General features: G+C 63.8%; 55 protein-coding genes and 1 tRNA gene (1 of these 56 only partly in view). 19 read left to right on the top strand and 37 right to left on the bottom strand.

The window, feature by feature from the left end; translation table 11 throughout:
- Together C6W88_RS18875 and C6W88_RS18870 are read right to left on the bottom strand one after the other, a co-directional pair.
- Positions 1-1,052 carry the 5' portion of an efflux RND transporter permease subunit gene (locus C6W88_RS18875; RefSeq protein ID WP_231498705.1) on the bottom strand. 2,101 nt of this gene lie to the left of the window's left edge, so 1,052 of the gene's 3,153 nt are visible here — the first part of the coding sequence; the start codon lies at positions 1,050-1,052; its stop codon lies off the left edge, out of view.
- Positions 1,049-2,377: an efflux RND transporter periplasmic adaptor subunit gene (locus C6W88_RS18870; RefSeq protein WP_108133583.1), complete on the bottom strand. Its 1,329-nt coding sequence runs from the start codon at positions 2,375-2,377 to the stop codon at positions 1,049-1,051. Before C6W88_RS18870 ends, C6W88_RS18875 begins: the two co-directional genes overlap by 4 nt.
- Before the next feature lie 316 nt (positions 2,378-2,693).
- Here C6W88_RS18870 and C6W88_RS18865 point away from each other — a divergent pair, with 316 nt between their 5' ends.
- Positions 2,694-3,953 (top strand): ATP-binding protein, encoded by a 1,260-nt coding sequence (locus tag C6W88_RS18865; RefSeq protein ID WP_045991463.1) that lies wholly within the window; start codon positions 2,694-2,696, stop codon positions 3,951-3,953.
- A gap of 21 nt (positions 3,954-3,974) precedes the next feature.
- A complete protein-coding gene (locus C6W88_RS18860; RefSeq protein WP_045991464.1) occupies positions 3,975-4,514 on the top strand; it encodes a response regulator transcription factor in 540 nt (179 codons plus the stop codon).
- A gap of 364 nt (positions 4,515-4,878) precedes the next feature.
- Here the strand turns inward: C6W88_RS18860 and C6W88_RS18855 are convergent, their stop codons facing one another.
- On the bottom strand, positions 4,879-5,646 hold the full coding sequence (locus C6W88_RS18855) for a 3-hydroxybutyrate dehydrogenase (RefSeq protein WP_375038409.1): 768 nt from the start codon (positions 5,644-5,646) through the stop codon (positions 4,879-4,881).
- A gap of 142 nt (positions 5,647-5,788) precedes the next feature.
- Positions 5,789-6,208 carry a [NiFe]-hydrogenase assembly chaperone HybE gene (gene hybE, locus C6W88_RS18850; protein ID WP_108133582.1) on the bottom strand — a complete coding sequence of 140 codons (420 nt, stop codon included), beginning with the start codon at positions 6,206-6,208 and terminating at the stop codon, positions 5,789-5,791.
- Between the two features lie 121 nt (positions 6,209-6,329).
- Here hybE and C6W88_RS18845 point away from each other — a divergent pair, with 121 nt between their 5' ends.
- The 3 genes from C6W88_RS18845 to C6W88_RS18835 all read left to right on the top strand — a co-directional run bounded on the left by C6W88_RS18845 (position 6,330) and on the right by C6W88_RS18835 (position 8,607).
- Complete coding sequence (locus tag C6W88_RS18845) at positions 6,330-7,160, top strand: inositol monophosphatase family protein (protein ID WP_108133581.1); 831 nt, start codon at positions 6,330-6,332, stop codon at positions 7,158-7,160.
- 187 nt (positions 7,161-7,347) lie between these two features.
- A complete protein-coding gene (locus C6W88_RS18840) occupies positions 7,348-7,611 on the top strand; it encodes a GrxA family glutaredoxin (RefSeq protein WP_045991468.1) in 264 nt (87 codons plus the stop codon).
- 237 nt (positions 7,612-7,848) lie between these two features.
- A complete protein-coding gene (locus C6W88_RS18835; protein WP_108133580.1) occupies positions 7,849-8,607 on the top strand; it encodes a VOC family protein in 759 nt (252 codons plus the stop codon).
- A 10-nt stretch (positions 8,608-8,617) separates the two neighbouring features.
- Here C6W88_RS18835 and C6W88_RS18830 read toward each other — a convergent pair whose 3' ends face one another.
- From C6W88_RS18830 to C6W88_RS18820, 3 genes are all read right to left on the bottom strand, one after another.
- Positions 8,618-9,910: an MFS transporter gene (locus tag C6W88_RS18830; RefSeq protein WP_045991470.1), complete on the bottom strand. Its 1,293-nt coding sequence runs from the start codon at positions 9,908-9,910 to the stop codon at positions 8,618-8,620.
- 356 nt (positions 9,911-10,266) lie between these two features.
- The gene (locus C6W88_RS18825) at positions 10,267-10,926 is read right to left on the bottom strand and encodes a CoA transferase subunit B (RefSeq protein ID WP_045991471.1); all 660 of its coding nucleotides are present in this window, start codon (positions 10,924-10,926) and stop codon (positions 10,267-10,269) included.
- Positions 10,927-10,983: 57 nt separating this feature from the next.
- Positions 10,984-11,685, bottom strand: coding sequence for a CoA transferase subunit A (locus tag C6W88_RS18820; protein WP_045991472.1), 702 nt, complete (start codon positions 11,683-11,685; stop codon positions 10,984-10,986).
- Between the two features lie 182 nt (positions 11,686-11,867).
- Between C6W88_RS18820 and C6W88_RS18815 the strand changes: the two genes are divergently transcribed.
- The 6 genes from C6W88_RS18815 (at position 11,868) to C6W88_RS18790 (ending at position 17,455) form a co-directional block, all read left to right on the top strand.
- Complete coding sequence (locus tag C6W88_RS18815; protein ID WP_108133579.1) at positions 11,868-12,770, top strand: LysR family transcriptional regulator; 903 nt, start codon at positions 11,868-11,870, stop codon at positions 12,768-12,770.
- A gap of 130 nt (positions 12,771-12,900) precedes the next feature.
- Positions 12,901-13,776: a 1-acylglycerol-3-phosphate O-acyltransferase, YihG family gene (locus C6W88_RS18810; RefSeq protein ID WP_108133578.1), complete on the top strand. Its 876-nt coding sequence runs from the start codon at positions 12,901-12,903 to the stop codon at positions 13,774-13,776.
- Complete coding sequence (locus tag C6W88_RS18805; protein ID WP_108133577.1) at positions 13,719-14,654, top strand: LysM peptidoglycan-binding domain-containing protein; 936 nt, start codon at positions 13,719-13,721, stop codon at positions 14,652-14,654. Before C6W88_RS18810 ends, C6W88_RS18805 begins: the two co-directional genes overlap by 58 nt.
- 163 nt (positions 14,655-14,817) lie before the next feature.
- Positions 14,818-15,978 carry a glycosyltransferase family 4 protein gene (locus tag C6W88_RS18800; RefSeq protein ID WP_045991475.1) on the top strand — a complete coding sequence of 387 codons (1,161 nt, stop codon included), beginning with the start codon at positions 14,818-14,820 and terminating at the stop codon, positions 15,976-15,978.
- A 124-nt stretch (positions 15,979-16,102) separates the two neighbouring features.
- On the top strand, positions 16,103-16,675 hold the full coding sequence (locus C6W88_RS18795) for a phosphatase PAP2 family protein (RefSeq protein ID WP_181248681.1): 573 nt from the start codon (positions 16,103-16,105) through the stop codon (positions 16,673-16,675).
- 186 nt (positions 16,676-16,861) lie between these two features.
- Positions 16,862-17,455: an alpha-ketoglutarate-dependent dioxygenase AlkB family protein gene (locus tag C6W88_RS18790; RefSeq protein ID WP_231498704.1), complete on the top strand. Its 594-nt coding sequence runs from the start codon at positions 16,862-16,864 to the stop codon at positions 17,453-17,455.
- A gap of 151 nt (positions 17,456-17,606) precedes the next feature.
- Here the strand turns inward: C6W88_RS18790 and gcvT are convergent, their stop codons facing one another.
- Both gcvT and C6W88_RS18780 read right to left on the bottom strand, forming a co-directional pair.
- Positions 17,607-18,716, bottom strand: a complete 1,110-nt coding sequence (gene gcvT, locus C6W88_RS18785) for a glycine cleavage system aminomethyltransferase GcvT (RefSeq protein ID WP_108133574.1) — start codon at positions 18,714-18,716, stop codon at positions 17,607-17,609.
- 83 nt (positions 18,717-18,799) lie between these two features.
- Entirely contained in the window at positions 18,800-20,191 is a 1,392-nt protein-coding gene (locus tag C6W88_RS18780) for an alanine/glycine:cation symporter family protein (RefSeq protein ID WP_045991478.1), read from the bottom strand.
- A 564-nt stretch (positions 20,192-20,755) separates the two neighbouring features.
- Between C6W88_RS18780 and gcvH the strand changes: the two genes are divergently transcribed.
- The gene (gene gcvH / locus C6W88_RS18775; RefSeq protein WP_045991479.1) at positions 20,756-21,148 is read left to right on the top strand and encodes a glycine cleavage system protein GcvH; all 393 of its coding nucleotides are present in this window, start codon (positions 20,756-20,758) and stop codon (positions 21,146-21,148) included.
- A 146-nt stretch (positions 21,149-21,294) separates the two neighbouring features.
- Positions 21,295-24,189 (top strand): aminomethyl-transferring glycine dehydrogenase, encoded by a 2,895-nt coding sequence (gene gcvP, locus C6W88_RS18770; RefSeq protein ID WP_045991480.1) that lies wholly within the window; start codon positions 21,295-21,297, stop codon positions 24,187-24,189.
- Between the two features lie 102 nt (positions 24,190-24,291).
- On the opposite strand, the gene C6W88_RS21700 is transcribed toward gcvP, so the two are convergent.
- The 6 genes from C6W88_RS21700 to C6W88_RS18745 all read right to left on the bottom strand — a co-directional run bounded on the left by C6W88_RS21700 (position 24,292) and on the right by C6W88_RS18745 (position 31,895).
- Positions 24,292-24,564 (bottom strand): helix-turn-helix transcriptional regulator, encoded by a 273-nt coding sequence (locus tag C6W88_RS21700; RefSeq protein ID WP_197037155.1) that lies wholly within the window; start codon positions 24,562-24,564, stop codon positions 24,292-24,294.
- A 12-nt stretch (positions 24,565-24,576) separates the two neighbouring features.
- On the bottom strand, positions 24,577-25,251 hold the full coding sequence (locus tag C6W88_RS18765) for a cupin domain-containing protein (RefSeq protein WP_197037154.1): 675 nt from the start codon (positions 25,249-25,251) through the stop codon (positions 24,577-24,579).
- 110 nt (positions 25,252-25,361) lie between these two features.
- Positions 25,362-27,449, bottom strand: a complete 2,088-nt coding sequence (capA, locus tag C6W88_RS18760) for a caprolactamase subunit alpha (RefSeq protein WP_108133573.1) — start codon at positions 27,447-27,449, stop codon at positions 25,362-25,364.
- A 9-nt stretch (positions 27,450-27,458) separates the two neighbouring features.
- Positions 27,459-29,204 carry a caprolactamase subunit beta gene (gene capB / locus C6W88_RS18755; RefSeq protein WP_108133634.1) on the bottom strand — a complete coding sequence of 582 codons (1,746 nt, stop codon included), beginning with the start codon at positions 29,202-29,204 and terminating at the stop codon, positions 27,459-27,461.
- Positions 29,205-29,427: 223 nt separating this feature from the next.
- Positions 29,428-30,756, bottom strand: coding sequence for a purine-cytosine permease family protein (locus C6W88_RS18750; protein ID WP_181248682.1), 1,329 nt, complete (start codon positions 30,754-30,756; stop codon positions 29,428-29,430).
- A gap of 221 nt (positions 30,757-30,977) precedes the next feature.
- Positions 30,978-31,895 carry a LysR family transcriptional regulator gene (locus C6W88_RS18745; protein WP_045991484.1) on the bottom strand — a complete coding sequence of 306 codons (918 nt, stop codon included), beginning with the start codon at positions 31,893-31,895 and terminating at the stop codon, positions 30,978-30,980.
- A gap of 193 nt (positions 31,896-32,088) precedes the next feature.
- On the opposite strand from C6W88_RS18745, the gene C6W88_RS18740 reads away from it, so the two are divergent.
- Entirely contained in the window at positions 32,089-32,427 is a 339-nt protein-coding gene (locus C6W88_RS18740) for a YfcL family protein (RefSeq protein ID WP_045991485.1), read from the top strand.
- Between the two features lie 26 nt (positions 32,428-32,453).
- Entirely contained in the window at positions 32,454-33,827 is a 1,374-nt protein-coding gene (gene ppnN / locus C6W88_RS18735) for a nucleotide 5'-monophosphate nucleosidase PpnN (RefSeq protein WP_108133572.1), read from the top strand.
- Positions 33,828-33,911: 84 nt separating this feature from the next.
- Here ppnN and C6W88_RS18730 read toward each other — a convergent pair whose 3' ends face one another.
- Positions 33,912-34,280: a hypothetical protein gene (locus C6W88_RS18730; protein WP_045991487.1), complete on the bottom strand. Its 369-nt coding sequence runs from the start codon at positions 34,278-34,280 to the stop codon at positions 33,912-33,914.
- Positions 34,280-34,744: a flavodoxin domain-containing protein gene (locus C6W88_RS18725; protein WP_045991488.1), complete on the bottom strand. Its 465-nt coding sequence runs from the start codon at positions 34,742-34,744 to the stop codon at positions 34,280-34,282. Before C6W88_RS18725 ends, C6W88_RS18730 begins: the two co-directional genes overlap by 1 nt.
- 152 nt (positions 34,745-34,896) lie before the next feature.
- Between C6W88_RS18725 and C6W88_RS18720 the strand changes: the two genes are divergently transcribed.
- Both C6W88_RS18720 and C6W88_RS18715 read left to right on the top strand, forming a co-directional pair.
- Positions 34,897-35,103, top strand: coding sequence for a DUF2788 domain-containing protein (locus tag C6W88_RS18720; RefSeq protein ID WP_045991489.1), 207 nt, complete (start codon positions 34,897-34,899; stop codon positions 35,101-35,103).
- 241 nt (positions 35,104-35,344) lie between these two features.
- Entirely contained in the window at positions 35,345-36,724 is a 1,380-nt protein-coding gene (locus tag C6W88_RS18715; protein ID WP_108133571.1) for a uracil-xanthine permease family protein, read from the top strand.
- Between the two features lie 276 nt (positions 36,725-37,000).
- Here the strand turns inward: C6W88_RS18715 and ihfA are convergent, their stop codons facing one another.
- The 13 genes from ihfA to C6W88_RS18650 form a co-directional block, all read right to left on the bottom strand.
- A complete protein-coding gene (gene ihfA / locus C6W88_RS18710; RefSeq protein WP_045991491.1) occupies positions 37,001-37,297 on the bottom strand; it encodes an integration host factor subunit alpha in 297 nt (98 codons plus the stop codon).
- A gap of 57 nt (positions 37,298-37,354) precedes the next feature.
- The gene (gene pheT, locus C6W88_RS18705) at positions 37,355-39,736 is read right to left on the bottom strand and encodes a phenylalanine--tRNA ligase subunit beta (protein ID WP_108133570.1); all 2,382 of its coding nucleotides are present in this window, start codon (positions 39,734-39,736) and stop codon (positions 37,355-37,357) included.
- A gap of 65 nt (positions 39,737-39,801) precedes the next feature.
- Positions 39,802-40,821, bottom strand: a complete 1,020-nt coding sequence (gene pheS / locus C6W88_RS18700) for a phenylalanine--tRNA ligase subunit alpha (protein WP_045991493.1) — start codon at positions 40,819-40,821, stop codon at positions 39,802-39,804.
- Positions 40,822-40,997: 176 nt separating this feature from the next.
- Positions 40,998-41,351: a 50S ribosomal protein L20 gene (gene rplT / locus C6W88_RS18695; RefSeq protein ID WP_045991494.1), complete on the bottom strand. Its 354-nt coding sequence runs from the start codon at positions 41,349-41,351 to the stop codon at positions 40,998-41,000.
- A gap of 37 nt (positions 41,352-41,388) precedes the next feature.
- A complete protein-coding gene (gene rpmI, locus C6W88_RS18690; RefSeq protein ID WP_045991495.1) occupies positions 41,389-41,583 on the bottom strand; it encodes a 50S ribosomal protein L35 in 195 nt (64 codons plus the stop codon).
- 88 nt (positions 41,584-41,671) lie between these two features.
- Positions 41,672-42,211: a translation initiation factor IF-3 gene (infC, locus tag C6W88_RS18685; RefSeq protein ID WP_083970214.1), complete on the bottom strand. Its 540-nt coding sequence runs from the start codon at positions 42,209-42,211 to the stop codon at positions 41,672-41,674.
- A 94-nt stretch (positions 42,212-42,305) separates the two neighbouring features.
- Complete coding sequence (thrS, locus tag C6W88_RS18680; RefSeq protein ID WP_045991497.1) at positions 42,306-44,204, bottom strand: threonine--tRNA ligase; 1,899 nt, start codon at positions 44,202-44,204, stop codon at positions 42,306-42,308.
- 267 nt (positions 44,205-44,471) lie between these two features.
- Positions 44,472-45,284 (bottom strand): OmpA family protein, encoded by an 813-nt coding sequence (locus C6W88_RS18675; protein ID WP_045991498.1) that lies wholly within the window; start codon positions 45,282-45,284, stop codon positions 44,472-44,474.
- A gap of 319 nt (positions 45,285-45,603) precedes the next feature.
- Positions 45,604-46,071 (bottom strand): DUF2489 domain-containing protein, encoded by a 468-nt coding sequence (locus tag C6W88_RS18670; protein WP_045991499.1) that lies wholly within the window; start codon positions 46,069-46,071, stop codon positions 45,604-45,606.
- A gap of 158 nt (positions 46,072-46,229) precedes the next feature.
- Positions 46,230-47,147, bottom strand: coding sequence for a heme o synthase (gene cyoE, locus C6W88_RS18665; RefSeq protein ID WP_108133569.1), 918 nt, complete (start codon positions 47,145-47,147; stop codon positions 46,230-46,232).
- Positions 47,140-48,180, bottom strand: coding sequence for a COX15/CtaA family protein (locus tag C6W88_RS18660; RefSeq protein ID WP_108133568.1), 1,041 nt, complete (start codon positions 48,178-48,180; stop codon positions 47,140-47,142). Before C6W88_RS18660 ends, cyoE begins: the two co-directional genes overlap by 8 nt.
- Complete coding sequence (locus C6W88_RS18655) at positions 48,173-48,826, bottom strand: redox-active disulfide-containing membrane protein (RefSeq protein ID WP_181248683.1); 654 nt, start codon at positions 48,824-48,826, stop codon at positions 48,173-48,175. The genes C6W88_RS18660 and C6W88_RS18655 overlap by 8 nt, the downstream gene beginning before the upstream one ends.
- Before the next feature lie 224 nt (positions 48,827-49,050).
- Positions 49,051-49,806, bottom strand: coding sequence for an SURF1 family protein (locus C6W88_RS18650; protein ID WP_108133567.1), 756 nt, complete (start codon positions 49,804-49,806; stop codon positions 49,051-49,053).
- Here C6W88_RS18650 and C6W88_RS18645 point away from each other — a divergent pair.
- Positions 49,805-49,996: a DUF2909 family protein gene (locus tag C6W88_RS18645; protein ID WP_045991503.1), complete on the top strand. Its 192-nt coding sequence runs from the start codon at positions 49,805-49,807 to the stop codon at positions 49,994-49,996. The genes C6W88_RS18650 and C6W88_RS18645 overlap by 2 nt on opposite strands.
- Positions 49,997-50,017: 21 nt before the next feature.
- Here the strand turns inward: C6W88_RS18645 and C6W88_RS18640 are convergent, their stop codons facing one another.
- The 7 genes from C6W88_RS18640 to C6W88_RS18610 all read right to left on the bottom strand — a co-directional run bounded on the left by C6W88_RS18640 (position 50,018) and on the right by C6W88_RS18610 (position 55,949).
- A complete protein-coding gene (locus tag C6W88_RS18640) occupies positions 50,018-50,881 on the bottom strand; it encodes a cytochrome c oxidase subunit 3 (RefSeq protein ID WP_045991504.1) in 864 nt (287 codons plus the stop codon).
- On the bottom strand, positions 50,878-51,513 hold the full coding sequence (locus tag C6W88_RS18635) for a cytochrome c oxidase assembly protein (protein WP_083970215.1): 636 nt from the start codon (positions 51,511-51,513) through the stop codon (positions 50,878-50,880). The genes C6W88_RS18640 and C6W88_RS18635 overlap by 4 nt, the downstream gene beginning before the upstream one ends.
- Before the next feature lie 15 nt (positions 51,514-51,528).
- Positions 51,529-53,160, bottom strand: a complete 1,632-nt coding sequence (gene ctaD, locus C6W88_RS18630; protein WP_045991505.1) for a cytochrome c oxidase subunit I — start codon at positions 53,158-53,160, stop codon at positions 51,529-51,531.
- A gap of 210 nt (positions 53,161-53,370) precedes the next feature.
- Positions 53,371-54,489, bottom strand: a complete 1,119-nt coding sequence (coxB, locus tag C6W88_RS18625; protein ID WP_108133566.1) for a cytochrome c oxidase subunit II — start codon at positions 54,487-54,489, stop codon at positions 53,371-53,373.
- Positions 54,490-54,618: 129 nt separating this feature from the next.
- Positions 54,619-54,792 carry a DUF2970 domain-containing protein gene (locus C6W88_RS18620; protein WP_083970217.1) on the bottom strand — a complete coding sequence of 58 codons (174 nt, stop codon included), beginning with the start codon at positions 54,790-54,792 and terminating at the stop codon, positions 54,619-54,621.
- Positions 54,793-54,867: 75 nt separating this feature from the next.
- Positions 54,868-55,596 (bottom strand): LrgB family protein, encoded by a 729-nt coding sequence (locus C6W88_RS18615; RefSeq protein ID WP_045991506.1) that lies wholly within the window; start codon positions 55,594-55,596, stop codon positions 54,868-54,870.
- Positions 55,596-55,949, bottom strand: coding sequence for a CidA/LrgA family protein (locus tag C6W88_RS18610; protein WP_108133565.1), 354 nt, complete (start codon positions 55,947-55,949; stop codon positions 55,596-55,598). The genes C6W88_RS18615 and C6W88_RS18610 overlap by 1 nt, the downstream gene beginning before the upstream one ends.
- Before the next feature lie 205 nt (positions 55,950-56,154).
- Between C6W88_RS18610 and C6W88_RS18605 the strand changes: the two genes are divergently transcribed.
- A tRNA-Pro gene (locus C6W88_RS18605) sits at positions 56,155-56,231 on the top strand.
- Positions 56,232-56,586: the final 355 nt, after the last annotated feature.

Below are 56,586 nucleotides of genomic sequence, written 5' to 3'. Positions count from 1 at the left end.
GCCAGTACCAGCACCAGTCCGCCCAGGCCATTGTTGATCAGCAGACCGATGCGATCGGCGATCAGCTGCCAGGTCTCGTCGTGGACCTCCAGCGTGATGCTCTCCGGCAGTTCCGCGCGGGTTTGCTCCAGCCAGCCATTGAGCACCTCGGCGGCGGCCAGTGAGTTGCCGCTCTCCGAGCGCTGCAGCATCAGCTCCACCGCCGGCTGTCCATGGTGGAGCACCTCCACCTGACGCGGACGGTTCTCCTGGCGGATCACCGCGATGTCACCGAGCGCCAGACGCACCCGCTGGCCCCCGCGCACCGCGATATCGGCGAACTCCTCGGCGCTGCGGCGCTGTTCCACCGCGCGCAGCTCGCGCTCGCCGTCCTGACTGCCAAGCAGCCCCGCCGGCAGGTCCAGCGACAGTCCCTCGATGCGCTCGGCGATCTCCGGCAGGCTCAGGTCCAGCTCGCCAAGCCGCTCCACCGGTACCTCCACGCTGATCTGCTGCTCCGGCAGCCCGACCAGCTCGACCCGATCGATCCCGGCCGACAGCAGCTCGTCCTCGAAGCGACGGGCCAGCCGACGCAGCGCCTCGCGATCGACGTCACCGGACAGTATCAGGCGGGCCACCGGCTCGAAGTTCTGGGCCCGCGAAACGCGCGGCTCCTCGGCGTCCCCGGGCAGATTGGTGAAGCCATCGACCTGCTCGCGCACATCATCCAGCGCCAGCACCGGGTCGGTACCCTCGTAGAACTCCAGGGTAATGCTCGACACCCCCTGGGCCGAGGTCGAGGTCATGCGCTTCAGGCCATCGAGATTGCGCAGGCGCTGCTCCAGCGGGATGGTGATGCCCTGCTCCACGTCTTCGGCCGAGGCGCCACTGTAGACGGTCTGCACCGAGACGATGTCCAGCGCAAAATCGGGGAAGAACTGGATGTTCATCCGCGACAGGCCCAGGGCGCCGCCGATCAGCATCACCAGCATCACTAGGTTGGCCGCGACCCGGTGGCGGACAAAGAAGCCGATCGGGCCTCTGGGGGCATTCGGCTGGGTATCTTCGCTCACGGGCCGGCCTCCGCCCGAACATCGTCGCCCGCGGACGGTGAGTTCACAGACTCACCAGACCTCTGGCCAGCCGGCACCTGGGTTGCGCTGATATCGGCGGGCCCGCTACCCCGGGACAGGTCCACCACTCTTAATCCTTCGATGGCGTTGGGCAGATGGGTGGTGGCCAGGCGCTGGCCGTCGGCCAGCCCCTCACCGCTGACGATCACCCAGGAGCCCCCGTCAGGCCCGCTGGTCTCGCCGTGTCGCCTGACCTCAATCGGCCGCAGGCGCCCCTGTTCGATGACGTAGATCCGATCGGCACCGTACAGGGCGCTGAAGGGTATCGCCGCACTGTCGGCCACCTCGGGACGGGCGAGTGACAGCGATACCAGCGAACCAGGCCGCAGGCGGGCCGGCGAGGACACCACCTCGAGGATGGCCTCGGTGCCGGCGGGGTCCCCCTGGCCCGACAGTGCTCTCAGCCGATAGCGCCCGCCCTCGTCGTCGACGGCCTCAGGGCGAGCGCCATCGGCCAGGCTCGACACCAGTTCGGACTGCACGCCCCTGGGCACCCGGGCACGCACCTCGAGGCCATCGAGCGGGATCAGATCGAGCAGGGCGTCACCCTCGCGCACCCGGTCACCCGGCGCGACTTCAACAGCGGTGACGATACCGGCGAAAGGCGCTTCGGCCCGAGCCCTTCGCGCATCGCGACGGGCTTCGGCCAGCGACGCCTCGGCCTGGCGCCGCTGGGCCTCGAGACTGGTCAGCCTGGCGGGGTGTCCGTCGAGTTCGCCCTGGCGACTGACCAGCGTCACCTGGGCTCGGGCGATTTCGTTCTCGTCGGCGTCAAGCTCGGCCCGGGAGGCCAGATTACGCCGCACCAGCGAGCGCATACGCTCGAGCTGACTGCGGGCGTTGTCGAGCAGCGACTGTTCCCGAGCCAGCGCCTGTCGATCGCTCTCGAAGCGAATCTTTTCCGCCTCGATCTCGGCCTCCAGCCGTGCCACCTCCGCCTCGGCCCGCGTCACCACCGGCACCACGTCTTCCTCGGCCAGGGCTACCAGCAGGTCGCCCTCTTCGACCCGGTCACCATCACGTACCGGGCGCTGCCCGACGTGGCCATCCAGCGACGCCACCAGCCTCAGGCGATCCGGCGCCAGCACCTCGCCGTAGAGCGCCAGGGTCGGTGCGTGGCGGCCCAGCGACAGCGTCATGGCGGCGACCGGCCACTCGCGTTCTTCCACCGTTACCGGAGGCGGCGCCGGCCGCGTCACCTTCAACAGCCAGAACCCACCCACGCCGATCGCCAGAACCACGATCGGTAGCAGTCGCTTCAGCATTCCATCCATTCCCTTGTTCAGACCGCGCCCTTTGCCGATGAAGCGCTGTGTCAACGCATGCCGATAAAGCCACTTGGCAGTGTGCTCAAGCCGACAGTCACGTCGAAGACACCACCTGGCGTCTTCGCTGCACAGGCTCCTGCCACTGTTGCCCAGCCACGGGCGAGACGCAATCGCTCGCCGCCAACGACTTTATCCCTGGTGCGCATGACCCCAGGCCGGAGCCGCCGATTCGGGCACCAGGCCTGTTGCGCGCGCCCCACGACGGTCGGCCCTGCGATGCGCTATCATGCCGCCACTCATCGAGGGAGAGATCATGCCTGCCGCCCTTCCATTGCCGCTGTCGACGCCCAACCGCAATCTGATCCGCCTGACCTTTGTACGCGGCATCACCTGGACCGGCTTCCTGGTCGCCATCATCGTCGGCATCGAGCTGCTGGACTTCGCCCTCGACGTTCCTGCGGTGATCGCGGTGATCGTCGCCATGGGCCTGATCAATATCGCCACCTGGTGGCGCCTGGGCCGGCCCAGGGATGTCAGCCATCACGAGTACCTGATCCACCTGCTGCTGGACGTGGCCGGGCTGACCCTGCTGTTCTACTTCACCGGCGGTGCGACCAATCCCTTCATCACCTACTATCTGGTGCCGGTGACCATCGCCGCTGCCACCCTGCCCTGGCGTCACGCCTGGATCCTGGCACTCACCGCCATGGCCGCCTACAGCGCCCTGATGGTGGTCTACCATCCGGTGCCGCAGCTGGGCTCCCACTATGCCTCCAGCGTCAACCTTCACGTGCTGGGCATGTGGCTCAACTTCTTCCTGTCGGCAGGCCTGGTGACCTTCTTTATCTACAAGATGGCCCACGCCCTGCGCCATCGCGACCAGACCCTGGCTCGGACTCGCGAGGCGGCACTGCGCTCGGAGCAGGTGCTGGCGGTGGCGACCCAGGCCGCCGGCACCGCCCACGAACTCGGCACGCCGCTGTCGACCATGGCGGTAGTGCTGTCCGAACTCAAGAACGAACACCACGACGACCCCAGGCTGGTGGAAGATATCGACCTGTTGCGCCAGCAGGTTGACACCTGCAAGGCGCGCCTGCGCAACCTGGTCGAAAGCGCCGACCTCAGGCGCAAGGACGAGCCGGAGACCCGCGACGCCCAGAGCTGGCTCGACGGTGTGATCGACCGCTGGCTGGTGCTGCGCCCGGACGTTACCCATCGCCTTGAGGTCGCACGCCGACGCGGCCAGCCATCGATCGCGGTGGATACCACCCTGGACCAGGCGCTGACCAACCTGCTGAACAACGCCGCCGACGCCCAGCCGGACGATATCGAGATCCAGCTCGACTGGACCGCCGACAAGGTGATCATCGATATCCGCGATCATGGGCCAGGCATCCCCATGTCGATCGCCGACCAGCTCGGCGAGACCTTCGTGTCGACCAAGAGCAAGGGACTGGGAATCGGTCTGTTCCTGACCCACGCCACCATCAATCGCTTCGGCGGGGGCGTCAGTCTGTATAATCATCACGACGGCGGCACCCTGACCGAGGTCACCCTGCCCCGCGTCGGCTGAGTCTCCATTCACGAGGACATCATGCAAGACACCGCACACCGGCTACTGATCATCGATGACGATGAGGTCTTTTGCCACGTACTCGAACGCGCCATGCAGCGCCGCGGCCACGAGGTCGAGGTGGCCCATGACGCCACCCAGGCACTGGAACTGGCGCGTCGCCACCAGCCTGAGGTCGCCACCCTGGACCTCAAGCTCGACCAGGACTCGGGGTTGAAGCTGTTGCCCGAACTGCTGGAGGTGGTTCCCGACTGCCGCATCGTGGTGCTGACCGGCTACTCCAGCATCGCCACGGCGGTGGAGGCGATCAAGCTCGGGGCGGTCAACTACCTGTGCAAGCCAGTGGACGCTGACGAGGTACTCAGCGCCCTGGAACAGCGTGAGGGCAATCCCGAAACCGAGGTGGCAGACAACCCGCCGTCGATCAACCGCCTGACCTGGGAGCATATCCAGAAGGTGCTGCAGGAACACGACGGCAACATCTCGGCCACCGCCAGGGCGCTCGGCATGCACCGTCGCACCCTGCAGCGCAAACTGCAGAAGCGGCCAGTCCGGCGTTGATGACACCATCGTACGCTGCTGGTGATACCCCCCGCTAAAGCAGACGCCCGATACAGCGGACACCCGATACAGCGGACACCCGATACAGCGGACACCCGATACAAAAGAGACGCAGCCCAAGGGCTGCGTCTCTTGTTTGAGCTCAGCACGATAGTGCATGCCCGACGTCGGGTGTGTCTCTACCAGGTCTCTCTACCGGCCCTCTCTCTACCAGCCCTCTCTACCGCCCTTCATTGCGCCAGGCGCCTCTAGATCAGAGGTCTTTGCGCCCGTGCATTTTACCCCCAGACTCTCAACACGAAGGGCCAAGCGCCAGGGGGTCTTCAGCAGAGGCTCTGCAACGGAGGCTCTGCAACAGCGTGCTTTACTGGGCGGTCCAGCCCAGATCGATATTCCAGCTGGCGCCGGTGACTGCACCGGCCGCATCCGAGGCAAGATACCCGACCAGGCTCGCCACCTCGGAGGGGTCGATCAAGCGCTTCACGGCGGCATTCTTGAGCATGATCTGTTCGATCACCTCCTGCTCCTCCATCCCATGGAGTCTGGCCTGGTCGGCGATCTGATTGTCCACCAGTGGCGTCTTGACGTAGGCCGGACACAGGGCGTTGGCGGTGATGCCCTGGGCGCCGCCTTCCAGCGCAGCGGTCTTGGTCAGTCCGATCATGCCATGCTTGGCGCTGATGTAGGCGGCCTTGCCGGGCGAGGCCACCTGGGCATGGACCGAGGCGATATTGACGATGCGCCCCCAACCATTCTCGCGCATCGACGGCCAGGCCGCCTGGGTCAGCAGGAAGGGCGCGGTCAGCATCAGATCGATGATCTGACGCCATTTTTCCTGGGGGAACTCCTCGATGGGAGCGACGTGCTGGATGCCGGCGTTGTTGACCAGAATATCCAGCCGCCCGAAACGCCTCAGGGCTTCATCGACGGCGCCGCGACAGGCCTCGGCCTGGGTGAGATCGGCCTCGTGGAAGACCGCACCCTCGGCCTCGGCCACCTCCCGTCCGGCCGGGTTGAAGTCGACCGCCAGGACTTGATGCCCCTGAGCACGCAAATGGGCGACGACCGCCGCACCGATGCCGCTGCTGGTGCCGGTCACCAGGGCAACTCTGGGAGTGGAATGATCGCTCACTATTGCTCTCCTCTGGGTCTGGAACACATCACCCATCGAACGGGTGGCGTCTCTGATGACGATGCCTGCCAATGCCTACATCAGCATCCCAGCATATGTCAGTGCTGCATTGCAGCGCCAGCCGGACAAAGGTCTCGATCGCTCACTCGGGGGCCGTCATCACCTTGTCCATCAACCGCTGTGCCAGGCGACAGGCCTCGCCCATGTCGTCGACATCGCCAAGGTCGTTCAATAGCAGGCAGCGCCACAGTATGTCCCCGGCCATGATTTCCGGCTCCAGCTCGAATTCCCCCCTTGGCAGCTCCAGCACCTGAGGCCCGGCCGTGCCCGTATCGCACGCCTCGGCGGATTCCCGCACCAGCGCCAGCGACAGGTCGCAGGGCGTCAGCCAGGCGCCAACCAGCCATCCAGGCCGGCCAGGACAGGGCGCAAAACACAAGGCATCCACCGCAAGCCGGGGGTGAAACTCCGGACGCGCCTTGAACGCTCGCAGGTGACGATCACTGAATTCCCTGGCAAGACGTTCCAGCCGCCGGTACTGCTCCATCGATAGCGCAGACATCACACCTTCCTGTCACTGTTGAACCCTTGATTCCCCGTTACTGTCCTCGACACCCACAGGCACGCGCCGAACGGGAATGTTAGACTTCAGCCAAAATCCCTCCCCCTGCAAGGAGTCGCCCATGACCCTCGAGGAACGTCTGGAAGCCACCATCGACATCGCCACGGCGGCTGGCAAGATGATCCGCGATGCCCGCGAAGGTGACGACCTCAAGCATCACTTCAAGGAAGGCCAGGAGCTGGTCACCGATACCGACGTGGCGGTGGACACCATGATCACCGAACGCCTGGAATCGGCCTTCCCCGGCGAGGACCGCCTCAGTGAGGAGCTGGCCCCCGACAAGGATGCCGTGGAACAAGATGGCGCCCTGTGGGTGGTCGATCCCATCGATGGTACCGTCAATTTCGCCCACGGGCTTTTCCATGTGGCGGTGTCGATCGCCTACGTCAAGGATGGCGTCACCCAATTGGGCGTGGTCCATGCCCCCTTCCTCGGCGAGACCTTCACCGCAATACGCGACAAGGGCGCCTGGCGCAATGGACAGTCGATCAGCGCAAGCCAGAGCGAGTCCCTCGAGCAGAGCCTGGTCGGTACCGGCTTTCCGTACCGGCGTGACAGCCGTCTGCCCCTGATGCGTCGCCTTGGCGCGGTGCTTCACCACTGTCGCGATGTGCGTCGCAACGGCGCCGCCGCCCTGGATCTGTGCGATGTCGCCTGTGGTCGCCTGGACGCCTACTACGAAACCGTCTCTCCCTGGGATTTCGCCGCAGGCTGGCTGATCGCCCGAGAGGCCGGCGCCCGCACCGGGCACCTGTATCCCTGCCCGGAGGGCCTGCCCGAGGACCTTTACGGCGAGAACCTGCTGGTCAGCGCTCCAGCGATCTTCGACGAGCTCGGAGAGCTGCTGCGCCAGGCCGACGCAGGGGAATTGCGCGATATCGGTATCGGTTGAGCGTCGACTTTTCGCCATGTCGATAGCCGTGTTCGATCGAACGGCATTCAGCAACGCTATTGGCCTTCCGCGATGCAATCCGTCACAATGCGCGCCATCCACTTACTCATTGACCGTCCCGCCGCATGGCGCCGGACAGGTCGCTGATTCAACACTACCCACTGCATCAACGATGCGAGGAGCTTTCATGATTGTTGTCATCTTCGGTCGCCCCGGCTGCCCCTTCTGCGTACGCGCCAAGGAGCTCGCCAACTCTCTGAGTGACGCCGGTCGCATCGAGGGCTACCGCTACGTGGATATTCACGAAGAAGGCATCACCAAGGCCGATATGGAAAAGACCATCGGCAAGCCGGTCACCACCGTGCCGCAGATCTTCGTCGACCAGACCCACGTGGGCGGCTTCACCGAGTTCGACCAGTACGTTCGCGACAATGAGCTGATGCCTGCCTGAACCGACGGCACAGCCGGTAACAAGACGGGAAGCCCACACGGGCTTCCCGTTTTTTTGCTGAAGACCCCACGAAACGTGCGCCTGGTCATGCCACCTGCCCTGCCCATCCTGGCCAACAGAGCTTGCCGTCACCCGTCTGGCCGCCGAAACCGTTGAACGTTCGCCCGTCGTTGAAAGATCGTCCCTCCTTCCTGCCTATACTCACAGGACAGGCTTCCTGGCAGGCAAGGATCGGCAATGACAGAGCAGCAGCGCTTCGTTCAGCAATTGTGGCTGGACTACGTCCATCAGCACCCTGACATCGGTGCGCTGCGCCTGTGGCCGGTGGATGCGCCGGTCGAGTGCTTCACGCTGGTCACCGTGAGCCAGTCCCCCTGGAGCCTGGCCTCCCTGTTGCCGGATCTTGAACAGCACGGCTACCGCCCTCTATATCGTTACGCCCTGCCCGACCGAGGCCTGCTCGCCTGCCTGTTCGCCGGCCGTGAAGAAGGGCCGAGACTGAACATCGTCGAGCTGCAGACCACCCGTCTGTCGCGCCAGCCTCGCGATACTCTGCTGAAGCTGGTCGCCACCGGCAACGCAGAACGAACCCCATTGCTTGGCGCCAACCGCCCCTGGTCGATGCCTGACTGGGACAGCTACCAGCAGCTTCATCGCGCCCATCCACTGGCCGGCTGGCTGGCGGTCATGGGCCCCCGGGTGCATCACGTCGCCTTCGATTGCCGCAGACTCGACAGAAGCCTGGTCGAGCTGGACCAGGCACTCCAGCAACATGGCCTGCACGCCGGACAGAACGAGGATCTGGCGCTTCCGCTGTCGGCGATGGTCGAACACCGCTTCTACCCGACCTGTTCTCGGCGTCTGGCGTTCGCCTTGGGAGATGAACATCGGGTGCAGCTCGGCGGCCTGCTGCTGCTGGAAAAACAGGCCAGTGCGGGCCAGCAACGCACCGCCGACGTGATGCTGCCACCCCACAGCCGCTGCGAAATCACCTGACGCCCTGGCGTCAGCCGACGGCGTCGGCTGTGTGCTCTTCTTCACCCTCCAGGTCCAGCTCAAGCTGCTGGGGCTCATAGCGGGGATCGATCTCGGCGAAGTGCGGAGTCTCCATCACCGGCTGAGCGACGAAGGGCTCCTGCTCGACCGACTTGCCCCGCTCACCGTGGAGCCTGACCATCACGAACATGGCCAGGGCAAAGGCCGCCATGCCGAGAAACAGCCATAGTCCGTCGGGACCCGCCGCCTGCATCACCAGCGAGGCACTGAAAGGCCCGATGACCGAGCCGATGCCGTACCAGATCATCAGCTTGGCATTGGCAGCGACCACCTCCTCGGGTTCGAGCCAGTCATTGGTATGGGCCAGACTGAGCGAATACAGGGTGTGCAGCATGGCAGTGTGGCCGCAGGCGATCGCCAGCAGCAGCCAGAAGCTGGCACCGGCCGCCGCCGAGATCAGAGCACCGGTGACGGTCATCACGATCGCCATCCACAGAATGACGCGACGCCGGTCGAGTCGATCCGAAACCCGTCCCAGCCCCCACTGGGCGACCAGCGCCACCAGGGTGGTAACCGCCATGAACTTGGCGGTCTGGGCGGTGGTCAGGCCGATTTCCTGACCGTAGTACGGAGTCATGGCGAAGAACGCCTGCACCATCAGGCCGCCGGTAAAGGCACCGACCAGGCCCACCGGCGCCCGCCGATACAGGGTCGACAGACGAATCTTGCGCGGCGTCACGTCGTGGTGACGACTGGGCCCCTGGATACGATGAATCGACAACGGGACCAGCGACAGCGCAAACAGCATCCCCACCACCGAGAACAGTACCGGGCCGCCCGGGTCGGCCAGATTGAGCATCCACTGGCCGCCGGCCAGCGAGGTGGTCGAAATCACCATGTACCAGCCCAGCACGCGACCGCGATTATCGTTGCTGGACTCCCCCGACACCCAGGACTCCATGACCATCAACAGGCCCGCCGTGGCACCACCCCCGATCAGCCGCCAGACCAGCCAGGCCCAGGGATTGATCCACAGTCCATGAAGCATGGCGGTAACCGCCAGCGACGCCGCACAGGCGGCGAACACGCGAATATGGCCGACGCTGCGAATGCGCTTCTCGAGCCAGTAGCTTCCGGCCACGAACCCCAGCGAGAAGCTCGACATCAGAAGCCCCGCCATCTGGGAGGGGAAGCCCTCCAGCGACATGCGGACCCCGAGCAGGGTCATGATCAGACCGTGACCCAGCAGGAAGCTGATCTCACACAGGAACAGAACCGGGAGAGTGGCAGGGAGTGCGCGCAACACAGACCTCCGTGGCGATGGCGAATGGCCGGCCGAGAGCCCGTCTCGACCAGTGACCTGGGCGCCGCATTGTACCTGCCAGGGCTCGAGTCTCCATCCCTCCCACGAGGTTCATCCACAGATTCTGTGGATAAAGCTGTGCATCAAGGCGTTTGAACCGTCCAAAAGCCCGATCACTGCGGCACCGGACTCAAGATGGTCATAAATTCGGCAACCGCGACAGGGTCTCGCAAACGCCAGCGGCCCGGCGTAAGCCGGGCCGCTGCAAGGGTGCCAAAACCTTGTTCTCGCTCAAGGTATCAGCCAGCAGAACATGCTGGCTCGGCAAGGGTGACGCTGGTCAAAGGGCGTTTCGGTCAGTCGAAGACCATTTCCGGGACGTCATCCGGCACGATCAGCTTGCCGGCGGTCTTTTCCTTGATCTCCTCGACACTGACGCCCGGTGCCCGCTCCTTGAGGATAAAGGCGCCGTTATCGATCTCCAGATAGGCCAGATCGGTCAGCACACGATTGATGCAGCCGGCACCGGTCAGCGGCAGGCTGCAGGACTCCAGCAGCTTGGAGGTGCCGTCCTTGGAGGCGTGGGTCATGGTGCAGATGATGTTTTCGGCACCCGCCACCAGATCCATGGCTCCGCCCATGCCCTTGATCAGCTTGCCCGGGATCATCCAGGAAGCGATATTGCCGTTCTGGTCAACCTCGAAGGCGCCCAGCACCGTCAGGTCGACGTGACCGCCGCGAATCATCGCGAAGGACTCCGCCGAGGAAAAGATCGCCGACCCCGGACGCGCGGTGACGGTCTGCTTGCCTGCGTTGATCATGTCCGGATCGACCTCTTCCTCGGTGGGGTAACGCCCCATGCCGAGCAGACCGTTCTCGGACTGCAGCATCACGTCCATGCCTTCCGGAATATAGTTCGCCACCAGGGTCGGAATGCCGATGCCCAGGTTCACGTAGAAGCCGTCTTCGAGTTCGCGCGCGACACGCTGCGCCATCTGTTCACGAGTGAGTGCCATCTTGATGCCTCTTTGCTGTTCTTTGGAGAAGTCGTTGCGTCAGGGCGATGCGCCTGATCAGCCCTGGTGTACGGTGCGCTTCTCGATACGCTTCTCGAAGGTGCCCTGGATCAGGCGGTCGACGTAGATACCGGGCGTGTGGATCTCGGCCGGATCCAGCTCGCCCGGCTCGACGATCTCTTCGACCTCGACCACCGTGATCTTGCCGGCGGTGGCGACCATGGGATTGAAGTTCTGGGCGGTCTTTCGATAGACCACATTGCCGTAGCGATCGGCCTTCCAGCCCTTGACGATGGCGAAGTCACCGACGATGGCCTCTTCGAGGATATAGTGGCGACCGTTGAATTCGCGCACTTCCTTGCCCTCACCGATGGGGGTGCCATAGCCGGTCGCCGTGTAGAAGGCGGGAATACCGGCACCACCGGCGCGCATCTTCTCGGCCAGGGTCCCCTGCGGGGTCAGCTGCACATCGATCTCGCCGTCGAGCATCTGACGCTCGAACAGGGCGTTCTCGCCCACGTAGGAGGCCAGGATCTTGCTGATCTGACGGTCCTCCAGCAGCACCCCGAGGCCAAAGCCATCGACGCCACAGTTGTTGGAGACCACCGTGAGGTCCTTGACCCCGCGACGCTTGATCTCGGCGATCAGGTTCTCCGGAATGCCGCAGAGACCGAAGCCTCCGGCCAGCACCGTCATACCGCTCTCGATGCCGTCCATCGCCTCTTCATAGGAATACACGCGCTTGTCGAATCCGGCCATGTGGGGCGCCTCGTCTGTCGATGAAAGTGAAAGGAGAGGTGGCGAACCGGCACCGTTCCGGTGCCCCGCCCTGCCTCAAGGTAGCACTGAAGGCAGTGTTGCTCGCCCCCATATATTTGTTAAGTTTGTTTTCTTTATTGATTATTTATATCTTTAAATAAATTTGACCTTGGTAGCATGTCGTGACCGTCAAGCAACTGCGTGCCTTTCTGGCGGTAGCCAGAACCCTGAGCTTCACCCAGGCCTGTGAACAGCTCCACCTCTCCCAGCCGGCGCTGAGCCTGGCGATCAAGGGTCTCGAGGACAGCCTAGGCGGTAGACTGCTGATCCGCACGACCCGAAGCGTCCGCTTGACTCCCGAAGGTGAGTCCCTGGTGCCGCTGGCCAAGCGCTTGCTGGTGGAATGGGACAACACCGAGGACGCCCTGCGCCAACGCTTCACCCTGCAACTTGGACGGCTCTCCCTGGCCGCCATGCCGGCCTTTGCCGGCAATCTGCTAGCCCCGGCGCTGGGGGTGTTTCACCGCCAGCACCCGCGCATCAACGTCACCGTACATGACGTGGTCAACGAGCAGGTGATCGACATGGTGCGCCAGCGCCAGGTGGAGATGGGCATCGCCTTCGAGCCGGAGGCCACCGGCAGCCTGCACTTCACTGCGCTGTTTCACGACCGCTTCGTGGCCGTGCTGCCCCCACGCTCGCCTCTGGTACAGCATTCAAGCCTCGACTGGGAAAGCCTGATGAGCTGGGACTTCGTGGCGCTGCAGCGGCCTTCCATGGTACGCCGCCTGCTGGAACAGCAGCTCGGTGCCCGACACGGGGCCCTCAAGGTCGCCTTCGAGACTCATCAGCTCGCCAGCGTCGGGCGCATGGTGGCCAATGGCCTGGGCGTCAGCGCCGTGCCCTCGCTGTGCCTGCGTCAGATGCAGGAGGCCGGCGCGGTCTGCCGCCCGCTCAAGGATCCCGTCATCGAGCGCGCCGTGGGGGTGGTCACCTGGAATCCCCACGAGCTGTCGGTGGCCGCCCGCGCCATGCTCCAGGTACTGGTCGACAATATCGAGACACCGACCCTCTCCGAAGCATGACGCCGACATGGCCGTGGGCCCTCGCACTGGGCAGCCGGCACCGGATCCATTAGGATTGGCGGGCCTGCCTCGCCCACTGTCACGGCCAGGCGACACCCGCTCTATCTGCTGTTGCGAGGTTATCCAAGGAATGTCGACCCTCAAGGGCCTGATCAGCGTTCTGCTGCTGGTTGGCAACACGCTATTCTGGACCATCCCGTTGGTGATCCTGACCCTGCTCAAGGTGGTCACCCCCGGGCGACGCTGGCAGCGGCGCGTGCTGGCCGGGCTCAACGCCATCGCCCTCAACTGGATCGGTTTCAACCTGTGGTGGATGCGTCACTGGATCAAGCCCGACCTTCACATGTCGGTGCCCGAGGGACTGAGCCCGGACGCCTGGTACCTGGTGCTGTCCAACCATCGGAGCTGGACCGACATCTTCCTGCTGATGATGGCGTTTCATCGCAAGATCCCGATGCCGCGCTTCTTTCTCAAGCAGCAGCTCATCTGGATCCCGGTAGTAGGCATGGCCTGGTGGGCACTGGAGTTTCCCTTCATGCGCCGCTACAGCAAGGAGCGCCTGGCCGCCAACCCACGCCTGGCCGAGCGCGACCGCAAGGCCACCGAGCGCATGTGCGAGCGTGCCCGCGACGTCCCCATTGCCATCATCAACTTTGTCGAAGGGACCCGTTTCACCCCGGCCAAGCGCGAGGCCAGGCAAAGCCCCTTTCGCCATCTGTTGCGCCCCAAGGCCGGCGGCATCGCCCAGGTACTGAACCTGCTCGGCGATCGTCTCGACGCCATCATCGACCTCACCATCGACTACCAGTCGAGCCAACCCAGCTTCTGGCGCTTTCTGTGCGGCCAGGAGAAGGCCATTCGCCTTGATGCACGCCGCCTCGACGTGGCGCCGTGGATGCTGGAGGGGCGCTATCACGACGACCCGCACTACAAGGAACGCTTCCACTCATGGCTCAACGCCCTGTGGCAGAACAAGGACGCCTCACTCGACTCGCACCGCTGGTGATCGCCCTGCTGCTGGCCGGCTGCGCCGGTCAGGGGGCATCGCCGGCGTCATCGCAACGCAGCGCCAGCGTCGCCGGCAGCAGCATTGCCGGCGACTGGATCAGCGTACAGCGCGGCGACACCCTCGGCTCCATCGCCCGCCGCGCCGGCGTACCGCTATTGCGGCTGCAGCGCTTCAATCCGGGTGTCGACGCCCGCCACCTTGCCGTGGGTCAGCGCCTGCTGGTGCCCTCTCATCAGGAGCGGGCGCCGTCCGGCGGCCCCTATCGCTATCAGATCCGCCCCGGCGACACCTATAGCGCCGTTGCCAGGCGCTTCGGCACCACCGCTCAGCGCATCCAGAGTGCCAACCCTGGCGTCCGCGCCACCGACCTCAAGGTCGGCCAGGTGATCCAGGTGCCGCTGGCCAGCCGATCGGTCGCCAGCCGCTCATCATCCAGCAGCTCAGGCACGTCCAGCCCCTCTCGCTCCGCTTCGTTGCCGGATCCCGGTCCGGTCGCCTCAAACGCTCGTGGCTGGCCCTGGCCGCTGGACGACTACCGGGTGGTGCGCCGTTACGGCAAGGACAGCCGCGGCAGCCTGCAGCCGATGCTGCTGGCCACCGACGAGGGCGCCCGGGCCAAGGCCGTTGCCGATGGCCAGGTGCGGTTTGCCGACGGCATGCGCCAACTGGGCCAGGTGGTGATCGTGCACCACGCCGACAACCTGCAGAGTGTCTACGCGCTGTGTGACGACCTGCTGGTCAAGCAGGGAGAACAGGTCAGCCGCGGCACCCCACTATGCGTGGTCGGCAAGCATGCCTCGACCGGTCGCCACGATCTGCTGTTCGACATGCGCCATGGCGGCAAGCCCATCGACCCGGACACCATCCTTCGCTGAGCGCTGCGGGCCGAGTCGACGCAAGCACAGACCACTTGTCCGTCGCCCGGCCCCGTCGACACCGTAACAGCCTGTTCATATCGCTGACCTGGAGATGTCATGCTGGAGCATCACTCTGTCTCGGGAGCGGGCCATACGGGGCCCGACCGGTACGAGGAATTCCATGCGCATCTGTCTGGTCAGCGAAACCTGGTCTCCTGATATCAATGGGGTCGCCCATACGCTGGGGCGCATCAGCCAGGAACTGCGTGCTCTTGGCGTGACGCTGCAGCTGGTCCGGCCGGCCCCCGTCGACGGCTCCACCGAACCCGCTACCGGGATGGCCCACGAACTTCGCGTACGCGGCATGTCGATGCCGCGCTACAAGGAAGTGCGTATCGGCTGGGCCTCCGCCAGTCGTTTGCGCAGGCTATGGCGCGACAATCGTCCCGACGCCATCTATGTAGCGACCGAAGGCCCCTTGGGCTGGTCAGCCCTGCGCGCGGCAGAAAAGCTGGACATTCCCGTGGTCAGCGGCTGGCACACCAACTTCGATCACTACTGCCAGGACTATGGTCTGCCGTGGCTGGCGCCACTGGTACGCAATCGCCTGCGGCATTTTCACAATCGCTGTGCGGCGACCCTGGTACCGACCCATCAGCAAGCCCGGGAGCTTGCGCAAAGAGGCTTCGAGCGCGTCAGCGTCATGGCACGCGGCATCGAAGGCGATCGTTTCACCCCCGCCAAGCGTAGTCAGCAACTACGCGACAGCTGGGGTGTCGGCCAGCACCAGCCGGTGGCGCTTTACGTGGGCCGACTGGCGCCGGAGAAGAACCTGGAGCTGTTGCGCGACACCTTTCTCGACATGCTCGAGGCGCGCCCCGACATGCGCCTGGTGGTGGTGGGCGACGGCCCCGGGCGGGCATCGCTGGAAAAGGCCCTGCCGGACGCCATCTTTACCGGCTTCATCGATTCCGCCGAGATGCAGATCCACTACGCCAGCGCCGACATCTTCGTCTTTCCCTCGCTGTCGGAGACCTGGGGCAACGTCATTCTCGAAGCCATGGCCAGCGGCCTGGCGGTGGTAGCCTTCCGCCACGCGGCCGGCGCCGAGTTGATCACCACCGACAAGGATGGTGTCAGCGTCGCCGCCGGTGACAACGCCGAATTCCGCCAACAGGCGACAGCGCTATGCCAGCAGCAGGCACGCTACGCCCGCCTGGGCCGCGCCGCCCGGGAACGCGCCCTGGCCTACCGCTGGCCGTCCATCGCCCAGACCTTCCTCGACGCCCATCACCAAGCCCTGACGTCGGGAACCGGCCTGTCGGACCCCGCCAAGGCCTAGATCGCTCGTTGAACACCCCGCCGCCGGCCCGAGCGGCGGCGTGGAGGCCACAGGCAGCGGGCCCTAGCACGACACATGACGACAAAAGACGCTAGAAGACGACTTACCGCCAGGGAGATGTGACATGCCCACTAAAATCCCGCAGATGTTCGACCGCCTGGATATGCTCGAGTGGCAACTGTGCCAGCGCACCGCCGGCCTCAGCATTCACCGCCCCTGGCTATCCACCTTGAAGATCTCCAGCAAGCTGGGCGACTGGCCGATCTGGGTGGCGCTGATCCTGGCGCTGCCGGCGATCCACGGCCGCGATATCGGTCTGCGCCTGATGCTCGAATACACCGTCACCGCCGTGGTGGCGATCGCGGTGTACAAGCTGCTGAAGACCCGTCTGTGTCGAGAGCGGCCCTTCATCACCTTTGGCGGCAGCATCCAGTGCAACGAACCGGCCAGGGACCGCTACAGCTTCCCCAGCGGCCACACCATGCACGCGGTGATGTTCTGCACCCTGGTCGCGGTACACAGCCCCGCCCTGCTGCCCTGGCTGCTGCCCCTGGCGGGCCTGATCGCCATCTCGCGGGTGGGTCTGGGACTGCACTACTACAGTGACGTCCTTGCCGGCGCGGCGCTCGGCTATGGCATGGCCCTGGCTAGCCTCGGGCTTTCCTCGACCACTCTGCTGATCGCGGCGTCCCACTGACGCCGCCTCGGGGGGCATCACTGCCGCTCGCCCGCATCTCGCCCGCACCTCTAGAACAAGCGCCACCGCTCCTGATCGGTGGCGTCAGCCAGCCTTCACTGGCATCCTGCTTGAATGCCTCCACATGACCCCAAAGCGCTGCTCGAATTGCTACACGAAGCACCACTCGAAGCGCCATCCCAAACCTTGGTCGAGACCCCGCCGCTTTACTACCTGCCCGGGCTCATAAGCGAGTCCGACGCCAGCGACCTGCAGGATAGGCTGCGCCAGGAACTCGACTGGCAGCAGCCCGAACTGACCCTTTACGGGCGCAGTCATCCCATTCCCCGCCAGCAGGTATGGATGGGCGATCACGCCTATCGCTACTCCGGCAGGGACTTCGCGCCCTGCCCCTGGCATCCGACGGTGGCGGCCCTGCGTGATCGTCTCAATGACCTGCTCGAACGGTTTTCGGCCGTCGACAAGAGCACACCGACCAGCGCCTTCAATAGCGTACTGATCAACCGCTATCGCAACGGCGAGGACCGCATGGGCTGGCACTGCGATAACGAAGCGGAACTTGGCGACTGCCCTACCATCGCCTCCATCAGCCTGGGAGCGACCCGTCCCATGCGCTTTCGCTGGAAGGGCCGCTCGTCCGAGGCCTTCAACGTCTGGCTCGAAAGCGGCAGCCTGCTATGGATGGGGCCAGGCTGCCAGGAACAGCTCGAACACGCCCTGCTGCCGCGCAAGATCCCGGGCGAGCGAATCAACCTGACCTTTCGTCGGCTTGTCGTCTGACCTGCAATGCCGGCGCCAGACCCGAGCCGTCTCTTTCTCCAGGACATAAAAACGGCGCCCTGTGGGCGCCGTTGATCGTTCATCCGATGGCACTTTCCGCCACGCAAGATAACGGTATAACGCGTTGTCTATCGAGATATCAGCCGCGTCATCACCCGCGATAGTAACCCGGTGTGATGACCGGCATGCGCGTCACCGTCATCGGCAGACGCTTGCCACGCACCTCGGCGTACACGGTGGTGCCGATCTCGGCGTGATCGAGGCTGACGTAGCCCATGGCCACCGGCTTGCCGACGCTGGGGCCAAAGCCACCGGAGGTCACCTGCCCGAGTAGACGATCGTCCTCGCTGTAGAGCTCGGCACCTTCGCGCACCGGGGCACGCCCCTCGCCCAGCAGGCCGACGCGCTTGCGCTGGTGATCCTTGACTTCGACTTGGTGCAGCACCAGATCAGCCCCCGGGAAGCCACCGGCGCGCTCGCCGCCACGACGACGTGGCTTGCCAATGGCCCAGATCAGCCCCGCCTCCACCGGCGTGGTGGTGGTATCGATATCGTGGCCGTAGAGACAGAGCCCGGCCTCCAGGCGCAGGGAATCACGCGCCCCCAGGCCAATGGCCTCGACCTCTTCCTCGGCCAGCAGCTTGCGCGCCAGGGCGTCGGTCTGCTCCGCCGGCACCGAGATCTCGAAGCCATCCTCGCCGGTATAGCCGCTGCGGCTGATCCACACCGGGATACCGTCGATGTCGAAGCGACCATGCTGCATGAACACCATCTCGCAGGCTGCCGGACACAGGCGCGCCATGACATCGGCGGTCTTCGGCCCCTGCAGCGCCAGCAGGCCGCGATCGACCACCTCGACTTCGTGGTCGGGCAGCCCGCGACGCAAATGGGCGATGTCCTGATCACGACAGGCCGCGTTGACCACCAGGTAAAGGTGGTCACCGGCGTTGACCGTCATCAGGTCATCGAGGATACCGCCGTCTTCGCTGGTAAACAGGCCATAGCGCTGCATGCCTTCGGGCAGGCCGACCAGATCCGCCGGCACCAGGGTCTCCAGCGCGGCCAGCGCGTTCTCGCCACGAATCAGGATCTGCGCCATGTGCGAGACGTCGAACAGGCCGCAGGCCGCGCGGGTATGCTCGTGCTCTTTCTTGACCCCCAGCGGATACTGAACGGGCATGTCATAGCCCGCGAACGGGACCATCTTGGCCCCCAGCTCTCGATGCAGGGCATTCAGCGGTGTCGTCTTGAGTTCACTCATGGCGTTTCGTCTCGTGGTTCGTGAAAGAACCCTTGCAACGACAGGAGGTGCCCCTGAGGGCACCTCCCGTGGTCGGCTCAGGCTCAGGACTTGTCGTGATCAAGGGCCTCGCCCGGCAGGATGTCCTTGCCGTCGAAGTAGTCCTTGGTCAGCTTGAACACCACCGGCGACAGCAGCGCCAGGGCGATCAGGTTGGGAATCGCCATCATGGCGTTGAAGGTGTCGGCCATCAGCCAGATGAAGCCAAGCTGGGCCAGGGCACCCACCGGAATGGCCAGCACGAACAGTACCCTGTAGATCATGATCGAGCGGGTACCGAACAGGAACTGGAAGCACTTCTCGCCATAGAAGGACCAGCCAAGGATGGTGGTGAAGGCGAAGATCGCCAGGGCGATCGACACGATGGCCTCACCCCAGCCATTGGGTAGGGCATTGTCGAACGACAGCGCGGTCAGCGAGGCGCCGGCCTCACCGGTCTCCCAGATCGGCGCGGTCAGGATCACCAGGGCAGTGATGGTGCACACCATGATGGTATCGATAAAGGTACCGAGCATGGCGATCAGCCCCTGGCGAACCGGGTTCTTGGTCTGGGCCGCGGCGTGGGCGATCGGCGCGCTGCCAAGACCGGCCTCGTTGGAGAAGATACCCCGAGCGACACCGAACCGGATGGCCGCCATCACGGCTGCGCCGGCGAAGCCACCCATGGCGGCGTGGGGATTGAAAGCGTAGTAGAAGATGTTGCTCAGGGCGCCGCCGATCTGGTCGGCATTGACCGCCAGGGCACTGACACCGGCGATGATGTAGGCGATACCCATGATCGGGACCAGCTTGCCGGCCACCTTGGCGATGCGCTTGATGCCGCCGAGGATCACCGCACCGGCCAGCACCATGATCACCACACCGGTAATCCAGGGCTCGATGCCGAAGCTCGACTCGAGGGCGTCGGCCACCGAGTTGGACTGCACGGTGTTGCCGATACCGAAGGCGGCCACGGCGCCGAAGAAGGCGAAGGCGCCACCCAGCCACAGCCATTTGCGGCCGAGTCCGTTCTTGATGTAGTACATCGGTCCGCCGATATGGAAACCGGTGTCATCGGTCTCGCGATAGCGCACCGCCAGCACCGCCTCGGCAAACTTGGTCGCCATGCCCACCAGGGCGGTGATCCACATCCAGAACACCGCACCGGGGCCACCCAGGGCGATCGCCGTGGCCACACCGGCGATGTTACCGGTACCGATGGTCGCCGACAGCGCCGTCATCAAGGCGTTGAACGGCGAGATCTCACCTTCATCCTTGCTTTCGGACTTGCTGTCACGCCCGCCCCACATCAGCTTGAACCCCATCCCCAGCTTGCGGATGGGCATGAGCTTGAGACCCAACTGGAGATAGATACCCACCCCCAGCAACAGGATCAGCATGATCGGTCCCCACACCACCCCATTGATGGCGGAGAAGATATTGTTGAGTGCTTCCACGGAAGTCTCCCTTTTGACTCGGCACTTGTTGTTATGCGCTGTCGACCAGCAGAAAGCCTGTTTACCGTGAATTGTTATCGGAATAACAGGCATATCAGACGAATCGACAGCACGGACCCGCCTACGATAGCGGATATTGTCGCAAGGGCACCAGCAACGCTTGTCCACGCTAACGCCGCTTCGCCAGCCGTTGTTTGCGTGAACGTCAACCGTGTTTCCTATTGGAAACTTTTGCCACCTTAGCCAAGGCGTTTGGTCTTGGCAAATCCCCCTTTGGTCGCTGAAGGCCCCCGCGCCTCTTCGACGTCTGTAGCATAGTCGCCAACGTCGAATCATGCCGGGTCTCGCCACCAACGCGTCCATCACGTGCCATCCGCCCATCCCCTCCACCTCACCGTGGCTTCAGCCACGGGCGTGGACTGGACGCCAACCGCGAGTCGTTCCACCCTATGTCTTGAGAGTGCGGCGACCACCCCGTTTTTCTCTCATCATGGACTCGCCAAACGCCGAGAATGGCGTTAGCATGCGCGAAACCGGAAAACCTTTTTCGTATAGGAAATCGAGATGAGCTCAATCCCCGCCAACCTGCGCTATGTCGACAGCCACGAATGGATTCAGGACAACGGCGACGGAACCGTCACCATCGGCATCACCGATCACGCTCAGGAAGCCCTGGGTGACGTGGTCTTCGTCGACCTGCCCGAGGTCGGCACCAGCCTCGCCAAGGGCGACGAATTCGGCGTTATCGAGTCGGTCAAGGCCGCCTCTGACCTCTATGCGCCGGTGGACGGCGAGATCGTCGAGGTCAACGAGTCCCTCGAGGACGCTCCGGAGACCGTCAACGAAGCGCCTTACGAGGATGGCTGGATCATGAAGGTGCGCCTCGACGACCAGAGCGCCCTCGACGACCTGCTCGACGCCGACGCCTATCAGGCGGTGGTCGACGCCGAAGGCTGAGCCGGGCCTCTGCGACCCGCGCCACCAGGGGGAGCCACTCCCTCCCCTCGCCGGGGCCATGTGGCCCCGGCCAACGCGCCCGCCACCACGCGAGGCAACCCGTTATTCATCCGGATCTTCGGGGTCCGTCACACTCAAGGTGTTCCATGGCTTTCGATACACGTCGCCTGGCCGAACTGGCCGATCACGATGCCTTTCTCCGTCGTCACAATGGTCCCGATGGGGACGACAGGGCCAAGATGCTGTCGGCCCTGGGTGTCGAAGGCGTGGAGTCCTTGATCGACAAGACGGTGCCCGCCAACATCCGCCTGGGCCGTGAGCTCGATCTGGATCCCCCCAAGGCCGAAGCCGAGGCGCTGGACTACCTGTATCGTCTGGCCCGCCAGAACAAGGTCGCCCGCAGCTACATTGGCCAGGGCTACTACGACACCCACCTGCCGGCGGTCATTCAGCGCAACGTGCTGGAAAACCCGGGCTGGTACACCGCCTACACCCCCTATCAGCCCGAGATCTCCCAGGGCCGCCTGGAAGGCCTGCTGAACTTCCAGCAGATGGTGATGGACCTGACCGGGATGGAATTGGCCAACGCCTCGCTGCTGGATGAAGCCACCGCCGCCGCCGAGGCCATGGCGCTGTGCCGACGCTCCAACAAGAAGGCCAAGACCAATGCCTTCTTCGTTGCCGACGATGTATTCCCCCAGACCCTGGACGTACTCAAGACCCGCGCCTCCTGGTTCGGCTACGAGATCGTCATCGCCCCGGCGGAAGAACTCGCAAGCCATGACGTCTTCGGCGCACTGCTGCAGTACCCCGGCAATGACGGACGCGTCCACGACCTGGCACCGCTGATCGCCGAGGCCAAGAAGCGTGGCGTGATGACCTGCGTTGCCACCGACCTGATGGCCCTGGTACTGCTCAAGGAGCCCGGCGCCATGGGCGCCGATATCGTGGTCGGCTCGAGCCAGCGTTTCGGCGTGCCGATGGGCTTCGGTGGCCCCCACGCTGCCTTCTTCGCCACCACCGACAAGCTCAAGCGCTCGATCCCCGGCCGTATCATCGGGGTGTCGAAGGATGCCCGCGGAAACACCGCCCTGCGCATGGCCATGCAGACCCGCGAGCAGCACATCCGTCGCGAGAAGGCCACCTCCAACATCTGCACCGCCCAGGCGCTGCTGGCCAACATCGCCGGCTTCTACGCGGTGTATCACGGCGCCGAGGGCCTGCGCACCATCGCCGGGCGCATCCATCGGCTGACCACCATCCTGGCCACCGGCCTGGCCCAGAAAGGCGTCAGCCTGGCCAACGACAGCTACTTCGACACCCTGCGTCTGACCGGGGTCGATCGCGGCAAGATCCACGGTCGAGCCATGACCCACGAGATCAACCTGCGCTACTTCGACAACGGCGACGTGGGTGTCAGCCTCGACGAGACCACCACCGCCCACGATCTGGACGCGCTGTTCGACGTGCTGCTGGGCGAGGAGCACGGCCTTGGCGTGCGCGAACTCGACGACGGCATCCTCGAGTCCCAGGCCAGCGGCATTCCCGCCGCCTGCCGACGCGAGAGCGACTTCCTTGAGCACCCGACCTTCCAGCGCTATCGCAGCGAAACCGAGATGCTGCGCTACCTCAAGCGCCTGGAGAACAAGGACCTGTCGCTGGCCCACGCGATGATTCCGCTGGGCTCCTGCACCATGAAGCTCAACGCCACCACCGAGATGATGCCGATCACCTGGCCGGAGTTCGCCCGCATCCATCCCTTCGCGCCGAAGGATCAGGTCGCCGGCTATCGCCAGATGATCGACGAACTGGCGGCCTTCCTGGTGGAGATCACCGGCTACGACCACATCTCGATGCAGCCCAACTCCGGCGCCCAGGGCGAATACGCCGGTCTGCTGGCGATCCGTCGCTACCAGGCGGCCCAGGGCGAGGGCCACCGTGACGTCTGCCTGATTCCCAGCTCCGCCCACGGTACCAACCCGGCCTCTGCTGCCATGTGCAGCATGCGCGTGGTGGTGGTGGAGTGCGACGAGGATGGCAACATCGACCTGGCCGACCTCAAGGCCAAGGCCGAGCAGCACTCACAGGCGCTGTCCGCGATCATGCTCACCTACCCGTCCACCCACGGGGTGTTCGAGGAAGGCGTGCGCGAGGCCTGCGACATCGTCCACGCCAACGGTGGCCAGGTGTATATCGACGGCGCCAACATGAATGCTCAGGTCGGCGTGGCACGTCCGGGTGACTTCGGCGGCGACGTCAGCCACCTCAACCTGCACAAGACCTTCTGTATCCCCCACGGCGGTGGTGGCCCCGGCATGGGCCCGATCGGTGTCAAGGCGCACCTGGCGCCCCACGTGGCCAACCACAGCGTGACCCCGATCGACGGTGTCGAAGAGGACTCCGGCGCGGTGTCCGCGGCGGCCTTCGGCTCGGCCTCGATCCTGCCGATCTCCTGGGCCTACATCAAGATGATGGGCGCACGCGGCCTGCGCGAGGCCACCGAGCTTGCCATCCTCGGCGCCAACTACATCGCCACTCGCCTGGAAGCGCACTATCCGGTGCTCTACAAGGGCCAGAACGGCACCGTGGCCCACGAGTGCATCATCGACATCCGTCCGCTCAAGGCGGCCTCCGGCATCAGCGAGGAAGACATCGCCAAGCGCCTGATGGACTACGGCTTCCACGCCCCCACCATGTCCTTCCCGGTGGCCGGCACCCTGATGATCGAGCCCACCGAGTCGGAGTCGCTCTACGAGCTGGACCGCTTCTGTGACGCCATGATCGGCATCCGCGAGGAGATCGCCCGGGTCGAGAGCGGCGAGTGGAGCCTGGAGGACAACCCTCTGGTGAAGGCCCCGCACACCATGGCCGACCTGATGGACGCGGACTGGAACCGGGGCTACTCCCGCGAGATCGGCGCCTTCCCCTCCGAGGCGGTCAAGGGTGCCAAGTACTGGCCGGCGGTCAACCGGGTCGACAACGTGCTGGGCGATCGCCAGCTGATCTGCTCCTGCCCGAGCATCGACGAATACCGCGACTGAGCGCCCACAACGCTCCTGCGGTGACAAACAACGACGCGGCCCTTGGGCCGCGTCGTTGCGTTTGCTGTATCTCCTTGTTTCGGAGCTTGTCGAAGGCGGGCTTCAGCCGGCCCCCTGGCCATCCCGATGACGATGTCGCATCTCGCTGGCCGAGCAGTCGAAACGGCGTCGAAAGGCACGGCAGAACTGCGCCTGGTCGCTGAACCCCCAGCGGTAGGCGATCTCACCGATGCTCACCCCTTCCGCCAGATCGCACAGGTCCCGACGCGCGGCCTCGAGCCGCTGCATGCGAATCCAGTCGTTGACCGAGTGGCCGGTCTCGGACAGCAACTTGTGCAGATAGCGCAGCGAAATGCCACATCCCTCCGCCACCATTGACGGCCCCAGTTACGGGTCGCCAAGGCGGGCAGAGATAAATCGCTCGATCCGCATCAGGTGGGCGCTTTTCAACTGGGACTGGTCGCTGACCAACACCCGGTCATCCTTCTCCAGCACCAGCGACAGCATCGATAGCGCCTGCTCGAACAGGCGCTGACGCTCATCGCGGGAGCACTCATCGAAGCGACTGGCACAGATCGCCAGAAACTCGACGAAGGCCCGCCCCATGCCAGTGTTCGCCTCGAAGCAGTGCTGAGCGTAGCGCTCGACACCGCGCACCCGATGCTTCATCGATGCATCCGGCACCTTGAACACCCACATGGCATTGGCCTGCTCGTAGCCGAAGCGATAGGGAAGATCCCCCCGCTCGACCAGAAACTGCCCCGGCTCGCAACGCAGCGAACGTCCGCCCTGCTCGAAGAACACCTCGGCACGTTGGGGGATGGTCACCAGGAAAGAACTCTCGGGATCGGCGGCGATCTGCGCCTGGTCGCGGGAATACACTAGCCCGTCGGAAGTCAGGCGTGACAGCGAGAAGTCCTGATCGTCGGTCTTCCACACCTTGAGATCGCCGCGAAACGGCGCGTTTTCGTCGCGGTAGCTCAGGCTCAGGGGAAAGTAGGTATCGGAGATCCAGCGCGACCAGCGCGCCCTGGTATCCTGTGTCGTGACCATGTCACTCATGCCAACCTCCTCGGCACTCGTGCCTCTCGTTATTGTTGTTGCGGTCTGGTGTGGCTGTCTCGTGGCGCAGAACCCGAGATCGATCCTGCCGATCCCGGGAAACCGTCGCCTCAGCCGTCGATCGGGCTGAGCACATAGCTTGCAGTGCTCGACAGGGTCGCCTTCCAGCCGGGTGGCAGCACGATATTGGTGGTGGCCTCCTGGATGACCGCTGGCCCTGTCACCTCATGCCGGGGGTCCAGTGCCTCGCCGTCGTAGACCGGCGTGGGCACGGGTTTGCCTTCACCGTCGAACAGCATATCACGGCGACCCAGCAGCGCCGCCTCGAGCTCCCCCCCTCGGGCCTCCAGGGTCGGCATGGTCGGCGGTTCCACCTCACCGATCACCGAGCACTCCAGGTTGACCAGCTCCACCTCGCTGTCCGGCTCGCAGTAGGAATAGACCGCCTCATGGCGAGCGTGGAAGGCGTCGCGCAGCTCGCACCAGCCGGCCTCATCGAACTCTCCGCGCTCGCTCTCGACCGTACACTCGTGGATCTGGCCGCGATAGCGGATCTCGAAGCGATAACGGCAGGCAATGGCGTTATCCTCGAAACCGTCCCGCTTGAGCTCGGCCACGCCTTCATCGCGCAACTCGGCAAGGCGCCGGTTGACCCGCACGCGGTGCTCCGGGTCGTCATCCAACGGCAGCACCAGGGAGGTCAGCCGCTCATGCTGAACATTGGAAATGATCTGGCCGAAGGCGCAGAGTCCTGAGGCCACCTTGGGTACCAGCACCTGGCGCACGCCGATCTCCTCGGCCAGGCGCACCAGATGCATGCCGGCTGCGCCACCGGCGCCGATCAGGGTGAAGTCACGGGGATCATAACCCTGCTCCACCGATACCCGGCGAATGCCATTGACCATGTTCAGGTTGACCAGGGTGCAGATGCCGAAGGCCGCACGCTCGACGCTGATGCCCAGCGGCTCGGCGATCCTTTCGTGGATCGCCGCCACCGCCGCCTCGCGGTCGAGGCGCACGGTACCGCCGAGCACCGCTTCGGGATCGAGGTACCCAAGCACCAGATTGGCGTCGGTGACGGTGGGTTCGCGCCCGCCCTTGCCGTAGCACACCGGCCCCGGCGAGGCGCCGGCGCTGCGCGGCCCCACCTGCAGCATGCCCTGCTCGTTGAGGTGGGCGATGGAGCCACCGCCGGCCCCCAGGGTCTCGACCTGGATCATCGGCACCCCGATGCGCTGGCGCAGGAAGTCCACATCCTTGCTGTAGTTGGTCTGGCCACCCCGGGTCAGGGTGATGTCGAAGGAGGTGCCGCCCATGTCCACGGTGATGACGTTGTCGACACCCAGCGGCCCGGCCATGTACAGCCCGGCCTGGGGCGCCGAGGCCGGGCCCGAGTTGATCGCCGCCACGGCCTTCTCGCGCATCACCTTGCCCAGCGCCAGTCCGCCGTTGGACTGGAAATACTGTACCGGCTGGCGAGCCCCCAGTTCCTCGAACAGGGCGTCGATGCGCGAGACATAGCGCTGCATCACCGGGCTCAGATAGGCGTTGACCACGGTGGTCGAGGTACGGGTGTACTCGCGCACCTGGGGATAGACCTCACTGCCGCAGCAGACGAAGGTGTCGGGCATCAGCTCTCGCACGATGGCCAGGGCGCGCTGCTCGTGGTCTGTGTTGGCCACCGACCACATAAACGAGATCGCCACCGCGTCCACCCCTTCACGCTTGAACAGCGCCACGGCGTCACGAATCGCCTCCTCGTCCAGCGGCTGACGCTCGCTGCCGTCGGCCAGCATGCGGCCGCCGATCGGCCGGCGAAGATAGCGCGGCACCAGCATATGCGCCGGGGGATACTCCGGATCATAGCGATAGCCGTCTTCCTTGTGGCCGAGGCGGATTTCCAGGCTGTCTTCATGGCCCTCGGTGCACAGCAGGCCAACCTTGGCGCCCTGACGCTCGATCAGGGCGTTGAGCGCCACCGTGGTGCCGTTGATGCAGAGATCGGCATTGGCCACCACCTCACTGGCGGGGCGTCCCAGCGCATCGGCGATCTGGGCAAGCCCCGCGCGGATCGCCTGGGTGCCGTCCTCAGGGGTTGAGGGGCTCTTGAACAGGCTGACGCCCTTGCCCCGCTCTGCCAGGATGAAATCGGTAAAGGTGCCGCCGGCGTCGATGCCGAGTCGATAGATTGCGGTCATGGGAATCTCCTAGCGTGTCTGGCGCAGTTGACGGGTGGCGGACTCATCCAGGTGCAGCTGGTCATCGACCACTACCCCGTAGTCCTGGCGGGCGCCCACACGGGACACCAGACCATCACGGACGTCGCCGGCAACCTCCTGCGGCGGTCGTGTCCAGGGGTCGCCGAAGCCACCGCCACCAGGATTGACGTTGATGACCCGCTCGCCGGGTTCGATGGTCAACAGCGCATTGCGGTCATAGACCGTCTCGCTGCCGTCTCGGTGGCGATGCACCAGCCGCCCGAGCTTGGGCTCGACCAGGGCATTGCGCGCACCGCCTGCGCCAGCAGTGGCGTACTGTCGTCCCTCGCCGAAGGCTACCGCCGTCATGGCGTGGTCCAGCGGCTCGATTTCCAGCCAGGTCCCGGACCCGCCGCGCCGCTCTCCCGCGCCACAGCTGTCGGTCACCAGACCGTAGCGATGGATCAGGATCGGATAGGAGGTCTCGAGCAGTTCGATGTCACCGGACATCAGCGCACCGAAGCAACACAGCGGACCCCGTGAGTGCCAGCCGTCCATGGTCCGGGTGGCACCGGCGCCGGAGATGATCGACGCCAGCACCATGGTCACGTACTGCTCGTTGCCATGACGTGGGTCGAAACCGGCGATATTGATGCCGCTGGCGTGTCCCCAGGACGCGCTGACCCGCTCGGGCGCCGCCTGCTCGAAGGCCAGGCGTACCGCATCGGTCAAGGTCTCCATGGGCGTGGTGGTGCAGTTGGCGTGGGGTGCCGGCTCGCTGGCGTTGCACAGGGTCCCGGGCGGGCCCATATCGACGCTCAGGCAACGATAGAGCCCCTCGTTGTAGGGTGGCGGTAGCTGGGCGAACATCATCAGCCCCAGCAGCACACCGGACATCGAGTTGCCCTCATAGGAGTTGATGAAATAAGGCACCTGAGGGGGGCTATCGATACGAATGGCCACTTCGTCACCCTCAATCTTCACATGGGCGGTGATCTCGAGATCGCCAAGCCCATGGCCGGAATCCTCCAGCACGGCGGTGCCGCTGTACTCGCCGTCGGCCACCTCGGCGATCAAACTGCGCATCTGGCGGTCCGCCATCGCCTTGAGTTCGGCGATCGCCGCCTTGACGGTATCGACACCGTAGCGCTCGAGCAGGCGTAGCAGGTGACGCTCGCCGACGCCGCAGGCACCGTACTGGGCGTTGAGGTCGCCTTCCTGATGCTCGCGGGCACGCATGTTGGTCAACAGCAGGTTGATCACGTCTTCGCGACGGCGCCCCTTCTCCCACAGCTTGACCGGGGGAATCCTCAGGCCCTCGGCGTAGATCTCCTTGGCGTCGGGGTTGTAGCCCGCCGGGACCGGGCCACCGATATCCGTCAGGTGGCCCTTGCACACCGTCCAGAACACCAGTTCGCCCTCGAAGAACACCGGCTTGTACATGCAGCAGTCGATGATATGACTGCCCTTGTAGGCCGGGTCGTTGTGGTAGACGACGTCCCCGGGCGCGATGTCCTCGCCGTAGAAGCCGGCCACCGCCTTCATGGCAGGAATCAGGGAACCCAGATGTATCGGGATGTCCTGGCCCTGCAGGATCATTTCGGGTACGGCATCGAACAGGGCATTGGAATAGTCATGGGCCAGATTGAAGACGCTGGATCGTCCGGTCTTTTCCAGCGTCAGGGTCATCTCGCGCTGCGCCGTCTCCAGCGCTCCCCGGACGACCGCCAGGGTAATGGGATCCACAGTTGTCATGGTCACTCCGCGCTCTTGTGGTTGTTGGAGTCGAAGCGGTGCGCCGCTCCTCACCGTCATCTTCTCGCCGACAGCCATGCAGGGATTGGCGTTGAAGGAGGCAGGAGTTGACGCTGAGTGCACTGGAGGGTGGGCTGGCGGCAAATGCACAAGGTCCGCACCTGCGGAGGGAAACTCCGAGCGCGGACCTTCGTCGCCTAGGCACCGGGGGCCCTTGTGCAGGTCAATCCCGGGACGGCGACAATCCAGCGACGTCGATGGAACCGCCTGGCAGCAGGCGTGACAGGGTGAAGGCCAGCAGGAAGGTGGCCGGTGCCGAGAAGCTGGTGAGGGTCGGCTGGTGCATCAGCACCACCCCGACCAGGCAGGCGCCGGCCCAGGCACCGAGCCCCGCCAACCGGTAGACCGGCTCGTCTTCCTCGACACTCGCAGGTGCAGTTTCACGAGCGGCGCGGGACAGGATATGACTCAGCGCGACCCCGACCCAGGCGACCACAAAGATGCCTTGATAGGCCAAGGCGGTAAGCAGATAGCCGAAGACGTCGGCCGACATCAGCGCCCAGGCCAGAGCCGCCACCAGTGCCATGGCCAGTCCATAGCACGCCTTTCCAGGGCGCCATTGTCCCAGCAGGCTGGCGAGGTTGGAGGTAGCGAGGAAGTAGTTGGCGGTATTGATGCGGCTCTGGGTCACCCACACCAGCACAAGACCCGCCAGCCCCATCAGCTCCAGCAGGCCCATGACGATGGCCGCCTCGGAGAGCCCTGCGGTGGGCAGGGTGGCGTCCAGCAGGATGCCCACCACGGCGCTGAAGCCGAAGGCCAGCGCGTAGAACGGCAGGCCGAAGGTGATGCGAGCGTGGAAGCGACGATCGCGGTCCTTGCCAAAACGGGCGTAGTCGAAGGTGAACATCATCAACACCCAGATGCCCATGTAGTAGGTGAAGGTGTGCCACCAGCCGAAGGCCGGGGCGCCACCTTCAGGCACCCGGGTCAGCCAGCCCTCGGGATAGCCGTATCCATCGATGGCCAGCCATACTGCCGCCAGCATGCCCAGCAGATAGACCGGTAACAGCCAGGCGTTGAAACGGTCCAGGAAGCGCTGGACGCCGGCGCCGATCAGGGCGATGCCGACGATCACCACGACCAGGGTGGTCAGCGCCATCGGCCAGCCACTCTGGTGGCTCAGCGCCAGGGCCATCACGTAGCCTTCGAAGACGGCGTAGTACAGCGCCGTGGCAAAGAAGATCAGGGTCGCCACCAGGGCTCCCAGGCGACCGAAAAGCGTACGGGAAAACTCGGCAACGGTGAGACCGGTGCGCTGGGCGAAACGGCTCAGTACCGCGTTGATGGCGCTGTAGACCAGGATGCTCATGACGATCCCGATCAGCGCATTGGCGGTGCCATAGCTTCTGGCCATGGCCGCCGCCACGACCAGATAGAAGATGGCGCTGAGCACAGCCCACCAGGCCATCATCAGGCTTGAGCGGGACATGCGGTCAGCGTCTTCCTGCGCCTCGCTTGCGCGGTGTTCAGTGATGGGGGGACTAGCCATGGTGATTTCCTCTTGTTGTTGTCGGCCGGGTCCTGACGCAGCACGACAGCGCACGTCAGACGCCTGTCGGGCGTCGGCGGGCAACTTGCCCAGCGCGGATCACGGCACTGCCAGACTGAAAGGTCACAAGAGAAAAGGCTTGGCGCTCAGCGCCCCGGCGCTTGCGTCCCAGGGCACTGACGGAAAACTGGCGGTTGATACAAGGAGGAAGGACTGACGCCTCAGCCCTCGGCCTGGCGACCCTCGGGGTGGCCGAAGCGCTCCAGATGGCGCTGCTCGCGAAAGGCCTCGAGCAGGTGGTGGTAGCGACTGGGGACCCGCGCCCCCCGTCGACTGACGAGATAGAGCGTCTCGTCCATGGGGTGGGTCAGGGTCATCTCGCGCACCTGACGTTGCCAGGGCGAGGTCTCGAGCACCAGGCGCGAGACCACGCTGAAGCCGAGGCCACGGGCCACGGCGTCGAGCACCATGCCCACCTCGTTGGTGAAGCCCTGACGCGGGAAATGGCTCATGGAGCTGAAGTCGTCGGGAAAATTGGCTCGCAGCAGGCTACCGGCCTTGTCCAGACCATCGGTATAGCTGATGAAGCCGAGCCCCAGCAGGTCATTGAGGCTGGTGCCGGTAAAGTCCGCCGGCACTACCAGGCTCAAGGGTTCGTCGTGCCACGCCTCACACTCGAGATCCGGGTGACGGGTGACTTCGGTGACGATGCCGAGATCGTGCCGACCGGCCAGCACGTCGGCCAGGATCTCCTGATGGAAGGCGAAGCAATAGGATACGGTCAGCCCTGGATGCCGCTGCTGCTGGCCCAGGATAAACGGATAGAGCATGAGCCCGATGCTGCCGGGTGACGCCAGCCGACACTCGCCACTGTCGAGACTCTCGTCGTCCAGAGAGTGACGAAACTGTTCATGCTCGGAAAACAGCTTTACCGCGTAGTCGTAAGCTCGGCGACCGGCCTCGGTCAGCCGGAAGCGGCGCCCCTGGCGCTCCAGCAGGGTCTTGTCCAGATAACGCTCGAGCTTGCGCACGTGCTGGCTCACCCCCGGCTGGGTCATCTCGAGACGCTGGGCGGTACGGGTGAAGCTGCCGGTCTCTACCAGGGTGATGAAGGTGCGGAAGTACAGGGCATTGAACATGGAGTGACGCCAGGGTGATCCGTCCGGTTTGCAGGCCAGCGACAAGCCAGGTCACGGCTGCTGCAAACCAAGGCCAATTGAGGAAATGCCCACGCAGTGACCGAGGCCCTTTCCTTGGGTCGGCATAGTCTACCACTTCAGCACGAAGCCCGCAGCGGTGCGCCCTGACGCCCGGCCGTGGTAGCATCGAGCCATGATCGAGCGTTCATTTCACACCACCTCCGACCAAGAGTTCACCACCATGCATGACCCCATCGCCGCCCGTGCCGACGCCATCCATGATGCCCTGATCGACATGGAGCGTGACGCCAGCGCCGAGGAGCTGTTTCCGCTGGGCTATCTGATTCCCCAGATCCCCCTGGTGGTGGACCAGCTGGACTACGACCCGAGCGAAGTCACCAGTGACGATTTCGACGCCGTCTTCCATGAATGGCTGGACGGCGCCTTTGCCCAGGACGGCATGAGCGACGCGGATCAGAGCGCCGTGCGCGCCCTCTTCAATCAGGCGTGTGCCAAGGCCCCTGCGCCCTGACACCCGCCCAGACAAGGAAGCCTTGTATGCCCGAGACCATTTCCACCACGATCTCCCCCGAGGGCAGCCTCGAGATTCTGTCCCAGCACGAGGTCAATCGTCTGCGCGACAGCTCCCAGACCGGCCTGCACGAGATGCTGCGTCGCTGTACGCTGGCGGTGCTCAATTCCGGCAACCCCATGGATGACGGCCTGGCCCTGCTGGAGACCTACCCCAACTTCGATATCGAGCTTTTGCAGCAGGACCGCGGGGTACGTCTGAAGCTGACCGATGCCCCCGCCGAGGCCTTCGTCGACGGCCGCATGATTCGCGGCATCCGCGAACATATCTCCAGCGTGCTGCGCGACATCGTCTACGTCTACAACGAGATCCAGAACCAGTCGCGCTTCGACCTGGCCACCGGCGAGGGCACCACCAACGCGGTGTTCCACATCCTGCGCAAGGCCGGCACGCTCAAGCCTAGCCGGGATCCGAGCCTGGTGGTGTGCTGGGGTGGCCACTCGATCTCCCGCGAGGAGTACGAGTACACCAAGGACGTGGGCTACCACCTGGGGCTTCGCGATCTCGACATCTGCACCGGCTGCGGCCCTGGCGCCATGAAGGGACCGATGAAGGGCGCCAACGTCGCCCACGCCAAGCAGCGCCGCTACCCTGGCCGTTACCTGGGGGTGTCAGAGCCCGGCATCATCGCCGCCGAGGCGCCGAATCCCATCGTCAACGAACTGGTGGTGATGCCGGACATCGAGAAGCGCCTGGAAGCCTTCGTGCGCCTGGGCCACGGCATCATTGTCTTCCCCGGCGGGGTCGGTACCGCCGAGGAAATCCTCTACCTGCTCGGCATCCTGCTGCACCCGGACAACGCCGACATGGAGTTCCCGGTGGTGTTCACCGGCCCCGCCAGCGCCGCCGAGTACTTCCAGCGAATCGACGAATTCCTGGTCTACACCCTCGGCGAATCGGTGCGCGAGCTCTATCAGATCATCATCGATGACCCGACCGAGGTGGCCCGCACCATGCGCGCCAACATCGACAAGGTCACCGAGTATCGGCGCGCCCGCCAGGACGCCTTCTACTACAACTGGCGCCTGACCATCGCGCGTAACTTCCAGGAGCCCTTCGTGCCGACCCACGAAGCCATGGCGTCGCTGGCGCTGAGCCGTGAACTGCCCAAGCACGAACTGGCCGCCAATCTGCGCCGCGCCTTTTCCGGCATCGTCGCCGGCAACGTCAAGGAACAGGGCATTCGCGCCATCGAGGCCCACGGCCCCTTCCGTCTGCACGCCGAGGCCGACCTGATGGAGAAGCTCGACGCCCTGCTGACGTCCTTCGTCGCCCAGGGTCGCATGAAACTCGCGGGTGACTATGTCCCCTGCTATACCCTGGGCGGCGCTGTCGCCTGATCGGCCTCATCCGTACCCGCAGCACCATAAAAACACATCGCCCCGAGCCGCAAGGCTCGGGGCGATGTGCATTGAGACCTTCAATCAATCCCGCTTCGAGAACACCAGCACCACGGCGTGCAGCAACAGTCCTGCGGTCGCGCCTTGGGAAAGCACCGCCAGGCCAAGCGCCATGCCATCGACCAGGGTGCTGTAGATCGCCATTACCACCAGGCCTACGACCATGCAGCCCAGCAGGGTGAACAGCATGCGTAGAAAGCGCGAGCGTCCCGCGCCATCGAGCAACCGCCACTGAAACAGGCTGGCCAGGGCCAGTACACCGAGCACGATATAGCCCAGCGTCTCGCGGGTATCGAGACCGGCCATCTGGTAGCGCGGCAGGGTCAGCGCCAGCACCAGCATCAGGCCGACCATCAGGCTCAGGCGAGCTGGGCTCGCGATCGCCCTGGCCATCAGGCCACCTTCAGGTTCTGACGGGCAATCCAGCCCTCGACCCAGGGCAGCGCCTCGTCATCGGCCATGAAGGTCTCCATGGCGTCGATCTCGAGCCGGTCGTCGAGGCGTGTTGCGCCCTGTTCCTCGAGCAGCTGGTCCAGGCGGCGCCCGGCGCCGCAGAAGGTTTCTCCGTAGGAGCTGTCGCCCAGGGCGATCAGGCCATAGCGAAGTTGCCCAAGGCCGGGGCTCTTGTCCTGCAACTCGCGCACGAAGCTGACGAAATTTCCCGGAAAGTCGCCGCTGCCGGTGGTAGACACGCAGAACAGCGCCAGATCGGGTGCGTCGTCGGTGACGTCGGCCAGGGTCGGGTTTTCGAGCACCGAAACCTCGTAGCCCGCGTCCTCGAATAACGGCTTGACCTGTTCGGCTACGTCGAGAGCACCACCGTACATGGTGCCAACCAGTATCTTGAGAGTAGGCATGTGATGGAATTACCTGAGAATTTTGGTCGGATTCTAGCACGTAGGCTGGCGCCTGCGCATCCCTCGGGCGCTGCAAGCCGTGTCTGGACCGGATACCATGGCAGGCCAGTTCACACTCCCCCGCCCACCGCCACCACACAAGCGAGAGCCCCATGCGCGAGACCTTCGAGGCCTGGATCACCCCCATCATGATCGGCGGCCTGATCCTGTTCATGTGCTTTATCATCTGGGACCTGGCGAAGCAGTCGAAGGCTGGCCGCTTCGGCACCCTGATGCTGTTCATCGTGCTTGGCGCCGGCATGCTGGGCTACGTGGCAAAGGTCGTCATTACCTGGTATCTGGAAGGCAAGGGGGTCTAGCAGCGCTCCTGGCGACATTTGCACTCGTCGACTCTTCCACCAGAGCCTCGGCCTCCAGGTCGACATCGTCATTGTCCATGGCGTCGTTGTCTTACCGATTCTGCCGTTTTGTTCGTACCGCCGATATCAGGTATCGAACCATTGTTGTATACAGTTTGTCGTCCTACATTGGATACACTAACGTTGCATAGTGTATTCAGTGACTACCGACGCCCTGACAACAACCACAATGGCCAGGATCATGCAGACACCCCCCACGACGCTGTTCGACTTCCACGGCCGGCCCGGCATAGCCCGGGCGCTGCCCATTTCGCTTCAACACGTGCTGGCGATGATCGCCGGTGTCATCACGCCGCCGCTTATCGTCGCCGGCGTGGTCGGCGCCACCCCGGCGGAAAAGCTCCAGCTGATTCAGGTAGCGGTGCTGGCCTCCGGCGTCTGCACCCTCTTCCACCTCTACGGCGTCTGGAAGTTCGGCGCCCGCCTGCCGGCCATCTTCGGTGTTGGCTTCGCCTATGTGCCAACGCTGATCGCCGTCGGCGCCCAGTACGGCATCGAAGGCATCCTGGGCGCCCAATTGATCGGTGGCATCACCATGATGGTGGTGGGCTACTTCATCCAGTTCATCCGCCACCTCTTTCCCCCGGTGGTGGCGGGCACCGTGGTGCTGGTGATCGGACTGTCGCTGTACGACATCGCCATCCGTTACATGGCTGGCAGTGGCAACGTCAACGCCGAAGGCTTCGGTGACCTCGTCAACTGGGGCCTGGGCGTTCTGACGCTGGTCACCGTTCTGGTGGCGTCCCAGTTCGGGCGCGGCGTGGTTAAGCTGTCGGCCATCATCATCGGCATGCTGGTGGGCTATCTGGTCGCCATACCGCTGGGCATGATCGACTTTTCCCCGGTGAACAACGCCCCATGGCTGGCGGTGCCGGAACTAATGCCGTTCGAGATGGAGTTTCACTCCGCGGCCATCATTTCCATGGTGGTGATCTGCGTGATCAATTCGGTCCAGACGATTGGCGATCTCTCCGCGACCAGCGTGGCGGGGATGAACCGGGAACTGGCGACAAAGGAACTCACCGGCGGCCTGCTCGGCAATGGCCTGACGACCACCCTGAGCACCTTCTTCGGTGCCCTGCCGACCTCCACCTACAGCCAGAACGTCGGCATCGTGGCGATCACCAAGGTCATCAGTCGAAGCGTCTTCATGCTGGCGGGTGTCATCGTGCTGCTGGCCGGCCTCAGCCCCAAGTTCGGCGCGCTGATGACGACCATCCCCTATCCGGTCATCGGTGGCGCCACCATCACCGTGTTCGGGATGATCACGGTGACCGGCATCCAGCTGCTGATCAAGGACGAGATGACCGCCCGCAACATGACCATCGTCGGGCTGTCGCTGGCCCTCAGCCTGGGCATCACCTCGGTGCCGTCGGCGATCGAGCAGTTCCCGGAAACGGTCAAGGACGTGGTCACGGGCGCACCCATCGTGATCGCCGCGATCAGCGCCTTCCTGTTGAACCTGCTGTTGCCACGCAAGACACTGGCCCAGGAGGCCCAGGAAAGGGAGGAAGAAGCCCGACAGACGAATCTCGATCGCCAGAGCACCGAGGAAGGCTGAGGCCCGGTGTGCCGGTGACCCTGATATCAGCAACGGCTGCACAGGCTCTGTTGCAAGGCTCCACTCCAGCCCCGCCACAAAAAAAGCGCCGCCCTCTTGGGGCGGCGCTTTTTACGATGACACTTTCCGTCACGACCTTCGGTTACGACACTTCTTCAGGGTGACGCCTTTACGGGCCGGAACCTTTCAAGACGGCGCAAGACGTCGCAAGACGACACCATCGTGGAGCGACGCTTGGCGATCGGACGAGGCCGGCAAAGCCAAGGCTTCACACCTCTAGGCTTCCTCGGGATGCCCCACCTGGCTTTTCAATTTCTGCCCGGGCCGGAAGGTCACCACACGCCGAGCCGAGATCGGAATCTCTTCTCCCGTCTTGGGGTTTCGCCCAGGCCTTTCACGCTTGTCGCGCAGGTCGAAATTGCCGAATCCCGACAGCTTGACCTGCTCGTTTTCCCGCAGACAGGCGCGAATTTCCTCGAAGAAGGCTTCCACCATGGTCTTCGCCTCCCGCTTGGACAGGCCGAGCTCGGTATGCAGATGCTCGGCCAGTTCTGCCTTGGTCAACGCTCCCATGTTCTTATCCTCATGGTGATGGTCACGCCAACCGTCCGCGCCCGTCAGGGGAAAGCGTCAGGCACGCAGCTCGGCATCGAGTCCCTGCCGAGCCGTTGCCACGATGGCATCGACCAACTGATTGATTTCTTCGTCATTTAGCGTGCGCGAAGGATGCTGCCAGGTCAAGCCCAAGGCCACACTCTTACGACCTTCGGCTACGCCTTTACCCTGATAGACGTCGAAAAGCCCCAGTTCGGTGAGCCATTCACCGGCTTCGGCACGCACGCGGTCGAGCAGCGCCTGCACCGGCTGGTCCTCATCCACCACAAAGGCCAGGTCGCGACGCACCTCGGGATACCGTGACAGCGGCGCAAAGGCAGGGATGCTGCCCTGGCTGAGCGCGTCGAGGCGCACCTCGAACAGCACGGCGTCGGTCTTGAGACCGAGCTTGGCCTTGACCGCCGGGTGCAGGGTGCCGATCCAGCCGGCTTCCTCGCCGCGATGGAGGATGCGCGCGCACTGCCCGGGATGCAGTGACGGGTGCTCGCCCGGCTCGAAACGCCAGGCGTCGGCGCTGCCGGTCACTTCGAACAGGCTCTCGAGGTCACCCTTGAGATCGAAGAAGTCGACCTTGTCGCGACCGCCGGCCCAGCCTTCGGGAAGGCGCGAGCCGCAGACGATGGCGCCGAGCATCGGCACCTGCTCCAGTTCATCGAGCTCGCCGCGGAAAACGAGGCCGCTCTCGAACAGGCGCACGCGGGTCTGCTGGCGATTGAGATTGTGCTCAAGCGCCCTGACCAGGCCCGGGAACAGGCTCGCCCGCATCACCGACAGATCCGCCGAAATCGGGTTGGCCAGCACCGGCGACACCGCTTCAGGCAGCAGCACACGCTGCAGCTCCGGGGCGACGAAACTGTAGGTGATCGCTTCCTGGTAGCCACGTGCGGTCATTTGACGACGCAGCCGCGACAACGGGCTCCTGGACTCATGGTCCGCCTTGAGCGCCAGACGCACGGCGGGGCGACGCACCGGCAGACGGTTATAGCCGTGAATCCGCGCCACTTCCTCGATCAGGTCTTCCTCGATGGTGACGTCGAAACGCCAGCTCGGCACCTTGACCCGGAAGCCAGCCTCGATGCTTTCCACTGCCATGCCCAGGCGCTCGAGGATCTCGCCGACCTCGGCGTCGTCCAGGCGCTTGGACAGCGCCTTGGCCAGCCGCTCGGTGCGCAGGGTCACCTCACGCTGAGCCGGCAGGTGAGCGTCGGATGCCTGCTCATTGAGCGGCCCGGCTTCGCCGCCGCAGATGGCGATCAGAAGCTCGGTGGCGCGCTCGATGGCACGGCGCGTCAGCTCGGGATCGACGCCGCGCTCAAAACGATGCGAGGCATCGGTGTGAAGCCCGTAGGAGCGCGCTTGCCCGGCCACCGCCAAGGGGGTGAAGAAGGCGCCTTCCAGGAAGATATCGCGGGTGGCCTCGCTGACACCGGAGTGTTCGCCGCCCATCACCCCGGCTAGGGCCAGCGGCCCCTTCTCGTCGGCGATGATCAGGGTGCTCGGGTCGAGACTGACGGTCTGGCCATCGAGCAGCACAAGTTCCTCGCCCTGGCGCGCCAGACGCACAATCACGGCACCCTCGAGGTTGGCACGATCGAAGGCATGCAGCGGCTGCCCCAGTTCCAGCATCACGTAGTTGGTCACGTCCACCGCCGGGTCGATGGCGCGCACGCCGCTGCGGCGCAGACGCTCCACCATCCACATCGGCGTGGGACGGCTGATATCGACGCCCTTGATCAGACGGCCGATATAGCGCGGGCAGCGCTCTGCGTCCTCGACCCTGACCGGGAAGGTTTCGTCATGACTGGCCGCAACCTCGGAGATCTGCGGCTCGTTGAGGCCAAGACGGTTGAGCACGCCGACTTCGCGGGCCAGACCCTGGACGCTCAGACAGTCGCCGCGGTTCGGCGTCAGATCGACCTCGATGGTGTGGTCATCCAGGCCCAGGTAGTCGCGCAGGGCGGTGCCCACCGGAGCGTCCTCGGGCAACACCAGGATCCCCTCGGAGGTGCCCTCCTCCAGGCCCAGCTCCGAGGCGGAGCAGATCATGCCGCGGGACTCGACGCCCCTGAGCTTGGCCTTCTTGATCTTGAAGTCACCCGGCAACACCGCGCCCACGCGGGCGAAGGGGATGTGCTGACCGGCGGCCACATTTGGCGCGCCACACACCACCTGCACGGTCTCGCCGCTACCGTCGTCGACCTGACAGACGTTGAGCTTGTCGGCATCAGGGTGCGGGGCCTTGTCGACCACCTTGGCCACTACCACCTCGCTGAAGGCCGCCGCCACGGGTTCGACGGCGTCCACCTCGAGCCCCGCCATGGTGATCTGGTCGGCAAGCCCTTGGGTGGAAAGCTGCGGAGATACCCACTCACGCAGCCACTGTTCGGATACTTTCATGAGGACTCCTTGACGTCCTGTTCCTGCATTCGGTGTTCTTTATCGAGCCCTCTGGCCCGCAGCGCTCAGTGAAACTGACGAAGAAAGCGCAGATCGTTTTCAAAGAACAGGCGCAGATCGTTGACGCCATAGCGCAGCATGGCCAGGCGCTCGGCACCCATACCGAAGGCGAAACCGGTATAGCGCTCGGGATCGATGCCGCCGTGACGGAAGACTTCCGGGTGGACCATGCCGCAGCCCATCACCTCGAGCCAGCCGGTGTGGGAGCACACACGGCAGCCCTCACCGGCGCACATTACGCAGGCGATATCGACCTCGGCGGAGGGCTCGGTGAAGGGGAAGTAGGACGGACGGAAACGTACCGACAGGTCATCGCGCTCGAAGAAGGCATGCAGAAAGTCTTCGATGGTGCCCTTGAGGTCGGCGAAACTGACGTCTTCCTCGATCAGCAGGCCTTCGACCTGATGAAACATCGGGGTATGGGTCAGATCCGAGTCACTGCGGTACACCCGACCCGGGCAGACGATGCGGATCGGCGGCTCCTCGGCCTTCATGGTACGCACCTGGACCGGCGAGGTGTGGGTGCGCAGCAGCCGGGTGGCGTCGAAATAGAAGGTGTCGGCCATGCCCCGCGCCGGATGGTGGGCCGGGATGTTCAAGGCTTCAAAGTTGTGGTGGTCGTCTTCGAGCTCTGGCCCCACCGCCACCTCGTAGCCGATGCGACGGAACAGGCCTTCGATACGCTCCAGGGTGCGTGTCACCGGATGCAGGCCACCGGTTGGCTGTCCACGACCCGGCAGGGTCACGTCCAGGCGTTCTGCGGCAAGCTTGGCGTCGAGTTCGGCCTTGGCCAGGGCCTCGCGCCGGGTATCGAGTTCCTTGGCCAGCTCCTGCTTGGCCTGGTTGATGCGCTCACCGGCCGCCGGGCGCTCCTCGGCGGGCAGCTTGCCGAGCCCCTTGAGCAGCGCGGTCAGTTCGCCCTTCTTGCCCAGGTACTTGACGCGAATCTCGTCGAGTGCGGCCATGGAGTCGGCTGACTGGATGGCGTCGCGAGCTTGTTGAACCAGGTCGGGAAGGTGGTCCATACGTTGAGCTCCGATATCGTTGATCGTTCAGTGGTGGAGTGGTCGCGCAATAGTAGAGAGATCGCGATGAAAAAGGGGTCGCCAAAAAAACAGGGGAAGAGCGGCTGCTCTTCCCCTGGGGCGATCATGAACGCTCGTCTCCCCATGGGGAGAGCTCGCTCATCATTCGAACGCGCTTACTGGGCAGCCTTGGCCTTCTCGACGATGGCAGCAAAGGCTGCCTTCTCGTGAACGGCCAGGTCAGCCAGGACCTTGCGGTCGATTTCGATACCGGCCTTCTTCAGACCACCGACGAAGCGGCTGTAGGACAGACCGTGCTGACGGGCACCGGCGTTGATACGCTGGATCCACAGGGCACGGAACTGACGCTTGCGCTGGCGACGGTCGCGGTACGCGTACTGGCCGGCCTTGATGACGGCCTGCTTGGCAACGCGAAAGACGCGCGAACGGGCACCGTAGTAGCCCTTGGCCTGCTTCATGATCTTCTTGTGACGACGACGGGCGACGACACCACGCTTGACACGAGTCATAGCACTCTCCTGACGTTAAAGGGGGTTCACCAAGGGTTTATACGTACGGCAGCATGCGACGCACGAGTGCCTTGTCGGCGTCGTGGATCTGCTGCATGCCGCGCAGCTGACGCTTACGCTTGGTGGACTTCTTGGTCAGAATGTGACTACGGAAGGACTGCTTGTGCTTGAAGCCGTTGGCAGTCTTCTTGAAGCGCTTGGCAGCGCCGCTGTTGCTCTTGATCTTCGGCATGAGAATAACTCCGCTCGAGTTTCTTTAGAAAATCCGGGGCCAATGGCCAGCCTTCACAGGCTGACCAATCGTTGAACCGGCCGTCGGATCACTTCTTCTTGGGGGCAATGATCATGATCATCTGGCGCCCTTCCATCTTGGGGAAGGATTCCACGGTCCCGATTTCCTCGAGATCCGCTGCGATCCGTTCCATCAGCTTGCGGCCGATGTCCTGGTGCGCCATTTCACGCCCGCGGAAACGCAGGGTGACCTTGCCCTTGTCGCCACCTTCGAGGAATCGAATCAGGTTCTTCATCTTGACCTGATAGTCACCCTCGTCGGTGCCAGGACGGAATTTGACTTCCTTGACCTGGATTTGCTTCTGCTTCTTCTTCTGAGCAGCCTTCTGCTTCTTCTGCTCGAAGACGAACTTGCCGTAATCCATGATCTTGCAGACGATCGGATCGGCATTGGAAATCTGTACGAGGTCCATCCCTTCCGCTTCGGCACGCTCAAGGGCGTCGCGGGTATCCACGATGCCAAGCTGTTCGCCGTCGCTGGCGATCAGGCGGACCTGATCTTCGGTGATGCGCTCGTTCATTGGCGGACGCTTGTCCTGGGGGCGTCCTCTGGGGTTGCTTCTCTTGATGGTTCCGTCTCCACTGTAGCTTTGGAAGGTGCGAGAGCTGGGAAGGTGCGTGCCTAGAGCCTCACACGAGGGGGCGGCCCATGCCGCCTACCCGTTAGTACCGCTCGGCCTGAACTCGTTCAATAAAGGCGTCCACGGTCATGGTGCCCAGATTTTCGCCGCTGCGCGTACGCACAGCCACCGAGTCGGCCTCTACTTCCTTATCTCCGACCACCAGGAGATAGGGTACCTTCTGCAACGTATGCTCGCGAATTTTAAAGCCGATCTTCTCGTTCCTCAAGTCCGACTTGACGCGAAGACCGATTTTTTGCAGTCGTGAGGTCAAGGCTTCGGCGTATTCCTTCTGGGCATCGGTGATGATCATCACCACCGCCTGCTCCGGCGCGAGCCACAGCGGCATGGCGCCGGCGTAGTGCTCGATCAGGATGCCGATGAAGCGCTCCATCGAACCGACGATGGCACGGTGCAGCATGACCGGCGGCTTGCGCTCGCCCTCTTCGGTCACGTACTGGGCACCCAGGCGCGTGGGCATCATGAAGTCGACCTGCATGGTGCCGACCTGCCACTCGCGGCCCAGGCAATCCTTCATGTGATACTCGATCTTGGGACCATAGAAAGCGCCCTCGCCCGGCAGCTCCTGCCACTCGACCCCACAGGCCTCCAGCGCGCCACGCAGGGCGTTCTCGGCACGATCCCAGGTGTCGTCGTCGCCGATGCGCTTTTCCGGGCGCAGGGCGATCTTGATCGCGATATCCTCGAAGCCAAAGTCGCTGTAGACCTTGAGCGCCTGGCGATGGAAGCTCGTCACCTCAGGCTGCACCTGCTCTTCGGTACAGAAGATGTGGCCGTCGTCCTGGGTAAAGGCGCGCACTCGCATGATGCCGTGCAGCGCGCCGGACGGCTCATTACGGTGACAGCCGCCAAATTCGCCGAAGCGCACCGGCAGTTCACGGTAGCTGCGCAGGCCGGAGTTGAACACCTGGACGTGGCCCGGGCAGTTCATCGGCTTGAGCGCGTACTCACGCTTCTCGGACTCGGTGAAGAACATGCCGTCGGCGTAGTTATCCCAATGGCCGGACTTCTTCCACAGCGACACGTCCATGATCTGAGGGCAGCGAATCTCCTGATAGCCGCCCTCCTTGTAGACGCCGCGCATGTACTGCTCGACGCGCTGCCACAGGGTCCAGCCGTTGGGGTGCCAGAACACCATGCCCGGCGCCTCTTCCTGCATGTGGAAGAGGTCGAGACGACGCGCCAGCTTGCGGTGATCGCGCTTCTCGGCTTCCTCGAGGCGGTGCAGGTAGGCCTTGAGCTGCTTCTTGTCGCCCCAGGCGGTGCCGTAGATGCGGGTCAGCATGGCGTTGTCGGCGTTGCCGCGCCAGTAGGCACCGGCCAGCTTGGTCAGCTTGAACGCCTTGAGGTGACGCGTGTTGGGCACGTGGGGCCCACGACACATGTCGGTATATTCCTTGTGGCGGTAGAGGCGAATAGTGTCGCCTTCGGGAATCCCGCGCACGATTTCCTGCTTGTAGGGCTCGTCGCGATGCAGGAATTCCAGCATCGCGGCATCACGATCGACGTACTCGCGGACCACGTCGTACTCTTCATCGATCAGCTGCTTCATGCGCTTCTCGATGGTCTCGAGGTCCTCCGGGGTGATCGACTGGCCGAAATCGATGTCGTAATAGAAGCCGTCGGTGATCACCGGGCCGATGGCCATCTTGGCCTCGGGATAGAGCTGCTTGACCGCGTGCCCGATCAGGTGGGCACAGGAATGCCGGATGATCTCCAGGCCTTCCTCGTCACGTGCGGTCAGGATCGCCACCTCGGCGTCCGTCTCGATCAGGTCCGCGGCGTCCACCAATACGCCGTCGATCTTGCCGGCCACGCAGGCCTTGGCAAGTCCCGGGCCGATGCTCTCGGCCAGTTCCATGACGCTAAGGGGGGAATCGAAGGTTCTCTGACTGCCGTCAGGCAGTGTCACGATGGGCATGCAAGCTGTCCTTGTGCGCAGTGGTGATCCATACCAGGGATCACGTGTCGCCAAAATGGATTCGAGGGGTGAAACAGCGACATAGAATATCAGAAATGGCGCCGCCGGCGCCATGCTCTACCCCTGCGAAGGGCGTCGCCACACCTCTGGCGAGCGGGATGGCAAGACAGGCCACCACCACCCGAAACGCAGCGAGGCGCCCGAAGGCGCCTCGCTGATGTCATCGCGCTCGATCAGGTGATCGAGACGGACTCGGTCAGGGCAGACTTACTGCCACTCACCCAGTTCCACACGACGGTTTTCCGCACGACCTGCATCGGTGTCGTTGGTCGCGATGGGCTGCTCTTCACCGTAACCGATGGCACGCATGCGGTTCGGCTGAACACCCTGGCTCGCCAGGAAGCGAGCAACGGAAGCGGCACGCTCCTGAGACAGCTGCTTGTTGTAGCTGTCGGAACCGACGCTGTCGGTGTGACCTTCGATGCGCACGCCGACGTTCGGATTGGCGCGCAGACGCTCGGCAACACCAGCCAGAACCTGCTCAGCCTGAGCGGTCAGGACGGCGGAGTCGAACTCGAAGTTCACGTCACGCAGGACCAGGTCCTTTTCGCAACCGAGGGAGTTGACCTCGACGCCAGCCGGAGTACCCGGGCACTGGTCCTGGAAGTCCGGCACGCCATCGTTGTCGGAATCCAGCGGGCAACCCACTGCGTCCACGGCGACACCGGCCGGAGTACCCGGGCACTGGTCGTTGGCGTCGTAGACGCCGTCACCGTCGGAATCCTTCGGAGCGTTCATCGGCTCCTTGTTCGGCTCGGCACACAGCAGAGCGCCAGCCACGGTGCCGACGGTCGCGCCGACAGCAGCGCCGGTTTCCTCGTCGTCATCGCTGGTGGTGCCGTAGCCGATACCACCGCCGATCAGACCACCAGCGATACCACACACCATCGGGTGCTGGTACCACGGCTTGGCGTCAGATGCGCTCATGCCGGAGGAGGACTGAGAGGCGGAGCTGGCGCAGCCGGAGAGGCCGACAACCAGTGCAGAACCGAGCAGCAAGCCAGTCGTTGATTTTTTCATGTAAGACTCCTTCTTCTATCTGACACTCAATGCTGAATACGGGTAACCCTGTTCTTCAGCGGGTCCAATGTTGTGCCGATCGAGAAACAGGATAGGTACCCTACTTCCTCATAGGCAAGAAAAGCATGAAATACAGCGCCTAGCCAGTCTATTAGTCGCCAATATCTCAACGTCTTCTGCCAACGGCCCATCGTGCAAGACAATTGCTGCACGACCAATCCCTTGCAGGCGATATCATGACGTATCGCTTCTGTACAATCAAACTAGCACAGGCGATACCCGCCCGTCATTCACTTCATCGAACAGTGTTCGAGATCGCTCAATTGAGAGAGTCGGGGTAACGGGCTTGAAAATCCAGCGCAGCCTGTGCCGCAGCCAGCACATCGTCGCGATTCGCTTCTTCCACGGCCAGTCGCTGCTTGTCTTCAGCGAACCGCTCCTTGGGCGTAAGCTCTTGACGCGCCTGATGTGTGTGCAGATGACGGGTCTGTTCGTAGACCTCGGCAAAGACTCTGAACTCGCGCCGCTCAAGCAGTGCCGGATCGATGATCTCGAACAATACTTTCAACCGCCAGCAGCCTTCGGTCACATCGACCTGACGCTGCAATAGCGCCGACGCAACCAGACCGAGGTTTTCCAGGCCATTTTCCCTGGCACGACGTTCCTCGTCCCGAATCACTCCCTCTCGGCGCCGCACCTCATTCTTCAACGACCAGGCGTACCACGCCAACGCGGCAATGATGACAATGCCAAGCCCGAGCAAGGCATAAGCGAGCGTCGTGGACATGCAGCCCCCTGTGCGATGGTCAAAGGGGGCATTCTACACATCTACCAGAGAGGCTGAACCATTCATCGCGAGAAAGACCGGTGACTGCCGCCTGCATTGTTGCCACCTGCCGATGACACTCCCGTGACACCGGACCGTTGAACGAAGGTAGTCGGCCCTCACGGACTCAAGGCGATGCTCAGATAGTGATCCAGCAACAAGGCCAGAAAGACGCCGAGCAGATAGCGAATGGAAAACCAGAAGGCCTGCAAGGGCGCCTGTTCGTCGTGTCCACGCCAGACCCTGAGATTCCACTGCATGAAGCGTAGATTGAGCACACAGACGCTGACCAGATAGAGCCAGCCACTCATGCCGATGGTGAACGGCAGCAAGGTGGCGGCCACCGTCAACCAGCCATATAGCCAGACCTGCAGTCTGGCAAAGGCGAGGCCATGGGTCACGGGCAGCATCGGTACCCCTGCCTCGGCGTATTCATCGCGCTTGTAGATCGCCAGCGCCCAGAAGTGCGGCGGCGTCCAGGCAAAGATGATCAACATGAGCAGCAGCGGCTCGGCTCCCACTGTCCCGGTCACACTGGTCCAGCCCAACAGTGGCGGCGCGGCACCGGCGACTCCACCGATGACGATATTCTGCGGCGTGGCCCGTTTCAGAAACACCGTGTAGATCAACGCATAACCGACCAGCGACAACAGCGTAAGCCAAGCGGTCAACGGATTGACGGTCAGCGCCAGCAGCGCCACCCCCGAGGTGGACAATGACAGCGCCCAGGCCAGCGCCAGTGGCGTCGACAAGCGACCGGACGCCAGCGGGCGCCGCGAGGTGCGATGCATCCGCGCATCCAGCTTGCGATCCACCACGTGGTTGATCGCCGCCGCCCCGGCGGCGGCCAGTGCAATCCCGATAAGCCCGCACACCATGGCGTTAAGCACAGCTGGCGATATCGCACCGGGGATCGCCAGCAACATCCCCACCAGGGCGCATACCAGCATCACCATGACCACTCGCCATTTGCACAACGTCAGCAAGTCACGCCATAGCGGATGGGTCGCTGCCCCCATGGCCTGTGCATCACGCATGGAGCCACCCTCCTCTGGTCTGGCGTTGACGTCCCTTCACCGCCTGTCTTGAATGGCGCAGCTTCCACGCTACCAGGGTAAAACTGAAGACCAGCAGTACCGCGCCGGCAGTATGTAGAAGCGCCAGTCCCAGCGGCAGCCACAGCAGCACATTGGCGATACCCAGGGCGACCTGCAAAGCTGTCGCTCCTGCCAGCGTCAGCAGCCAGGGCCGCATCTCACGGCGATGCCAGCGACGGATCACCACCAGTGCCAGCGCCAGCGTCAACGCCAGCGCTCCCAGCCGATGGGCCAGATGGATCGTCGTGCGTGCTTCGGCGTGCAGGGCCCCGTGCAGATAGTTGGGCCCCACCGTCTGGGTAAGGTGAAAGCCCTCACCCCAGTCGGTGTCGGGAACCCACTGGCTATTGCAGGTGGGAAACCCCTGACAGGCGATGCCCGCGTAGTTGCTGGAGGTCCAGCCTCCCAGCGCCAGTTGCAGCACCAGCAGCATGGTGGCCACCCCCATCAGCGCCCCCAGTGGTCGGGCAGCGAGCGCCGCCTCGCCCCTGGCGACGCGACGCAGGCGCAGATGCAGCCAGATGAACAGCGTCATCACCGTGAGACCACCCAGCAGGTGAAGGGTTACCACCTGGGGCCACAGCTTGAGGGTCACGGTGTAGGCACCGAAGGCCCCCTGCACCATCAAGGCGGCGAACAGCATCAGCATCAGACGCCAGGGAAACCCAGGCTTGCGCCGCCTGGGCCAGGCCAGCACCAGCAGGGCCATCACCATGACCCCGAGACATCCGGCCAGGTAGCGATGAATCATTTCCATCCAGGCCTTGGATGCATCCAGCGGTGCATCCGGACTATGCAGCAGAGCGCTGCTTTCATCGGGCACGACCAGCGCCCCATAGCAGCCCGGCCAGTCGGGACAACCCAGCCCCGCATCCAGCAACCGGGTGAAGGCACCGGCCATGATGACCAGGGCGGTGAACAGCGCCCCCACAAGACTCAGGAGCCGCAGCGTCGCCAGGCGTCGATCATTCATGGCGCACCTCCTGGCGGGCGTCTTCGCTGGCACCTTGGCTGTCGTGCAGACTGACCAGTTCGGTGGCACCTTGCGTAGCCTCGGCCTCACCGGGATCTTCGCCCAGGGCAGCAAGCGGTGGCTCGGGGTTGCGCTTGAACAGATGCTCGATGTCGTCCATCACCGCCCGGGTCTCCACCCCGGCAGGATAGGCGACTGCCACCCACCCCTGGGGGTCAAGCAGCCACGCCTGCCCCTGACTGGCCCACTCCGGCGACTCGGTCCAGGTCATCAGCGACTCGCCAGGCAAGGCGGCAGCGTCTCCACCCAGGCGCACCCGACTCAGACGATGGGCGTCCTTGCCCAGCGCCCGATGCAGGCGCCACCAGCGATCCGCGTCTTCGGCGCAGCTATCGCCGCAATCGTAGGCCAGGGTCCAGGCATGCGCCGCGAGCTCCCCTCCACGATCGCGACTGGCAATGTCTGTGCGCTCGAGAGCCGGCCACCGGGACAGCGGCGGCACATCGGCATCAAGCGCCCCGTGGGCGGTACGGTTGCCGGGAATCCCGATACGGAACTCGACCATGCCCCAGGCAAGCGCCATGGGCATCACAAAGATCGCGATCAGTGCGACCAGCTTCAGCCGCTGCCACCCCATCGTCGTCATCCTCGCACCTCCACTCCTTGCGTCGACACGTTCGGTCCTGTCGTGTCCGCTGGGCTATCGATAGACTCTTGTTCTCGCGGTGATCTGTTGGTCTCGTAGTCGTCTCTTGTTCTCGCGCTAGCCTCTTTTTCTCGTTGATGTCGCTTGTCTTTCGACCCTTTCCTGTCTTTCGCGGCGTTATTGTCTTCCGCGGTTTTCTTTCGCAGTCTCGCCATCTCAGGGCCTTAGCGCTCTTGCCTGGCGGGCATATCAACAATTGACCTTTCAGCGCTCGTGACGCCCGCCGCGCAAAGATCGCGATAAAGTCGTCGACCTCCAAACAGCAGCGCCAGCAGCGCCACCAGCGAAAGCCCCCACCACTGCAGTGCATAGGCCAGATGTCGCTCTGGTGGCATGACGTTAGGCGTCCACCAGTCCTCCAGATGCCCGGGACCCTGGCGCTGATGCAGCCAGCCGGCAAAGCTGAACTCCTCGTTCCAGGCTCCGAGTTCGATGCGCTGCAGTCGCGTGCCTTCGAGGTTGTCACCGAACCGCGGCGTACGCCGGCCATCCGCCTGCCAGTCACCGCTCAGCGACACCAGCCCCTTCGGCGTCGCTGCATAGGGCGCCTGGCGCGACACCCCTGTCTCGAGAAAGCCACGCTCCACCAGCCACCGCTGCCCCTCGACGTCGACAAAGGGCGTGAGCACCGCCACCCCGAGTCGATTGCCGAGCATCCGGTTGTCCAGGTAGAGGGTTTCGTCGGCCTGAAAGACGCCTTCGAGCGACAGGCGGCTGCCGTCCGGCGGCAATGTCCCTGGCATGTTCAAGGTCGGTGCCTCGGCAAGGTTTGCAAGATAGTCGCGCTTGCCGGCGGCGCGCTCCCACTGCCATAGTCCAAGGCCGATACCCAGCACCATCAGCGCTGCACACAGCAGGCACCAGGCCACCAGCCGACCCGGACCACGCCTTTTCCCCTCACTCGAACGGACTCTCACCATGCTGCTCAAGATCCTGATTCTGATCGTGTTCGTGGCCATGCTGGCCAGTCTCGCGGCCGGGGTCGGCTTCCTGCTCAAGGACGACAGCCACTCACGCCGCCTGCTGGTCTCGCTCAAGATCCGGGTAGCCCTGGCCGCCCTGCTGCTGGCGTTGCTGGCCTATGGCTTCGCCACCGGAACGATCGGCTGAGCGGCCCCCACGCCGCCTGCCTCAGAACACGTAGACAAAGATGAACAGCCCCAGCCAGACCACGTCGACAAAGTGCCAGTACCAGGCCGCCGCCTCGAAACCGAAGTGGTTGTCGCCACTGAAATGGCCCTTGCGGATACGCATCAGGATGCTGGCCAGGATGATGGTGCCGATGATGACGTGAAGGCCATGGAAGCCCGTCAGCATGAAGAAGGTCGAGCCGTAGATGCCCGCCTCCAGGGTCAGGCCCAGGTGATGGTAGGCTTCGTAGTACTCGACCCCCTGGATGATGATGAAGAAGGTGCCCAGCAGCACCGTACCGAACAACCAGTTGTGGGTAGCGCGACGCTCCCCCATCTTCAACGCTTCGTGGGCGACCGTCAGGGTAATGCTCGAGGACACCAGCAGCAGGGTGTTGACCAGCGGCAGCTGCCACGGACTAAGGGTCTCGGTCGGCCCCGAGATGGCGCTGTCCGGTGGGTTCTCCAGCGGCCAACTGGCGGTGAAGTCGGGCCACAGCAATGCCGACACGCCCTTGGCACCTTCACCATCGAGCCATGGCAGCGCCAAAGTCCGCACATAGAACAGCGCACCGAAGAAGGCGCCGAAGAACATCACTTCCGAGAAGATGAACCAGCCCATTCCCCAGCGGAAGGACCGATCCATCTGGGCGTCATAGAGCCCTGACATGGACTCCTTGATGACATCCCTGAACCACAGCACCATCACCGCCAGGATGCCCACCAGCCCCGCCAGCATGATCGGCGACCCCGCCGCCCCGTGCACCAGCCAGGTGCCCCCGCCGACCATCATCACGCCCATGGCCAGGGAACCGAGGATCGGCCACTTGCTGGTCGCGGGTACGTAGTAGCTGCCACCACTCATGCTTCACCTCCTGGATCTTCGCCAGACGCCGGTCGGCGTCCCTTGTCACTGCCCGGTGCGCCGTCGGCCACCGTCGCCACCGCCACGTCCGGTCCCTGGTCCTGCGGGTAGAGCGTGTACACCAGGGTCACGGTCTTGATCTCTTCGGGGAGATCGCGGGTCAGTTGAAACACCAGTGGCGCCTCGAAGCTCTCCCCCGGCGCCAGCCGTTGATTGTCGAAACAGAAACAGGCCAGCTTGCGCAGATGTAACGACGCCGGAGATGGGGTCACGCTGGGCACCGCCCTTGCCACCAACGCCTGGTCACCCAGATTGCGAAAGGTGAAATACACCTCCGTGCTCTGCCCTGGGTGAACCCGAACCTGGCGACTGTGGGCCTCCAGCTTCCACGGCAGTCCCGCACTGCCACGGGTCACGAACTGCATCGTCACCGTGCGTTCGGTATCGACCTCTTCGTGCACCAACGTCTGAGCGCTGGTCGAGGTCTTGCCGTTGAGGCCCGTCACCTGGCAGAAGACGTCGTACAGCGGGACCAGGGCAAACGCGAAGCCAAACATCCCCGCCAGCACCACCAGAGTCTTCACCACGGTTCGTCGAACCTGGGGACTGCGATCCTCGACGACGTCCGTCATGGCGACACTCCCGACTCAGTGCTCCACCGGCCGATACTGAGGCGGGTGCTCGAAGGTATGCAGAGGCGCCGGGCTCGGCACCGTCCACTCAAGATCCTCGGCGCCATCCCAGGCCTTGGCCGGCGCCTTCTTGCCGCCCCGCACGCACATGATCACGATGACCACGAACAACAGCTGCGAGAAGCCGAACATGAAGGCACCGATACTGGAGAGCATGTTGAAGTCGGCAAACTGCAACGAGTAGTCGGGAATTCTTCGCGGCATGCCGGCAAGCCCGGAAAAATGCATCGGGAAGAAGGTCAGATTGACCCCGATCATCGACAGCCAGAAGTGCCACTGAGACAGGCGCAGGTGCGGGTAGTGGCCGGTCCACTTGGGCAGCCAGTAGTAGACCCCCGCCATGATCGAGAACACCGCGCCGGGCACCAGCACGTAGTGGAAGTGCGCCACCACGAAGTAGGTGTCGTGGTACTGGAAGTCCGCCGGCGAGATCGCCAGCATCAGCCCCGAGAAGCCACCGATGGTGAACAGCACCACAAAGGCGATTGCGAACAGCATCGCCGGCTCGAAGCTGATCGAACCCCGGAACAGGGTGGTGATCCAGTTGAACACCTTCACCCCGGTCGGCACTGCGATCAGCATGGTGCTGTACATGAAGAACAGCTCCGCCACCAACGGTAGCCCCACCACGAACATGTGGTGCGCCCACACCAAAAACGACAGGATGGCGATGGATGCGGTGGCGTAGACCATGGAGGCATAGCCGAACAGCCGCTTGCGGGCGAACGTCGGAATGATCACCGAAACGATGCCGAAGGCCGGCAGGATCATGATGTAGACCTCGGGATGCCCGAAGAACCAGAACAGATGCTGGAACAGCACCGGATCACCACCGCCACCGGCATTGAAGAAGCTGGTGCCAAAGTTGATGTCCATCAGCATCATGGTGACCACCCCGGCCAGCACCGGCATTACCGCGATCAGCAGGAAGGCGGTGATCAACCAGGTCCAGACGAACAGGGTCATGTCCATCAGGCGCATGCCCGGTGCGCGCAGGTTCAGGATGGTGGCGATGATATTGATCGCCCCCAGGATCGAGCTGATACCGGCGATGTGCAGCGACAATATAAAGAAGGTGGTGGACGGCGGCGCGTAGGTGGTGGACAGCGGCGCATAGAAGGTCCAGCCGAAATTCGGCGCCCCACCCGGCATGAACAGCGTACTCAACATCAGGGTAAAGGCGATCGGCAGCAGCCAGAAGCTGAAGTTATTGAGCCTCGGCAACGCCATGTCCGGCGCCCCGATCTGCAGCGGCACCATCCAGTTGGCCAACCCGACGAAGGCCGGCATCACCGCGCCGAACACCATGATCAGGCCATGCATGGTGGTCATCTGGTTGAAGAACTCGGGCTGCACCAGCTGAAGACCGGGCTGGAACAATTCGGCCCGCACCACCAGCGCGAAGACCCCACCGATCAGAAACATGGTCAAGGAGAAGATCAGATAAAGGGTACCGATCTCCTTGTGATTGGTGGTCAGTACCCAGCGCATCAGACCGCCTGGGCGATAGTGATGCTCGTCGTGTCCCGCCGAGCTGGCCTCGGAGGCCGACGACTCGAGTCGATGCTTGGGAGGCAGTGACGCCATGGCGAAGATCTCCCCTGTTGGCCGCCTGCCTGACTCTTGGCGGGCGTCGATGGTGCGTTCAACGTGACTCCTGAGAGCCCCCGGTTGCTCGGACTGGTCATTCGTCGACCATCCCTTGTTCGCTATTCCCTTGCTCGTTCATTTCTTGTGCTTGCATTTCCCGGCACCTGAACCGCTCTCCAATCGCGATCCCGACAGCCGTCCGTCCGGCTACTCGGACAGCATGTCGGCGATATCGGCCGGCTGGGTCACCTCGCCTGTCTCATTACCCCAGGCGTTGCGTTCGTAGGTGATGACGGCGGCGATCTCCACCGGATTCAGGGTGGTGCGGAAGGCCGGCATAGCGGTACCCGAGACACCGTTGACGACGGTATCCAGATGGCGCTCCGGTTCGTCCAGCAGTGCCTGGTTGCCCGCCAGCGCCGGGAAGGCAGGCGGCAGGCCACTACCATCGGCCTGGTGACAGGAGGCGCAGATGGAGCCGTAGACCTGCTCGCCACGCTCCATCAGTTCGTCCATGGTCCATTCGCGATCCACCCCCTGGGCCTCCTGGGCCGCGGCGGCCTTGCGCTCGGCCAACCAGGTATCGAACTGCTCCTGCTCGACCGCCTCGACCACCACTGGCATGAAACCGTGATCCTTGCCGCAGAGTTCCGCGCACTGGCCGCGATAGATGCCGGGCTCGTTGATGCGCACCCAGTTTTCGTTGACGAAGCCTGGCACCGCGTCCTGCTTGACCGCCAGTTCGGGCACCCACCATGAGTGGATGACGTCGTCGGCGGTCAGCAGCAGGCGTACCTTCTTGCCCACCGGCAGCACCAGGGGTTCATCGACTTCGAGTAGATAGTTTTCCCCCTTCTCGCTCTCGCCGGAGATCTGCTCGCGGGGGGTCGCAAGGTTGGAGGTAAAGTCGACATCTTCACCCAGGTAGCTGTAGTGCCAGCGCCATTGCTGGCCGGTCACCATCACATCCAGGTCGGCGTCGGAGGCGTCGTACATCTTCTTGAGCGTGGCGGTAGCCGGCACTGCCATGCCGACCAGAATGAGCAACGGCAGGGCCGTCCAGATCACCTCGACGGTGGTGTGCTCATGGAACTTGGCGGCCTTTGCGCCCTGGGAGTGACGATAGCGGAACAGCGAGTAGAACATGGCGCCGAAGACCACCACGCCAATGATCACGCAGATCCAGAAGATCGTCATGTGCAGCGAATACACCTCACGACTGACGTCCGTCACCCCGACCGGCATGTTCCAGTCGGACGCCTGGAGGTGCCCTCCGAGTCCTGCGAACAGCGTTCCCGCAGTCATCCACACATGCCGCATGCGCATCGATGCCTCCTGGAGCTCGTTGTTATCTTGTTGGCTCGCCAATGGCTCGAGTATAGAAGAGCCTGGTCACTGCCCCGCCTGTAGCGGGCCGAGCCGTCAACGCAAGACGCCACCCTGCCAACGGGTCACTCAACCCGCCGCCAGGGTGGCGATCACAATCAGAATCACGACAAACAGCACCCCCATGAGGATGCCTACGACGATAAAGCTGGACGCCTTGCCGGTGGTGAAGTCTTCCTGACGCCGGGACTCGCGCTGCACGCCGAAAAACGCGGCGAGTACCGACTTGATGGTCTTCCACATCTTGACCTCCGGCCCAGTCCCTTCGCTTGACCATAGTTCAGCCGGAGACAATTTGCGTTGCGCATTAGACGAAGGTCAGAGTCCGAATATCGCCACAATCAGCGGCAGCAAAAAGGCGGTGATCAAGCCCGTCAGTCCCATGGCAAGGCCAGAGAAGGCGCCGGCCATGGCCCCCAGCTTGGCGAACGCCTGGGCCGTACCAAAGCCGTGGGCGGAAAGTCCCATGGTAAAGCCCTGGATCACTGGGTCCTTGATGCCGAGTAGACGAAAGATGAACGGCCCCAGCGCACAGCCGATGGAGCCGGTAATCAACACAAGCCCCGCCGCCAGTGACGGAATACCACCAATCTTCTCCGCCACCCCCATGGCGATGGGCGACGTTACCGAGCGCGGCGCCAACGACAGCACGGTTTCTGGCGCCGCCCCGAACAACAGGGCAATACCAAGGGTCGAGGCAACCGCGGTCACGATACCCGCGCCGCAAGCTACCAACAGCGGCAGCAGTAGCTGACGCACCCGCTCGCGATGGTCATACAGCGGGATGGCCAGCGCCACCGTGGCTGGCCCCAGCAAAAAGTGGATGAACTGGGCGCCCTCGAAGTAGGTGGCGTAGTCGATCCCGGTGACCAGCAGGAAGGAAATGATCAAGGCAATACTCAGGGTTACCGCGTGAAGCAGCGGCGTGCCGCCCAGCCACTTGTTGATGCGCACCGCCAAGGCGAAGGCCAACAGCGTGACCAGCAGCGACAACAGCGGATTGCCGGACAGATAGACCCATAGCTCGTCGAGTTCGGCCACATCCATTACCGACCTCCCCGGCGAGCAGCCAGCCTTGCCATGACCCAGGCGGTGACCGCCAGGGTCAGCGCCGTGGACAGCACCAGCGTCGCCGCGATGGCGAGCCAGTCATCGGCGATCAGGCGGCCATGCACCATCAACCCGACACCCGCAGGCACGAACAGAAGCGTCAGGTAGCGCAGCAGACCTTCCCCTGTCGTACGCAGGCTCTTCGGCACCTTGCCGCGAATCGACAGTCCGATCAGCAGGATCACCATTCCGATCACCGGCCCGGGTATCGGTAACGTCAGCCCCCGCGCGATCAACTCACCAGCGAACTGACACGCCAGCAGTAGACTCATTCCCAGAATCAGCGGCATTCCCTGGTCCTCCTCGTGTCCCATTGCCTACCAATAGTGTGTCAGAGCACGGACAAAGTGGGCAGCGCTGACGCCCGGGGCTGGTCAATTTCCAACCAATTGAAATAAAAGCGCAAAAGGGGCTTTTCATTTTGAAATGAACGCGCTAGTATACGCCTCGTCTTAGGGGGACAGGCCAGACGGTCACACAACCCATAGGCCAAGTCGGAGCGTGGCGCAGCTTGGTAGCGCGTTGCAATGGGGTTGCAAAGGTCGCAGGTTCGAATCCTGTCGCTCCGACCACTGAACATGCGAAAAACCGCCACTAACGGGTCATGCCGAGTGGCGTTTTTTCGTTTGACTGGTCCACTACAGCTCCATGAGCACCATTCACCCTGGTTGCCCTGCCACGCAGGTTTCTCAGCGCGTCTAATTTTGCTTGAAGCTTCGTTAATGCCTAATATGAGTTGGCAAACAACCAAAAAGGCCATTGAGCAGGGAACGACAAAATGCGAGCAGAACGACCAGCATACTTCGAGCGCGGGCACTTGCCGAGATTGATTCCGTCCGTAGCCGATACAAACCGCGAGGAAAGAGCACGGCGGTCTCAACCTACAAGCGCAACACTATTGGAGTGCCGGAGATCCGGGCACTGACT

The sequence above is a fragment of the Halomonas litopenaei genome (genome assembly GCF_003045775.1).
Taxonomy (GTDB): domain Bacteria; phylum Pseudomonadota; class Gammaproteobacteria; order Pseudomonadales; family Halomonadaceae; genus Halomonas; species Halomonas litopenaei.
The sequence above is the reverse complement of the archived record's forward strand: the minus strand, read 5'-3'. Positions and strand labels throughout refer to the sequence as shown.

Excerpts from the sequence above, each read along its gene's own strand:
- C6W88_RS18675 (WP_045991498.1), bottom strand. The coding sequence starts at position 45,284 with ATGAAAAAATCAACGACTGGCTTGCTGCTCGGTTCTGCACTGGTTGTC.
- C6W88_RS18870 (WP_108133583.1), bottom strand. The coding sequence starts at position 2,377 with ATGCTGAAGCGACTGCTACCGATCGTGGTTCTGGCGATCGGCGTGGGT.
- ctaD (WP_045991505.1), bottom strand. The coding sequence starts at position 53,160 with ATGGCGTCACTGCCTCCCAAGCATCGACTCGAGTCGTCGGCCTCCGAG.
- C6W88_RS18715 (WP_108133571.1), top strand. The coding sequence starts at position 35,345 with ATGCAGACACCCCCCACGACGCTGTTCGACTTCCACGGCCGGCCCGGC.
- coxB (WP_108133566.1), bottom strand. The coding sequence starts at position 54,489 with ATGCGCATGCGGCATGTGTGGATGACTGCGGGAACGCTGTTCGCAGGA.
- pheT (WP_108133570.1), bottom strand. The coding sequence starts at position 39,736 with ATGAAAGTATCCGAACAGTGGCTGCGTGAGTGGGTATCTCCGCAGCTT.
- C6W88_RS18810 (WP_108133578.1), top strand. The coding sequence starts at position 12,901 with ATGTCGACCCTCAAGGGCCTGATCAGCGTTCTGCTGCTGGTTGGCAAC.
- gcvT (WP_108133574.1), bottom strand. The coding sequence starts at position 18,716 with ATGAGTGAACTCAAGACGACACCGCTGAATGCCCTGCATCGAGAGCTG.
- C6W88_RS18730 (WP_045991487.1), bottom strand. The coding sequence starts at position 34,280 with ATGGCCAGGGCGATCGCGAGCCCAGCTCGCCTGAGCCTGATGGTCGGC.
- thrS (WP_045991497.1), bottom strand. The coding sequence starts at position 44,204 with ATGCCCATCGTGACACTGCCTGACGGCAGTCAGAGAACCTTCGATTCC.
- C6W88_RS18835 (WP_108133580.1), top strand. The coding sequence starts at position 7,849 with ATGACAGAGCAGCAGCGCTTCGTTCAGCAATTGTGGCTGGACTACGTC.
- pheS (WP_045991493.1), bottom strand. The coding sequence starts at position 40,821 with ATGGACCACCTTCCCGACCTGGTTCAACAAGCTCGCGACGCCATCCAG.
- gcvH (WP_045991479.1), top strand. The coding sequence starts at position 20,756 with ATGAGCTCAATCCCCGCCAACCTGCGCTATGTCGACAGCCACGAATGG.
- rplT (WP_045991494.1), bottom strand. The coding sequence starts at position 41,351 with ATGACTCGTGTCAAGCGTGGTGTCGTCGCCCGTCGTCGTCACAAGAAG.
- cyoE (WP_108133569.1), bottom strand. The coding sequence starts at position 47,147 with ATGCGTGATGCACAGGCCATGGGGGCAGCGACCCATCCGCTATGGCGT.
- C6W88_RS18620 (WP_083970217.1), bottom strand. The coding sequence starts at position 54,792 with ATGTGGAAGACCATCAAGTCGGTACTCGCCGCGTTTTTCGGCGTGCAG.
- C6W88_RS18615 (WP_045991506.1), bottom strand. The coding sequence starts at position 55,596 with ATGGATGTGGCCGAACTCGACGAGCTATGGGTCTATCTGTCCGGCAAT.
- C6W88_RS18645 (WP_045991503.1), top strand. The coding sequence starts at position 49,805 with ATGCTGCTCAAGATCCTGATTCTGATCGTGTTCGTGGCCATGCTGGCC.
- ppnN (WP_108133572.1), top strand. The coding sequence starts at position 32,454 with ATGCCCGAGACCATTTCCACCACGATCTCCCCCGAGGGCAGCCTCGAG.
- C6W88_RS18865 (WP_045991463.1), top strand. The coding sequence starts at position 2,694 with ATGCCTGCCGCCCTTCCATTGCCGCTGTCGACGCCCAACCGCAATCTG.
- C6W88_RS18640 (WP_045991504.1), bottom strand. The coding sequence starts at position 50,881 with ATGAGTGGTGGCAGCTACTACGTACCCGCGACCAGCAAGTGGCCGATC.
- hybE (WP_108133582.1), bottom strand. The coding sequence starts at position 6,208 with ATGTCTGCGCTATCGATGGAGCAGTACCGGCGGCTGGAACGTCTTGCC.
- capA (WP_108133573.1), bottom strand. The coding sequence starts at position 27,449 with ATGACCGCAATCTATCGACTCGGCATCGACGCCGGCGGCACCTTTACC.
- C6W88_RS18845 (WP_108133581.1), top strand. The coding sequence starts at position 6,330 with ATGACCCTCGAGGAACGTCTGGAAGCCACCATCGACATCGCCACGGCG.
- C6W88_RS18655 (WP_181248683.1), bottom strand. The coding sequence starts at position 48,826 with ATGACGACGATGGGGTGGCAGCGGCTGAAGCTGGTCGCACTGATCGCG.
- capB (WP_108133634.1), bottom strand. The coding sequence starts at position 29,204 with ATGACAACTGTGGATCCCATTACCCTGGCGGTCGTCCGGGGAGCGCTG.
- C6W88_RS18840 (WP_045991468.1), top strand. The coding sequence starts at position 7,348 with ATGATTGTTGTCATCTTCGGTCGCCCCGGCTGCCCCTTCTGCGTACGC.
- C6W88_RS18825 (WP_045991471.1), bottom strand. The coding sequence starts at position 10,926 with ATGGCACTCACTCGTGAACAGATGGCGCAGCGTGTCGCGCGCGAACTC.
- C6W88_RS18750 (WP_181248682.1), bottom strand. The coding sequence starts at position 30,756 with ATGGCTAGTCCCCCCATCACTGAACACCGCGCAAGCGAGGCGCAGGAA.
- C6W88_RS18650 (WP_108133567.1), bottom strand. The coding sequence starts at position 49,806 with ATGGTGAGAGTCCGTTCGAGTGAGGGGAAAAGGCGTGGTCCGGGTCGG.
- C6W88_RS18805 (WP_108133577.1), top strand. The coding sequence starts at position 13,719 with ATGGCTCAACGCCCTGTGGCAGAACAAGGACGCCTCACTCGACTCGCA.
- C6W88_RS18725 (WP_045991488.1), bottom strand. The coding sequence starts at position 34,744 with ATGCCTACTCTCAAGATACTGGTTGGCACCATGTACGGTGGTGCTCTC.
- C6W88_RS18765 (WP_197037154.1), bottom strand. The coding sequence starts at position 25,251 with ATGAGTGACATGGTCACGACACAGGATACCAGGGCGCGCTGGTCGCGC.
- rpmI (WP_045991495.1), bottom strand. The coding sequence starts at position 41,583 with ATGCCGAAGATCAAGAGCAACAGCGGCGCTGCCAAGCGCTTCAAGAAG.
- C6W88_RS18660 (WP_108133568.1), bottom strand. The coding sequence starts at position 48,180 with ATGAATGATCGACGCCTGGCGACGCTGCGGCTCCTGAGTCTTGTGGGG.
- C6W88_RS18670 (WP_045991499.1), bottom strand. The coding sequence starts at position 46,071 with ATGTCCACGACGCTCGCTTATGCCTTGCTCGGGCTTGGCATTGTCATC.
- gcvP (WP_045991480.1), top strand. The coding sequence starts at position 21,295 with ATGGCTTTCGATACACGTCGCCTGGCCGAACTGGCCGATCACGATGCC.
- ihfA (WP_045991491.1), bottom strand. The coding sequence starts at position 37,297 with ATGGGAGCGTTGACCAAGGCAGAACTGGCCGAGCATCTGCATACCGAG.
- C6W88_RS18820 (WP_045991472.1), bottom strand. The coding sequence starts at position 11,685 with ATGGCCGGATTCGACAAGCGCGTGTATTCCTATGAAGAGGCGATGGAC.
- C6W88_RS18860 (WP_045991464.1), top strand. The coding sequence starts at position 3,975 with ATGCAAGACACCGCACACCGGCTACTGATCATCGATGACGATGAGGTC.
- C6W88_RS18795 (WP_181248681.1), top strand. The coding sequence starts at position 16,103 with ATGCCCACTAAAATCCCGCAGATGTTCGACCGCCTGGATATGCTCGAG.
- C6W88_RS18610 (WP_108133565.1), bottom strand. The coding sequence starts at position 55,949 with ATGCCGCTGATTCTGGGAATGAGTCTACTGCTGGCGTGTCAGTTCGCT.
- C6W88_RS18745 (WP_045991484.1), bottom strand. The coding sequence starts at position 31,895 with ATGTTCAATGCCCTGTACTTCCGCACCTTCATCACCCTGGTAGAGACC.
- C6W88_RS21700 (WP_197037155.1), bottom strand. The coding sequence starts at position 24,564 with ATGGTGGCGGAGGGATGTGGCATTTCGCTGCGCTATCTGCACAAGTTG.
- C6W88_RS18740 (WP_045991485.1), top strand. The coding sequence starts at position 32,089 with ATGATCGAGCGTTCATTTCACACCACCTCCGACCAAGAGTTCACCACC.
- C6W88_RS18720 (WP_045991489.1), top strand. The coding sequence starts at position 34,897 with ATGCGCGAGACCTTCGAGGCCTGGATCACCCCCATCATGATCGGCGGC.
- C6W88_RS18800 (WP_045991475.1), top strand. The coding sequence starts at position 14,818 with ATGCGCATCTGTCTGGTCAGCGAAACCTGGTCTCCTGATATCAATGGG.
- C6W88_RS18635 (WP_083970215.1), bottom strand. The coding sequence starts at position 51,513 with ATGACGGACGTCGTCGAGGATCGCAGTCCCCAGGTTCGACGAACCGTG.